Here is a 41,633-nt window from a genome sequence, read left to right on the forward strand (position 1 = left end):
TCGTCGAGGCGCAGGCGACCGAGCAGGATCAGCCGATGCTGATTTGAGACTGCAGAGACGTTTCCAATGTCATTCCGGGGCCGCGTCAGCGGAGCCCGGAATCCATAACCGCTAACGGTGCAAACAGAGGTGCGACGCTAATCGCTCTTTCCTGATACGTCGTGTCTATGGATTCCGGGCTCGGCTCTACGAGCCGCCCCGGAATGACAATGTGAACTTCACTCCGCCTTCGCGCTGATGTTCAGCTTGTTCAGCACGTCCTTCGGCTCGGACATCACCACCGCTTCGGCGATGCCGAATCCTGACGGATCCTTGGGCGTGGCGTTGACCGTGAGCTTGCCGGGCTTGGCGATGAAACGGGCGATGGCTTGGCTCAGAACCTGAGCCTGCTCCGAGTCTCCGATCATGGCCGGCACGACGAAGGCGGCCGCGGTCCCATAGGTGCGCCGAAGAGCCTCCGGGGTCGTCTTCTGCTCTTTGGCGGCCTTGGCCATGTAGCGCTCGAACAGGCCCTTGTTGTCGACCACGATGTCGAGCGCCTTGGCCTTCGTCCCGGCCAAAGCCACGGTGGCAACGGCCGTGTCGGCATCGAACACGTCCTTGCCTGCATTGCCGATCAGACCCTTGATCGCGATCGAGCCCATGTCCTGCCCCTGCGCGGAGACCTCGCTGAGCGTGATCTCCTTGGCGGCCTCGTTCCAGCTTGCAGCGGCCATGAGCGAGAGGTCGATATTCTTGTAGCCCAGCGCCACAAGCTCCTTGATGCCTTCGTCGGTGCTCTTCGTCGGCAGGGCCATTGTCAGGTTCTGCAGCCCGATCCGGAGATTGGTCGGGATGGCATTCACCGGCTTATCGGCTGTCAGCTCGAAGCCTTTCAGCGCCGCCTGAACCTTGACCTTCTTGCCCTCGTCCTCGGTCGTTCCGTGAATGGAGAAGCCCGATACGCGCAGAGTGCCGAAGGTCGGAACGAGGCTGCGCGCCGTCGCGGCATCGAGATCGTCAAAGGATTTGCCCTGAAGGTTCCTGAGGCCATCGAGCGTCTGCCGCATCGAGAAGCCCGTGAGGCTCAACGAGTCGAGCTTCATGCGGTTGTCCTTGTCGGAAAACTCGAAGCCCTCCCAGCGCATGTCCGCCGGCTGGGCATCCGTGCCGCCCGTATAGGCGATGCGGGCAATGCGGGCCTGACCCGCCGAGTCCTTGGCCTTGGACGCCATCTCGATTCCCGAAGCCTCCATGAAGCCGATCTGGAAGGCGTCCATCATGTCGGCGATGGCAGGCAGGAGTCGGGTCTGATCCTCGGATGAGAGATCGGTGCGATCCGACATTTCGGTCATTAGGGCGACGGTGCCAGTCCAGGAATCCTTCGTCGGACGTCCAAGAAAGTCGCGGCCGCCGATGCGGGCGATCTTGAAGGTGATGCCTTCCTGGCTGTCCACCAGCTGCACGTTTTCCAGCGAGAACGCCCCGTAGATCTTGGCCATAGGTGTGGAGGGGCTGTCGGCCTTGGCCTCGTAGAGCCGAGCCATGGCCGGCAGATCGACCTCTTCCATCGTAGTCCGGCCGCCGGTGATCACAGCCTTGTTCTTGGCGCCCGACGATTCCATGGCCATGGCCTCGATCACAGCCAAGGCGATCCGCCCTTCGGAGACGTCGCTGAGGACGGTGTTCCGGTAGGTTGTGGTCTGGCTCTCCTTGCCTAACGTCTGCTTCACGCGCATCTCGGGGATCGTGATCTGCTTGGCGTTGATCCGCCTGAGGCGGCTTTCCATCGGTTCGGTGGAGGCGGACGCGAACAGCGCCTCGATCTCGCCCCGCGGCGTCGATACGCCGGAGAACTCGATCCGCTTCGCCTCGTATGTTGTCGTCCCGAATGTGAAGGCGACGTTCTCGAGGCTGAAGCTGTCGGCTGATTGGGCGAAAGCGGCGCTCCAGAGCGGAACCTTGACGGCCCCGATGGTGATGCGCTGTCCGCCTGTCTCGATCACGAGATCACGCAGAACGGCCGGCTCGAAGGACAGGGCTGTGGAGCCTGCGAGCAGGGCGAGGGCGGCAACGCCGGCGCGATAACGAAGTCTCATGATGTCTCCCAAGGCCAGCCGAATCGGAGGCCGGCAACCTTTAACTGATAGGCGCTCAGGTGGGGAGAGTAGGAGGTTACGTAACGTTTTTACAACGAGAACGAGGTGCCGCAGCCGCAGGCGGCAGTCGCATGAGGGTTCTCGATCTTGAAGGACTGGCCGATCAGGTCGTCCACGAAGTCGATCACGGAGCCGTCCATGTACTGGATCGACACATCGTCCACCACCACCTTGGCCCCGTCCTTCTCGATCACGAGATCGGCGTCCTGCCGGGTCCGGTCCACGTCGAAGGCGTACTGGAAGCCCGAGCAGCCGCCGCCGTTGACGCTGATTCTCAGGTGCGAGCCTTCCGGCTCCGAGGCCATGATCTCGTTGATGCGGCGGGCGGCGCGGTCTGTGAGGGTGATACCGGTCATGGGCACTTCCAGTCCATCGAAGGACGCAAATCTTGCACTAGATGCTATGACCAAGGTAAGTGCGCCCTGACAAGGCTTCAACCCGGGGATTTGAGTGCGGCCCTTTGGCGAGAGATGGCGAGCCCCTTACGCCTGCGACCCGTGGGGGAGCCGAGGCCGGCTCTTTCCTGAGGCGGTTTCCCCGACCCGCAGTGATTTCCAGCGCGACCGGGACCGGATCATCCATTCCTCGGCCTTTCGCCGGCTCAAGCACAAGACGCAGGTGTTCGTTTATCACGAGGGCGACCATTTCCGGACGCGCCTGACCCACACCATCGAGGTGAGCCAGATCGCCCGCGCCTTGGCCCGCTCCCTGGGTCTCGACGAGGATCTGGCCGAGGCGCTGGCGCTCTCCCACGACCTCGGCCATACGCCCTTCGGGCATACGGGCGAGGATACGCTGGACGAGTGCATGGCGGGTTTCGGCGGGTTCGACCACAACGCCCAGGCTCTTCGCGTCGTCACGCGTCTGGAGCGTCGCTATGCGGAATACGACGGGTTGAACCTCACCTGGGAGACCCTGGAGGGACTGGTCAAGCACAACGGCCCGCTGCTCGATTCAGACGGCAAGCCGACCCTGCGCTACGCCGCCCGTGGCGTTCCCCTGGCGATCCTCGAATACAACGCCCAGCAGGATCTGGAGCTCGCCACCCACGCCGGCGGCGAGGCTCAAGCCGCGGCCATTGCCGACGATATCGCCTACGATGCCCACGATCTCGACGACGGCCTCCGGGCCGGGCTGTTCCAGATCGAGGACCTGGGCGAGGTGCCGTTCCTCGCAGGTCTCCTGTCCGAGATCGAGAGCCGCTATCCGGGGCTCGATCTCTCCCGTCGCATTCACGAGCTGACCCGGCGCGTGATCACCCGCTTCGTCGAGGATGTGGTGGCGGAAGGGGAGCGCAGGATCGCCGCCCTGGCGCCGCAGAGCGCGGGCGACATCAGGCAGGCGGGGAGCACGATGGTGTGCTTCTCGAAGGCCATGACGGAAGCCGATGCCTCGATCAAGCGCTTCCTCTATGCCCGCATGTACCGCTATCCCGATGTCATGAGGGTCCGGGCCCAGGCAGACGACGTGCTGCGGGACCTGTTCCGCCGCTTCAAGGCCGAGCCGGAGCTCATGCCGGAAGAGTGGCAGGCCGATCTGCCGAGAGACGACGAGCCACGTCTGGCCCGCCGTGTGGCGGATTACATCGCCGGCATGACGGACCGCTATGCCATCCTCGAGCACCGGCGCCTGTTTGACGTGACGCCGGACCTGCGTTAGGCGCACGACAGCATTTCAGGGCCGAGGGCCCTTCAGAGACAAAGTACCATGAACATTTTCGGGTTGTTCGAGAAGCGGGTTGCGGAAGCGCTTGGCCGGTTGGCCGAGGCGGGCAAAATTCCATCGGGGCTGGACGTCAGCCGCGTGGTGGTCGAGCCGCCGCGCGATCCCTCCCACGGCGATCTCGCCACGAACGCCGCCATGGTGCTGGCCAAGGAAGCGCGCATGAACCCGCGCGCCCTGGCCGAGCTGCTCGTCACTGACCTTCAGGACGATCCGCGCGTCACCAAGGTCGAGATCGCCGGACCCGGCTTCATCAACATCCGGCTGAACGCAGTCGTGCTGCACGAGGTGCTCCGCGCCGCCGTCGTCGACGCGAACGGCTTCGGCCGCAGCGACCAGGGGGCAGGCGCTCCGGTCAACGTGGAATACGTCTCGGCCAATCCCACGGGCCCGATGCATGTGGGCCATTGCCGTGGCGCGGTGTTCGGCGATGCACTGGCCGGGCTGCTCGATTTCGCCGGCTATAAGGTCACCCGCGAGTACTACATCAACGATGCCGGGGCGCAGGTCGATGTTCTCGCCCACTCGGCTTACCTCCGCTACAAGGAGGCTCTCGGCCACGAGATCGGCGAGATCCCGGAAGGGCTTTATCCTGGCGACTACCTCAAGCCCGTGGGCGAGCGGCTCGCCAAAGAGCATGGCCAGAGCCTGCTCGACAAGCCCGAGGCCGAGTGGCTGCCGCTCGTGCGCGACGCCTCCATCAACGCCATGATGGACATGATCCGGGGCGACCTCGCAGTGCTCAACATCCACCACGACGTGTTCTTCTCCGAGCGCTCCCTGCAGCAGGGGAACGGCGGTGAGGTCGCGAAGCTGATCAGCGGGCTGAGAGCCCGCGACCTCGTCTATATGGGCCGCCTGCCGCCCCCCAAGGGGCAGAAGGACGAGGACTGGGAAGACCGCGAGCAACTCCTGTTCCGCGCCACCGCGTTCGGCGACGAGGTCGATCGCCCGTTGCTGAAGTCGGACGGCTCCTACACCTATTTCGCCTCCGACATCGCCTATCACCGCTCCAAGTTCGAGCGCGGCTTCGCCTCCATGATCGACGTCTGGGGCGCCGACCACGGCGGCTACGTGAAGCGCATGCAGGCGGCCGTGAAGGCGGTCTCGGACAACAAAGCCGACCTCGACGTGAAGCTCTGCCAGATGGTGAAGCTGTTGCGCGGCGGCGAGCCGGTGAAGATGTCGAAGCGCTCCGGCGATTTCGTGACCTTGCGCGAGGTGGTCGACGAGGTGGGCCGGGACGCCACCCGGTTCATGATGATCTTCCGCAAGAACGACGCGACCCTGGATTTCGACCTCGCCAAGGTGGTCGAGCAGTCCAAGGACAACCCGGTCTTCTACGTCCAGTACGCCCATGCCCGTTGCGCGTCCGTTTTCCGGCAGGCCGGGGAGGCTTATCCAGGCGCGGACTTCTCGGCGGCTCAGCTTGAAAAGGCGGATCTCTCGATCCTGAGTGACGAAGCGGAACTGGACATCATCCACCGCATCGCCCAGTTCCCCAGGGTGATCGAGGCCGCGGCGGAAGCACATGAGCCGCACCGGGTCGCTTTTTACCTCTACGATCTCGCGAGCGCCTTCCATAGCTTATGGAATAAGGGCAAAGACTTGCCGCAATTACGCTTTGTTAATCTAACTAATGAAGATTCAACACAAGCGAGGCTCGCTCTCGTGCATGCCCTGAAGGGTGTGCTCGCATCTGGTCTCGCAATCCTGGGCGTTACGGCACCTGACGAAATGCGATAGTGTTTCCTAAAGCGGATCAAGCGCTTAGGGGTTGATCGCATCGGGTCCTGTCACGTCGTGCCGGCGGAGCAACAGGTGCTCTTGTCGCGTAACTGGAGATCCGGCGCATGAGCGAATCACCGAAGCCCCGTTTTGCCATCGACCTCAATGAGATCGAGCGGCAACTCGCCCAGGCGGGCGCCCCGCAGAACCATCAGGCCTCTGCCACGCGGAACGATCCGCTGGCGGAACTGGCTCGAATCGTGGGGCAAGACGATCCATTTCAATCGATTCTGGCCAATGACGGCTCGTCCCGTCAGCGCCCTCAGGGTGCCTCGGTGGACGATCTTTTTGCCGTCCGCGACACTATGACGCCCGCAGCCCGCGAGGTGCCGGCGCATGGATCCCACGCGGGTCAGGCTTCGCAATCCTACGATCAGGATGGCTATGCCCACCAGCCGGCCCGTCAGGACCAGGGTTACGACGAGCAGAATTCCTACGGCAACGAGGCCTATGCCCAGGACTACTACTCGGATCAGGCCGCTCAGTATCCCGACCAAGGCTATGACGACACCGACCGCCTCGATTATCCGCCGGTGGAGAAAACCCGTTCGCGCAAGGGACCCCTTGCCATCGCGGCGGTGCTCGGCGCACTCGTGCTCGGCGGCGGCGGAGCCTACATGGCGTCGGGTTCATCCTCCATCACGGGCGGCGAGCCGCTGCTGATCAAGGCGGACAACGAGCCGACCAAGGTGCAGCCGCAGAACCCGGGCGGGGTCGAGATCCCGAACCAGAACAAGCAGATCTATGAGCGCGCCAACCAGAACGGTGCCACCAAGGTGGTCAACCGCGAGGAACAGCCCGTCGACGTGCAGCAGGCCGTGCGCATGAACGGCAACGCCGTGGCTGACGCCACCGGCGGCACCGTCGGCGCATCGGGCAAGCCGCAGCAGACCGCCAGCCTCAATCTCGGCGAGCCTAAGAAGGTCCGCACGGTCACGATCCGTCCGGACGGAACCACGGCCGGCGAGGCACCGGCGCCCCAGCCTGCGGCTCCGGCCGCCATGACCCTGCCGCCCCAGGCTCAGTCCGCTCCGGTTCAGGTCGCTTCCGCCCAGGTTCCGGCCGCGCAGCCGAGGCCCGTCGCCAGCACGCCCGCGGCCGCTCCGGCCACCCCGGTTCCGACCCCGAAGCCCACACCGGCCGCAGCAACGCCCACCAGCACCCCGGCCCCGCAGCAGGTCGCCTCGGTTCAGCCGACGGCGCCGGCAGCGACGGAAACGGCCGGGGCCGGCGGCTTTGCCGTGCAGCTCGGCGTCGCCACCTCGGAGGCCGCAGCCCAATCCGTGTTCGCTTCGTTCCAGCGCAAATTTTCCGATCTCGGAGGTCAGCCTTCGATGATCCGCAAGGCCGAGGTGAACGGCAACACGGTCTATCGCGTCCGCGTCGGGCCGATGTCGAAAGAGGAGGCATCCTCCCTCTGCTCCAAGCTCCAGGGGCAGGGCGGCCAGTGCTTCGTGGCCAAGAACTGACTTAGCTTGGTACTGAACAAGCTTGGCAACCAAGATTTCTTGACCCTGCCGAGCAGGGGACTTAAGGCGCGGGTATGAACACCCGCGCCTTTATTGCTGGATGCTCCGGCTTTGAGCTCACCCCCGACGAGGTTGCCTTCTTCCGGGAAGCGCAGCCCTGGGGCTTCATCCTGTTCCGCCGCAATGTGGATACGCCTGAGCAGGTGAGGACACTCTGCGCCTCCTTGAGGGACACGGTCGGACGAACGGACGCCCCGATCCTCATCGATCAGGAGGGCGGCCGGGTTCAGCGCATGGGGCCGCCGCACTGGCCAAAATACCCAGCCGGGCGCACCTATGGACAGCTCCACGCCAACGATCCCCTCGTCCAGCGGGAGATCACCCGCCTCGGGGCTCGCCTGATCGCCCACGATCTCCGCTCCGTCGGGGTCACGGTGGATTGCCTGCCCGTCCTCGACGTGCCTTCGCCGGGCTCCCACGACATCATCGGCGACCGGGCCTACGGCAAGACGCCCGCTCAGGTGGCCGTGCTCGGCCGGGCTGCCGCCGAGGGCCTGATGGCCGGCGGTGTCCTGCCGGTGGTCAAGCACATGCCGGGCCACGGCCGGGCAGGGGCAGACAGCCACCTGGCGCTGCCCGTGGTCGAGGCCTCCCGCGAGGAGCTGGAGCGGCACGATTTCGCGCCGTTCCGCATGCTCACCGACATGCCTCTCGCGATGACGGCCCACGTGGTCTACACGGCCCTCGACCCGGACCATCCCGCCACAACATCCCGCATCGTCATGGAGGAGATCATCCGCGGCCATATCGGCTATGACGGGCTGGTGATGACCGACGACCTGTCCATGCATGCCTTGTCGGGATCCTTCCGGAGCCGCACCGAGGCGGCTTTTGCGGCCGGTTGCGACATGGGCCTCCACTGCAACGGCAGCATGGAGGAGATGAGCGCGGTGGCCGAGGCCGCCCCCATCCTGGCGGGAGATGCCCTGCGCCGTGCTAACGCTGCGTTAGCGCGCATCACCCACGATCCGGAGCCCCTGGATCCTGTGGATGCCCGGGCGCGGCTCGATTCTGCTCTTGCGATGATTGCCTAAAGCCCGTGAAGCTTCGCGGAGTGAGTTGAGTAGCGTCCATGGCCAAGCCCTTACCCTTTGACGACGTCGAGATGAACGAGCGCGCCGAGAGCGAGCCGGCGCTGCTCGTCGACGTGGACGGGTTCGAAGGGCCGCTCGACCTGCTGCTTGAGCTCGCCCGCCGCCAGAAGGTTGATCTCCACCGCATCTCGATTCTAGCCCTCGCCGAGCAGTACATCGCCTTCATCGAGGCGGCGCGGCGCATGCGCCTGGAGCTTGCGGCCGACTACCTCGTGATGGCGGCGTGGCTCGCCTATCTCAAATCCCGCCTCCTGCTGCCGGAGCCGCCGAAAGGCGAGGAGCCGAGCGCCGAGGATCTGGCCTCTGCGCTCGCGCTGCGCCTGCGCCGCCTGGAGGCGATCCGCGAGGCGGCCAAGAGGATGGGCGAGCGCGCCTGGCTGGGCCGCGACGTGTTCGCCCGCGGCGCCCCGGAGCCTGTCATCATCAACCGGGATTCCCATTACGAGGCCAGCCTCTACGACCTGCTCAAGGCCTATGCCGTGCAGCGGCAGATGCGGTTCAACGCCAGGGTTTCGCTCCATAAGCGGAATGTCTGGTCCCTGGTCGAGGCCCGGGAGGCCCTGGAGCGCCTTGTCGGCCACCTGGGCGATTGGGTGACCCTCGATACCTATCTTGTGGAATACATGGTCGAGCCCGCCATGCGCCCGACCGTTCTGGCCTCGGCCCTCTCCGCCACCCTGGAAATGGTGCGTGAAGGCAAGCTCACGATGCGCCAGGACGAGGCTTTCGCGCCGGTCTGGGTCAAACCCGTTGCCGACCCGGCCGAGGCAGGAGTTTAGGATGCTGCCCGACATGCAGGACGAAGCCCCCGAAATTATGGAAGAGGACGCGCCCGAGGTTAGCCAGGGGCCTGATCATGTGCCCGATCACGGCGAGGCCATGCGCATCGCCGAGGCGCTGCTGTTCGCCTCCGCGGCTCCGTTGAGCGTCGAGGATCTGGGCGGCCGCCTGCCGGAAGGCGCGGATGTGGACAAGATCCTGCAGGATCTTGCCGAGCTTTATGCGATGCGGGGCGTCAATCTGGTCAAGGTCGCGGGGAAATGGACCTTCCGGACGGCGAGCGACCTGTCCTTCGTGCTCGCCCGCGACGTAGTCGAGCAGCGCAAGCTCTCCCGCGCCGCCATGGAGACGCTGGCGATCATCGCCTATCACCAGCCGGTGACCCGGGCCGAGATTGAGGAGATCCGCGGCGTCGCCACCTCGAAGGGCACCATCGACCTGCTCCTGGAGACGAGCTGGATCCGCCTGCGCGGCCGCCGGAAGGCGCCGGGGCGCCCGGTCACCTACGGCACCACGCCGGCTTTCCTTGAGCATTTCGGGCTCGACGCCATCGAGGATCTGCCGGGCCTTGAAGAGCTGAAGGGTGCAGGCTTCATCGACGGCCGCGTTCCGTCCGACTTCTCGGTGCCGTTGCCCTCCGATGCCGATGCCCTGCGTGAGGATGAGGATCCCCTCGACGACGATCTGCTGCAGCCTCTGGACATGCACCAGACCGAGGCCGGCGAGGAATGACCGACAGGCCAGCCGGCTCCGCCCGCGACCGGTTCCGTCTGCCCCGCTGGGGCCAGCGCGGCACGGCGGGCGCCTCGATCCCGGCGCAACTCACCTTCGAGACCATCGTTCAGGCCTATGGCAGCCAGCGCGCCCTTGATGGGGTCTCGCTCACCATCGAGCCGGGCGAGATCGTTTGTCTGCTCGGCCATTCCGGCTGCGGAAAGACGACCCTGCTGCGCATCGCGGCCGGCGTGGAGGCTCCCACCTCAGGCCGGGTGCTCATGGACGGCCTGGAGGCCAGCGGGCCGCGTGCTTTCGTGGAGCCGGAGAGACGCGGCATCGGGCTGATGTTCCAGGATTATGCCCTGTTCCCGCACATGACGATCCTGCAGAACATCATGTTCGGCCTGAAGGATCTCTCGGCCTCCGAGGCCGGGGTTGCGGCGCGCCGCGCCCTGTCCCGCGTCGGCCTGGAGCATTACGCCAACGAATACCCCCACACCCTGTCGGGCGGCGAGCAGCAGCGGGTGGCGCTGGCGCGCTCCATTGCGCCCCGTCCCGGCGTGCTGCTCATGGACGAGCCGTTCTCCAACCTCGACCGGCGCATGCGCGATGCGATCCGCGACGAGACCGTGGCCATCCTGCGGGAGACCGGCGCCACCACCATCGTGGTGACCCACGACCCGGAGGAGGCGATGCGGATCGCCGACCGGATTGTCCTGATGCGGGCAGGCCGGATCATCCAGCAGGGCGAGGCCGAAGAAATCTATCGGAGGCCGGAAAACCTCTTTGCCGCCCGGTTCTTCTGCGACTTCAACGAGCTCGAGGGCGTTGTGCGCAACGGTCAGGTGAGTTGCCCGGTGGGCGTATTCCCAGCGCCGCACCTGGGCGATGGCCCCGCCATCGTGTGCGTGCGTCCCCAGGGTGTGAGGCTGAGGCCGGCGGGCTTCTGCCTGCCGGGCCGCGTGGTCTCGCGCCGGTTCCTCGGGGAGGTCGATCTGGTCCATATCGACGTGCAGGGCGTCGACCGTCCGCTCCAGGCCCGTGTTCACGATCCCGTTGACGTGAGGGAGGGACAGGATGTGGGCATCGATGTCGATACGAAGGATGTCCTTGTTTTCGCCGCGTCCGACGCATAGGTTGGCGGCAAGTTCTTCATCTGAAATGCCGCGCCTCTCGAGGGCGCAGGAGGATTGCCATGGGTGGCACGAGTATTTGGCACTGGATCGTTGTGGGCTTGATCGTCGTCCTGCTGTTCGGACGCGGCAAGATCTCCGACATGATGGGCGACGTCGCGAAGGGCATCAAGGCCTTCAAGAAGGGCATGTCCGAGGACGACACCCCGGCAAAGCCGGTGCAGCCCTCCGAGCCGGTTCGCACCATCGATCACCAGAACGGCACGACGACCACCACTACCGTTACGACGGACCACAAGGTCGGCTAAGCTTTCGTCAGCCGCCGCTTCAAGCGGTGTATCAGTACGCGTGAGTACCTAAGGGCAGGTTCGAGGCCACGTCATGTTGGACATGAGCTGGGGTGAGATCATGGTGATCGGCGCCGTCGCGCTGATCGTGATCGGCCCGAAGGATCTGCCGAAGGCTCTGCGGACCGTGGGGCAGATGACCAGCAAGGTCCGCCGGATGGCGGCGGATTTCCAGGGCCAGTTCAACGAGGCCATGCGGGAGGCCGAGCTCGACGAGGTCAAGAAGCAGCTCCAGAGCGTGAACGAGTCCGTTCCATCGCTCAACACGAACTTCAACCCGATCCAGACGATCCGGGACGAGCTGAAAACCTCCATCGAGGCGCCTGTCGCGACCCCGGAGAAGGCGCCCGAGCCGGAGAGCGATCCGGAGGCTGCCCAAGGGTCCGCCCAAGCGGCAGTTCAGGCGCCGTCCGATACCGCGGTGCAGGCCGTGGTCGAGGGACGGGCGCCTGCGCCCGCCGATCCGCTTGTCGACCTGCCGCTCCCGCCAAGTGTCGACCCGGCAACGGAGATCGCCGAGTCCCTGCGGCGGGAGGCCGAGTACGAAGCCCAGCAGGCTGCTCTCGCTGAACAACTCTCAGAAAAACCGGACGCGAAAGTCGGATGACCACTGCCGTTGAACAGGACGAGGTCGAGTCCTCACGCGCTCCTCTGATCGAGCATCTGACCGAGCTGCGCTCGCGCCTCCTCAAGGCGCTGGCTGCGTTCGTGGTGATGTTCTTCGCCTGCTTTGCCGCCGCCAAGTACATCTACAATGCGCTGGTATGGCCCTACGTCCTGGCCGTCGGTTCGCCCGAGGCGGCGCGTCTCGTCTACACCCACGGCCTGGAGTACCTGTTCACGCAGATCCAGGTGGCGGCCTTTGGCGCGGGATTCCTGGCCTTCCCGGTCATCGCCATGCAGGTCTACAAGTTCGTGGCGCCGGGCCTTTACAAGAACGAGCGGCGGGCCTTCGTGCCCTATCTCGTCGCGACGCCCGTCCTGTTCGCCGTCGGCGCGGCCTGCGTCTATTTCATCGCCATGCCGCTCCTCATGCGCTTCTCCGTGGGCATGCAGCAGCTGGCGACCGAGAGCGGTCCCACCATCGAGTTCCTGCCGAAGGTCAGCGAGTACCTGTCGCTGATCATGACCCTGATCTTCGCCTTCGGCATCTGCTTCCAGCTGCCGGTGATCCTTACCCTGCTGGCGCGAGCCGGGATCATCGATGAGCAGTTCCTGAAGGACAAGCGGCGCTACGCCATCGTGATCGTTTTCGTGATCGCGGCGGTTCTCACGCCGCCGGACGTGATCAGCCAGTTCGCCCTTGCGGTCCCCACCTTGCTTCTTTACGAGGCATCCATCTTCTCCGTCCGCATGGTCGAGAAGAAGCGTGCGGCAGCCGAGGCCGCGCGCGCGGCAGAGGAGTAGGGCCTGCGGGTCCTCCCACCGGCCGCCACCCTCGGCACACGTTGAAGGAGCGGTCTTGTCATCGGGGCGGGGCTGCCTGACGAAGCAGGTCCTCATCCCATGCACGACATCCGTTCCATCCGCGAGAACCCCGCGGCTTTCGACCAAGGCCTCCGGAACCGGGGCATGGAGCCCTTGTCCGCCCACCTCATCGCCCTCGACGACCAGCGCAAGAGCGCCATCTCGGCCCTGCAGGCCGCCACCGAGCGCCGCAATGCCATGTCCAAGGAGATCGGCCAGGCCAAGGCCAAGAAGGACGAGGAGCGGGCGAGTGAGCTGATGGCCGAGGTCGCCCGGATCAAGGAAACGATGCCGGAGCTTGAAGAGGCCGAGCGCGTGGCCGAGAAGGCCCTGTTCGAGGCTCTCGCGGCCATTCCGAACATTCCGAAGCCGGATGTGCCTGTTGGCGCCGACGAGCATGGCAACGTGGAGCGTCACCGGGTCGGTACGCCCCGGATGTCGAACAGCGCCAAGCAGCATTTCGAGATCGGCGAAGCCCTCGGCCTCATGGATTTCGAGACGGCCGCGAAGCTCTCGGGCTCGCGCTTCGTGGTGCTCAAAGCAGGTCTCGCGCGCCTGGAGCGGGCGCTTGGCCAGTTCATGATCGACCTGCACACCAATGAGCACGGCTACACGGAAGTGAACCCGCCGCTGCTGGTGCGCGACGATGCCATGTTCGGCACCGCACAGCTGCCGAAGTTTGAGGACGATCAGTTCTGGGCCTTCCCGGGCAATTCGCTTGAGCAGGTTGTTGCCGCAGCCCTTGAGGGCCAGCCGCGCGATGCCATCGCCAAGATGATCAAGGACACCCGCTACGGCATGATCCCGACCGCGGAGGTGACGCTCACCAATCTCGTGCGCGAGCAGATCCTGTCCGAGGAGGAGCTGCCGCTTCGGTTCAGCGCGCTCACCCCGAGCTTCCGCGCCGAGGCGGGCTCTGCCGGTCGCGACACGCGCGGCATGATCCGTCAGCATCAGTTCGTGAAATGCGAGCTCGTCTCGATCACCACGCCCGAGACCTCGGCCGACGAGCATGAGCGCATGCTCACCAGCGCCGAGAACGTGCTGAAGAGGCTGGAGCTGCCGTTCCGCACCATGACGCTCTGCACCGGCGACATGGGCTTCTCCTCGACCAAGACCTACGACATCGAGGTCTGGCTGCCGGGGCAGGGGGCCTATCGCGAGATTTCGAGCTGCTCGGTCTGTTCCGACTTCCAGGCGCGGCGCATGAACGCCCGCTACCGCGCCGCCGGCGAAAAGCAGCCGCGCTTCGTGCACACGCTTAACGGCTCCGGGTTGGCGGTCGGCCGCACGCTGGTGGCCGTGCTGGAGAACTACCAGAACGAGGACGGCAGCGTCACGATCCCCTCGGCTCTGCAGCCCTATATGGGCGGTCTCACCCGCATCGAGCGTCAGGCATAAAGCATGCGTATTCTCTGTACCAACGACGACGGCATTCACGCTCCGGGGCTGAAAACTCTTGAGGCGATCGCGCGCGAATTGTCGGACGATGTCTGGGTCGTCGCACCCGAGACGGATCAGAGCGGCGTCGCCCACTCGCTCTCGCTCAACGATCCGTTGCGCCTGCGCGAAATCTCCAGCCGGCACTTCGCCGTCAGAGGCACGCCGACGGATTGCGTGATCATGGGCGTGCGCCACCTCATGCGGGACGCCAAGCCCGACCTCGTGCTCTCCGGCGTGAACCGCGGCCAGAACGTGGCCGAGGATGTGACCTATTCCGGCACAGTGGCGGGCGCCATCGAGGGCACGATCCTCGGTGTTCCATCCATCGCGCTCTCGCAGGCCTATGGCCCGACCACGCGCGAGACGCCGCGCTGGCAATGCGCCGAGCATCACGGCCCCAAGGTGGTGCGCAGGATTCTCGAAGCCGGAATCGACAAGGGCATCCTCGTCAACGTGAACTTCCCGGATTGCGAACCGGACGAGGTCGAGGGAACGTCTCTCGTCAATCAGGGCCAGCGCACGCAGGAACTCTTGCGCCTCGACGAGCGCCGTGATGGACGCGGCAATCCCTATTTCTGGATCGCCTTCGAGCGCCGTCCCTTCACGCCGGGCAACGGCACGGATCTCTGGGCCATCGCCAACCGGCGCATCGCCGTCACGCCTTTGCGCATCGATATGACCGACGAGCCGACCCTGACCCGCTACGCGCAGGCTTTCGGCTGAGGATGCAGGCGCGATGAACCAGGATCTGCCATACTGGCCCGAGGCGGACGATGCCCGCGGCGAGCAGGCAGCGATCGGGGCGGCGTCCTTCATCCTGTCGTTGCGTGCGAAGGGCATCCGCGACACGGCTCTTCTGCGGGCCATGGAACTCGTGCCGCGCGAGGTCTTTGCCCCGCGCCGCTTCACCGATCTCGCGCGCACCGACGTGGCCCTGCCGCTGCCCTGCGGCCAGACGATGACCGGCCCCGCAACGGTGGCCGCCATGCTGCTGGCGCTGGGCGTGCAGCCCGGTCAGCGCGTGCTGGAAGTAGGAACGGGCAGCGGCTACGTGACGGCGCTGCTGGCGCGGCTCGGGGCAGAGGTCACGAGCGTTGAGCGCTTCAACACGCTGGCGGCAGCAGCAGCGCAACACCTCAAGATCGTCGAGGCGGGCAAGGTTCGCCTGGAGGTGGGCGACGGGCTTGCCACACGGGTGCGGGACCGGTTCGATCGCATTCTGCTGAACGGCGCACGCCCGGAGCTTCCGGAAGCGTTGATGCCGCTCTTAGGACCCGGAGGGCGCTTGGTGGGAGCGCTGACCGTCGAGGGCATGCCCCGCCTCGTGAAGGTCGAGCGCAACGCCGACGGGGAGCTCACGCAGAGCCTTGGCGCGCAGTTGCGAATTTCCCCTCTCGTCACCGGCATTGCGGCAACTCTCTGACGGATTCGAAATTTTTCGACAAGGTTACGAGAAAGTGCGCACCATCAACCGTTGCTTAACCTGAACAGGCTTTTAATCGCTCCATCGAGTTGCGTTCGGTTGGGGTTGAGTGATGCGTTTGCGTGTGAGTTCTGGACATTGGACTGCGGTGTCTCGGATCGCTCTGGTGGTTTTGATCGGGAGTGCCGCTGCGGCATGCAGTACCGACAGTGCGCGGTTTGCGGAGAACCCCTTCTCCAATCCATTCGCCGCCAGCGAGCGGGTGGACACCGGCGCAACGGCTCCTTCGCAGCCCAAGCCGTCCCCGTCCTACGCGGCTGCCCCGATGCCGACCCCTTCGGTCCAGGCTCAGGCCCTGCCGCCGGTGCAGGCCCAGCCCCTGTCGCAGCCCACCCGCATCGCCTCGGCTCCCGCGCCCACTCAGCCGCGCCCCGCGCCGGCCGTTCAGACCGCTTCGGCCCAGCCCAAGTTCCGCCTCGTCGATACGTCCAAGGTCCCGGCCGCAACAACGCCTGTCGCAGCCGCCGAGCCCGCCCGTCGCGTTCGTCCCGGCATGACCACGACGGCGCAGGCTCCCGCGCCCGCTGCTCCGGCTCCCGTGAAGTCGGCTCCCATGCAGGTCGCCTCTGCCACGGACGAGCCTCTCGTCACGGCTCCGAAGCCGCTCGTTTCCGCCCCGAAGCCGGTCGTGGAGCAGCCCAAGGTGGCGGCTCTCACCCAGCCTGAGCCGGTCAAGACCGTTGCTCCTGTGCCGGCGGCTCCTGCTCCTGCCGCGCAGCCGGAGGCCGCGAAGGCTCCCGCGCCGGAGCCCGAAGCCACCGCCAGCGTGTCTGGTGACTTCCGCTGGCCCGCCCGCGGCCGCGTCATCGCCGGGTTCGGCGCCAATGGCGGCAACGAAGGCATCAACATCGCCGTTCCCGAAGGTACGCCGGTGAAGGCCGCCGAAGCCGGTACCGTGACCTATGCAGGCAGCGAAGTGAAGGGCTACGGCAACCTCGTCCTGATCAAGCACGAGAACGGCTTTGTCTCGGCCTATGCCCACAATGGTTCGCTGAACGTGAAGCGCGGCGAGCAGGTGAAGCGCGGCCAGGTGATCGCAACCTCCGGCCAGACCGGCAACGTGACCTCGCCGCAGCTGCACTTCGAAATCCGCAAGGGCGCACAGCCCGTCGATCCGCTGAAGCATCTCGGCGGCTGATCGCGAGAGAAGTTTAGGCCGGATCTCGTCTTCGGGGCCGGTCAAATGAGGGGACGGTGGAGCTCAGCCACCGTCCCTTTTTCATGCTGGTGGCTCCAGTGTCATCCCCGGCGAGCGTCAGCGAGGGAAGGGGATCCACTCACACGCTCAGTGCCATGGATTCCCTTCCCCTCCTCTGCGCTTCGGCCGGGAATGACACGTAGGGAAATGGTCCAGATAAATCTTTTTCAGATCGCTTGTTCCAGGCGCCCCGCCAGATCCTGGATGAACTGCCAGGCGGTGCGGCCCGAGCGGGCGCCGCGGGTGGTGGCCCATTCGAGCGCCTCTGCGCGGATCGCGTCGCGGTCGGCCTTAAGGCCGAGATGGTCCACATAGCCAAAGACCATGTCGAGATATTCGTCCTGGCTGCACTTGTGAAAGCCGAGCCAGAGGCCGAAGCGGTCCGACAGCGAGACCTTCTCCTCGATGGCCTCTCCCGGATTGATGGCGGTCGAGCGCTCGTTCTCCATCATGTCGCGGGGCAGGAGGTGGCGGCGGTTCGACGTGGCGTAGAAGATCACGTTGTCGGGCCGCCCTTCGATCCCGCCCTCCAGCACGGCCTTGAGCGACTTGTAGGAGGTATCGTCCGCGTCAAAGGACAGGTCGTCGCAGAACACGATGAAGCGGTGCGGGTCGGGCCGCAGCAGTCCCATGATGTCGGGGAGGGTCTCGATGTCCTCCCGGTGGATCTCGATGAGCTTCAGGGGGCGGGAATCGCCGGGCCTTGTGTGGTTGATCTCCGCATGGACCGCCTTGACCAGGGACGACTTGCCCATGCCCCGTGCACCCCAGAGCAGGGCGTTGTTGGCCGGCAGCCCCCTGGCGAAGCGTCCTGTATTCTCCGCAAGGTGGTCCCGCACCCGGTCGATGCCCCGCAGGAGGCTCATCTCGACCCGGTTCACCCTCTGTACGGGTGAGAGCCTGCGGCCCGCCGCCTGCCAGACGAAGGCGTCTGCTGTCGTAAAATCGGCGTGAGCGGCCCCGGTAGGGGTGAGCCTTTCAAGAGCATCGGCAATGCGGGTCAGAAGCGCCAGGGATTCAGGAGAATTGAGGTCTGCGGACATATCAAGCTCAGGCTTCAAAGAGGCAGAAAGGCACTGCTTAGCGCAGAAAGCGTCAAACGGTCCATGCAAGCAGCTCTGGAAATCCCTGCGACTTCATTGATTTCGTGGAGTCGATGGGTATAGTCCGCCACGCTTTGAATCCCGTCCGGCGCGGGTAGGCCCGAAAAAGGCCTGCCACGCGCCTTTATCCATGGAGAGCCGCTTGTTCATTTCACCAGCCTACGCACAAGGGACCCCCGCGGCCGGCGGAATGGAGATGATCCTTCAATTCGTCCCGTTCATCCTCATATTCGTCATCATGTGGTTCCTGATCATCCGGCCCCAGCAGCGGCGGGTGAAGACCCACCAGGAGATGATCAAGAACGTGCGCCGCGGCGACACGATCGTCACCTCCGGCGGCATCATCGGCAAGGTCACCAAGGTGACCGAGGACGCGGCCGACATCGAGGTCGAGATCGCCGACGGCGTGAAGGTGAAGGTGGCCCGGGCCATGATTTCCGACGTTCGCTCCAAGAGCGAGCCGGTCAAGGCCTGAATGAGACAAGGCCGGCCCTCCTTAAGCGGATGGGCCGGTTCGCCGCAGCCCGCTGCGGCAAAAGAGTGTGAAAGGTTGAGCTGACGATGCTGCGCTTCTCAAGATCGAAGATCATCGCCACGGTGGCGGTTATTGTGATCGGCCTGCTCCTGGCGGTTCCGAGCACCATGAACCGCGAGCAGCGTCAGGCCTTCCTGAATGCCATCCCAGGCTGGGTACCGTCCTGGCTGGTGCCGTCCCGCGCCATCGTGCTGGGCCTCGACCTGCAGGGCGGATCCCACGTTCTGCTCGAGGTCGATGCCCAGGACCTGATGCGCGTGCAGGTCACGACCCTGCGCGACGACGTCCGCCGCATCCTGCGCGACACCCGTGTTTCGTCCCAGAACGGCATTCAGACCGTCCAGCGCGGCGTGCAGATCCGCGTGCCGGATGCCGCCGACCGCGACCGGCTCCTGCCGCGTCTGCGGGAGTTGGCCCAGCCCACCGGCAATGCCATGCTGGGCCAGGCCGGCGGCAACACCATCGACATCAACACGACTCCGGACGGCGTGATCACGCTGACCTATTCGGAGATCGGCACCAATGAGCGCATCCGCCGCGCCGTCGACCAGTCCATCGAGGTTATCCGCCGCCGCGTGGACGCCACCGGCACGACCGAGCCCAGCATTCAGCGCCAGGGCGCCGACCGCGTGCTCGTCCAGGTTCCCGGCCTCCAGGATCCGCAGCAGCTGAAGGCGCTGCTGGGCGAGACAGGCAATCTCGAGTTCCGCCTGCTCGCGCAGCAAGGCGCCACCGACGTGGATATGCTGCCCATGCAGGATGCGGGCGGCCAGCGGGTACCCGTTGAGCGCCGGATCATTGCCGAGGGCGGCGACCTGATCGATGCGCAACCGGCCTTCGACACCCAGACCAACCAGCCCATCGTCAATTTCCGCTTCAACATTCGCGGCGCACAGCGCTTCGGTCAGGCGACCACGGAAAACCTCGGGCGCCAGCTTGCCATCGTCCTCGACAACCAGGTGATCTCCGCTCCGACGATCCAGTCGCCCATCACCGGCGGCTCGGGCCAGATCTCGGGCAGCTTCACGGTCGAGCAGGTCAACAACCTCGCCGTGCTGCTCCGCTCCGGCGCGCTGCCGGCCAAGCTCACAATCGTCGAGGAGCGCACGGTCGGCCCGGGCCTCGGACGCGACTCCATCGAGGCCGGCAAGATGGCCACTTATGTGGCGGCCATCTTCGTGATCATCTTCATGTTCGCCACCTACGGCCTCTTCGGCCTCTTCGCGAACATCGCACTGATTGTCCATGTGGGTCTCATCTTCGGCCTCATGTCGGTGCTGGAGGCCACGCTGACCTTGCCGGGCATCGCCGGCATCGTGCTCACCATCGGCACCGCGGTGGATTCCAACGTGCTGATCTACGAGCGTATCCGCGAAGAGGTTCGTGCCGGCCGGTCCATCGTGTCGGGCATTCAGGCCGGCTTCGACCGGGCCTTCGCGACCATCGTGGACTCGAACAGCACCATGGCCATCGCGGCGGTGATCCTGTTCTTCCTCGGCTCCGGCCCCGTGCGCGGCTTCGCGGTCGTGTTCATCCTCGGCATCCTGACGACGGTTCTCACCGCCGTGACCCTGACGCGCATGATGATTGCGCTCTGGTATCACTGGATGCGTCCCAAAGTTCTTCCGTTTTAAGGAGTGCGTATCGTGCGCCTCGTTCGCCTCTGGCCCGAAAACTCCCATTTCGACTTCATGCGCTTCCGGCGCTTCTCTTTCCCGCTGTCGGCTGTGATCTCGATCCTGACCGCCGTGATCCTCCTATCCGGCGGCCTCAACTTCGGCATCGACTTCCGGGGCGGCACGCTCATGGAAATCCAGGCCAAGTCCGGCCAGGCGAATGTCGGCCAGATCCGGCAGACCGCCGAGGGCTTCGGCTTCGGCGACGTCGAGGTGCAGGAATTCGGCACGGCCGGTGAAGTCTCGCTGCGCTTCCCCATTCAGGAAGGTGGCGAGGCAGCGCAGGCTGCCGTCGTGCAGAAAGCGCGCGACACCTTCAATGGCGATTACGAGTTCCGCCGCGTCGAAACCGTGGGACCACGCGTCTCGGGTGAGCTTGTGCAGTCCGGCACCATCGGCGTCGTGCTCTCGGTCATCGCGGTGCTGTTCTATCTCTGGTTCCGCTTCGAGCGCGAACTGGCGATCGCCTCGATCATCGGCACCCTGCACGACATCGTGCTCACCATCGGCTTCTTCGTGATCACCGGCCACGAGTTCAACATGACCTCGATTGCCGCGATCCTCACCATCGTTGGCTATTCGCTCAATGAGACGGTGGTGGTGTTCGACCGAACCCGCGAGCTGATGCGCCGCTACAAGACCATGCCGGCCGAAGAGCTGCTGAACCTGTCGATCAATCACACCATGTCCCGCACGGTGATGACGGCAGCCACCACCGCGCTCTCGCTTCTCGCGCTGGTGCTGTTCGGCGGCCAGGCGATCCAGGGTTTCGCGCAGGTCATGCTCTACGGCGTCGTCATCTGTACGTATTCGGCCATCTGCATCTCGTCTCCCATGCTGATCTATATCGGCCTGCGCGGTTCGGAAGCCGTGAAGGTTCCAGAGGGCAGGGCCGCCGCAGCGGAGTAAGATCATGAGCTCTGGCCGCGTCTACGACGGGTTCCTGCCAGGCCGCTTTCAGTTCGATGCCTACGGCAACGGCGGCTTCCGCTTCGCCGACATGTCCCATCGCGGCTCTCTGCTGGCGCTGCCGTCTGGGGTGAGGGCATGGCCGGTCGCGTCCATGGCGGAGCTCACGGACGATGTGCTCGATCCGATCTTCGCCGAGGGCGACGCGCTCGAGCTCCTGCTGTTCGGCACTGGCGTCGACATCGCGGCGCTGCCGGTCGCGTTTCGGAATCGGTTTCGCGAGGCAGGAATCGGGCTCGACGTGATGCAGACCGGGGCAGCCGCACGCACCTACAACATCCTGCTCGCCGAGAACCGCAAGGTTGGCGCCGCGCTGATCGCCGTCCCTTAAATGGCAGAAGCGATTGCCAACTTCGCCTATTGCGAAGCCCTCGTGCGGGAAGCCGATCCGGATCGCTACTGGGCGAGCCTGTTCGCGCCCGCCGACAAGCGGCCACATCTCTACGCCCTCTATGCCTTCAATTTCGAGATCGCCCGCGTACGCGAGGCGGTGCGTGAGGCGCTCGTCGGCGAGATCCGCCTGCAATGGTGGCGCGATGCTCTGCAGGGCGAAGCGCGGGGGGATGTGCGGGCCAATCCCGTTGCTGCCGCGCTCGACGACACCATCGTCCAGTTCCGCCTGCCGCGCCAGTCGCTGGTCGACCTGATCGATGCCAGGATCTTCGATCTCTACGAGGATCCGATGCCGAGCCTCAACGACCTCGAAGGCTATTGCGGCGAGACGTCTTCGAGCCTGATCCAGCTCTCGAGCCTCATCCTCTCGAACGGAGCAAATCCCGGCACGGCCGATGCCGCCGGACATGCCGGCGTCGCCTACGCCATCGCAGGCTTGCTGCGCGCTTTCCCAATCCATGCCCGTCAGGGACAGGTCTACGTGCCTGCCGATATTCTGACCAAACACGGTGTGGTGCGCGACGACATCGTCACAGGACGTGGCGGGCCAGGACTCAAAGGGGCGCTCGCCGATCTTCGCGCCGTCGCCCGCAGGCATCTCGAGCAGGCGCGGGCTCTGCGCTCAACAATCCCGAATGGCGCCAAGCCTGCGTTCCAATCCATTGCGCTGGTGGAGCCTTATCTCAAGGCCATGGAGCGGCGGGATTACGACCCGTTCCACACAGTGGTGGAACTGCCCCAATGGCGGCGCATCTGGGCGCTCTGGCGCGGGCCGTTTTAGGAGCGCCGTGCCCTCTGGTGTCATCCCGGACGGGGCAGCCGATCCGGGATCGTACAAACCAGTCCAGCACTGTCATCCCGGGGCTGCGCAGCAGAGCCCGGGATCCATAACCGCCCACGATGCAGAACGAGGCGTGACGCTGATCGCCTCTTCTTGAAATGTCGTGGTTATGGATCCCCGCCTGCGCGGGGATGACAACGTTGAGGTTCTAGCACCACGTCCTGCTCGCGATCCCGGGTCGCCTATGGCGTCCGGGATGACCGTGTGGGCTTACTCCGCGGCCTGAGGCAGCACACCGCCCGACATCCAAACCGCCAGATCGCCTCGTGCCCGATTCGTCAGTGCCTTCTTCCGGGCGACGGCCTTCGCCGGTCCGCGCAGGCGCTTGCCGTCTTCGGCCTTCGGAGCCTGGGCCAGCGGCGGGAAGAGGCCGAAATTGACGTTCATCGGCTGGAAGGAACGCGGCCCCTCGTCGATGGTCTCGATGTGGCCGCCGGTGATGTGGTTGATGAGCGCGCCCAGCGCCGTGGTGTGCGGCAGGGGCTGGATCGGGCGGCCCAGGCGCTCGGCGGCGGCGAAGCGGCCGGTCATCAGGCCGACTGCTGCGCTCTCCACATAGCCCTCGCAGCCGGTGATCTGGCCGGCAAAGCGCAGGCGCGGCATCGCCTTCAGGCGCAGCGTTGAGTCGAGGAGCTTCGGCGAGTTGAGATAGGTGTTGCGGTGGATGCCGCCGAGGCGCGCGAACTCTGCGTTCTCCAGGCCCGGGATCATGCGCAGGATCGCGCTCTGGGCGCCGTATTTCAGCTTGGTCTGGAAGCCCACCATGTTGAACAGGGTGCCGAGCGCATTGTCCTGGCGCAGCTGCACGATGGCGTAGGGCTTCTTGTCCGGATTGCGCGGATCGGTGAGGCCCACCGGCTTCATGGGGCCGTGGCGCAGGGTCTCGCGGCCGCGCTCGGCCATCACCTCGATGGGCAGGCAGCCGTCGAAATAGGGGGTGTTGGCCTCCCATTCCTTGAACTCGGTCTTGTCGCCGGCGATCAGCGCGTCGATGAAGGCCTCGTACTGCTCCTTGGTCATTGGGCAGTTGATGTAATCCTTGCCGGTGCCGCCGGGCCCGACCTTGTCGTAGCGCGACTGGAACCAGGCGATGTCCATGTTGATGGACTCGCGGTAGACGATGGGCGCGATGGCGTCGAAGAAGGCCAGCGACGTCTCGCCCGTGAGATCGAGGATGGCCTGCGCCAGAGCCGGCGAGGTGAGGGGGCCGGTGGCGACGATCACCGAGGACCAATCCTCCGGCGGCAGGCCCGCAATCTCGCCCCGGTTGATGGTGATCAGGGGATGAGCCTCGAGCGCAGCCGTCACGGCCGCCGAGAAGCCATCGCGATCGACAGCCAAGGCGCCGCCGGCGGGCACCTGGTTGGCATCGCCCTTGGCCATGATGAGCGAGCCGAGGGAGCGCATCTCCTGGTGCAGCAGACCGACTGCGTTGGTCTCCGGGTCGTCAGAGCGGAAGGAATTTGAGCAGACAAGTTCGGCCAAGCCGTCGGTCTTGTGCGCATCGGTGCCGCGAACAGGGCGCATCTCATGCAGCACGACAGGAACACCGGCCTGGGCGATCTGCCAGGCAGCTTCCGAACCGGCGAGGCCGCCGCCGATGACGTGAATGGGTTCGATGGTGCTCATGGTCATTCTCCCGAGCGGCTTTGTTGACTCCCTCGGGAGCCCTGGTCAAGCTGAGCCGGCTTGCTTTTGGAAAGGTAGTCAACGCCATGCAACCCAGGCGTCCGGTCGTCCTTATTACAGGCGGAAGCCGCGGCATAGGGGCTGCGGTGGCGCAGCTTGCAGCCGAGCGCGGTTATGATGTCGCCATTACCTACCGCTCGGAGCGTGAGGCTGCCGAACAGGTTCTTGCCGCCTGCCGCAGGGCTGGAGCGAAAGCGGTGGCCTGCCAGGGCGACGTGGCTGTCGAATCTGACGTGGTTCGCCTGTTCGATGACGCCGAGGCCGCCCTGGGGGCGATCTCGCATGTGGTCAACAACGCGGGGATTACGGGAAAGTCCGGCAAGCTGGCGCAGACCTCCGGCGAGACGATCCGGGACTGCATCGACATCAATGTTCTGGGAGCCCTGTGGGTGGCGCGCGAGGCAGCGCGCCGGCTGCCGAAAGGCCCGAGCGACAGCCCCAAGAGCATCGTCAACATCTCGTCGGTGGCAGCCTCACTCGGCAGCCCCAACGAATATGTCTGGTACGCCGCCTCGAAAGGCGCCATCGACTCGCTGACGATCGGGATGGCCAAGGAGCTGGCGCCAGAGGGCATACGGGTCAACGCGGTTTCACCCGGCATGACGAAGACCGAGATCCACGAGCGCAGCACCCAGGACGCTGGCCGCCTGGAGCGGCTGCTGCCGAATATTCCACTTGGCCGGATCGGGGAGCCGGAAGAGATCGCCGAAGCGGTGCTGTTCCTGATGTCCGATGCTGCGTCCTATATCACCGGAGCGAATATTCCGGTCTCCGGCGGGCGCTGAAGACCTCCAGACAAGCAAACGCCCGCCAATGGCGGGCGAGGGCCTTATGCTGCGGTGCTGCAGAAGCTTACGCGGCAGCGTGCTCGCGAGCGATGTTCTCGATCTGGAAGCGGGAAATGCCGAGATCGTCGAGTTCGCGGTCCGAAAGGAGCGAAAGCTCGCGGACAGTGTCGCGATAACGCATATAGGCGCGGAACTTAGAGAGAATGTAAGACACGAACATGGAAATCTCCTGATCAGTGACCGGCCCCTGTGGCCGGTGGCTTTTGTTCTTGCGTGTGCAGTGCGGATATAGGTGTGTGCGGTGCCGAAGAGGAGTGGTAATAGTGTAGGGCTGTTATGCTTTAGTAGCATAACGGGCTAACGACGGGTTAACGGCACTGTCCACCAAGCATGCCTGCAAGGGGATGGGGTGTGCCTTCCACGCGTTCCTCCGAACGGCTCCACGAGCGTGGCTATGTGCCGGCGTTCGGGGTGAGCGAGGCGCTCGCCTCCGTGTTCTTCAGGGCTGCATGGAAATCTTCAGAGTGGTTCGAGGCCCCCATAAGCATTGATGCGCCTATGTAGCATTTTGAACAAATGTTCATCTCACTGCACGACTTATCAGAGATCCGGCGTTGCTTCCTGATCGTTGGAACAGTCTTCAAAGGTCTGCGTTCACCTTGCACCTTTGCAGTAATGGAGATGGTTCCGTGAAGAAAATCGCCCTTGGAGCCGCCCTTCTCTTGTTGAGCAGCGCGGCCTATGCCCAGACGTCGACCCAGACCAACACCAGCACCAGCACGACCTCCCAGTCGCAGTCCTCGGACTCGAACAACCTGCTGCGCAATCAGTCCGGGACCAGCAGCCGGACCGAGACCACCGGCGCAAACCGCAGCGAGTCGTCGGGCACGCAGACCAATGTCCGCACCCGCGAAGAGGGCAATACCCGTGTGGGCGTCGGCATCGAAACCCGTGAGCGCTCCGGCGTGTCCGTTCGCTCCCGCACGGTGCGTGAAGTCGAGGAGCCGAGCGTCTCCGTCACCCGCCGCCGCAGCATAACCTCCATTGAGGAGCCGGACACCGAGGTGCGCCGCACGGTGGTCAAGAAGAAGCCCAGCAAGAAGGTTGCGGTGAAGAAGACCAAGAGGACCAACAAGGTCGTCTCGAAGAAGCGCCGCTATCAGGTTGTCGACGAGCCGGTGGAGGTCCGTCGCCGGACCGTGCGCCGCTACGAGGAGGTCAACGAGCCGAGCGTCTCCGTCAACCGCCGCACGACGATCCGCCGGACTCAGGATACCTCGCCGAGCGTTGGCGTGTCCGTGGAGCAGCGCCGTTCCAATGACGTGAATGTCTCCACCAGCCGGACCCGTTCGAGCGCTCCGGAGACCACCGGCACCGTCTCGACCCGCAGCCGCACGGATGTGAACAGCAACACGGGCAGCAACACATCGGGTTCGGGCAACTCCTCCACGACCGTTCGTCCGCAGCAGGGCGGTTCATCGTCGGGGAGCAGCACGAGCACCAGCGAGTAATCTGGTCACCGTAGCGCAAGAAAGAGGGCCGGCAACTGGCCCTCTTTTTGTGTTCTTATGATCTGTCAACGAATGTGTACTTCCGGCTTGGAAGGATAATTCAAAATTGGGCGCAGCATATCGGAACAAAGGTGCTCTACTGCTGGGGATTTTGATGCTCCTCGGCGTCTATCCAGTTGAATATTTCGGAACCGTTGCTCCAGCTGGACTTTATATACGAAACTGTTCTGGAGTAGATCTATGAAGAAGGCTCTTGTTGTCATCAGCGCAGCCCTTCTGGCTGCAACCTCTTTCGCCGGTGCCGCCGAAGCCCGTCCTGGAAAGGGCAAGGGCCACGCCTATGGGCACCAGAAGAATTACAAGGTTCAGCGTTATGCCGTGCAGCGTCGCAACAATAACAACGCTGCCATTGCAGCCGGTGTAACGGGCGCCATTCTCGGCGGCGCGCTCGCTGCAACGGCCCGCCCGGCCTACCGCACCTATGAGCGGCCTGCCTATGGGACTTACGAAGCCCCAAGGCGGAACTACTACCGCGAAGAATACTACGACAACTACGATTACTAACCTGTCGACATAAGGGCGCCTTCGGGCGCCTTATTCTTGGCCTCTGCCGCCGCGCAGGTTTCCAACCGCGATAACGGCGCGCAGAGGGCCGTATTCGGTCTGCTTTCTCACATCGATCTGGACGCGTGCACCTGACTGGTTCCGATAGGAACCGCCATGCCGCCCCGAACCAGCAACGGCATCGGCCCGGACAGTTCCGCTGATCCGCACGCAGGTATCCGAGGCTTGGAGCATGGAAAAGCCAGGAGGACAGGGAGAAGCTTGGGCTTGGCTCGCCAGGCCCAGGCCCATCAAAGCAATAGCTATTGAGAAACGCTTCATGATGTAGCGGAGCTTAGCGGCTCCGCTTCGAGAGGCAAGTGATGGATGCGGGTACTCCTTAGAGCCCGCCCGACCCGCTCCGGCGGCCGTACTGCTCCGCCACGTCCGGGCGGTCGACTTCCACGTGGAATTGCTCGGCTTTGGGGCTGTAGTCCTGAATGGCGCCAATGCCGTAACGGTAGGCCATCTCGCCGCCGAGCCAGCCGCTGAACAGCAGCAGGGCCGTCTGGATGCCGGACAGCCACACGCCCCAACCTTGAACCCCGGCGGCCGGATCATCCAGGCGAACGCCCACATTGACGAGGGCAAGAGCCACGACGACGAGATTGGCAATCATGTGGGCCCATGACACCCACACATTGCGCACCCGGTCGATGGTCACGAAGTCGATCAGACCGGGAACCGCAGCCACGAGCGCGGTGACGATTCCGGCAATGAGCAGCCAGTAGGACGCCTGAGCCCAGAACACCTCCTGCGTTCCCAGGAAGACGATGTCCGTTCCCAGGGCTCCGATCAGGAAGGCCACTGGGAAGACGATAAGCATGTGGTGAAGCGGATGTCCGGCAATGGCTGCCGTGCTCTGCACCCCATGACGATGATACCGGCCCATGACACGCTCCTCCTAATGCTTGGCTTGAGGAAAAATGCTTAGGCTTATTCTTCGTTCCGGTTCATACGTCACACCCGTTGCGGCTGGACATTCGGGCGACGGTCAGAGATAGCGTAGCCCTGCATTCCGGAGGGGAATGTCCTGCCGGATCATCTCTGCGGCAGTCTGGCCAACTGCAGGACAGCTGCTCTGATGGTTCTTGATCCCGCTACGCTCACTGTCGCCTTCATCCTGCTGTCGTGCGTCCTTGGCACGCTGCTGATCTTCTCATGGACATTGAATCGCCAGTTGAGTGCCTTGGCCTGGTGGGGAACGGCCTTCTGTCTAATTGCCGTCGGTATCGGCTGGGCCAATCTGGGCAAGGGACCGCCGGGATATCCGGTTCTCCTGCTGGCGAATGCGCTCGGGATCCTGTCCTACGGCGCTATCTATGTTGGCTGCAGGGTCTTCAACAAGCGTCCGGGCATTCTGCTCCACGGTGGTGCGGGTGTCGCTGTCTGGATAGGCGCCTTTCCCTTCATCTACGACTCGCAGGGATATCGGCTCATCCTGGCGTCTCTGCTGACAGGTGCTTATGCCGCCTTGTCCGCTTGGGAGCTGGCGCGCCATGCGGCGCAGGCGCTTGCCTCGCAGCGTGTGGCGGTCTTTCTCCTGTCCAGCCTAGCGGTCTTCAATCTCTTGCGCGGGCTGCTCGGCATCTCTCTCACATCGGTTCCCTGGATCGATACCTTCGCCCGGCGCTGGTCCTCGGAAATGGCTCTCTTCCTCGTGGTGTTTGGACCCACGCTCGCCTTCATGTTCCTGTCCATGGCGAAGGAGCGCCTGAAACTCGACTATATGCGGGCGGCTCTCGTCGATGATCTCACCGGGATTCCCAACCGACGCGCCTTCCTTCAGGCTGCGTCCAAACTGTTGGATCGGCTGAATGGCCGTCCCGCCAGCTGTCTCTTGTTCGATCTCGACAACTTCAAAGCTATCAATGACCGCCATGGGCATGCTACCGGCGACCGCATCCTGAGCATTTTCGGCGGCATCCTGACCGAGAAGCTGCCGAAGGGGAGCTTTGGCAGGCTGGGGGGAGAGGAGTTCGCCGCCATCCTTCCGATGGGTTCTCGTGACGCCGCTTCGGTTGCAGAGGCGATCCGGGACGCCTTTTCCGCAGCCGGCAAGGCGGATCTCGGCGGCAATGAGGACGTCACCGTCAGCATCGGGTGCGCAACCATTCCCCGGGCGAGCACCGAGGATCTGCTCCGCCGGGCTGATCAAGCCCTCTACTGCGCGAAGGAAAGCGGCCGCAACATGGTCGTGGCCGCCTAAGCACCCGCGCTAATAGCGGTCTAGCTCATGCTCCTGCGGCAAGCGTCCCTGCGGTGTGAGCTGATCGACGACGCCAGGCAGCACATGCGACAGCTCCGACAGGAGATCCTGCTGGGGCATGCCAGTGTGCTGGGACAGCTCGTTGACGGTGTCCGGCCCGAGGGCGTCCGCGAGCTGGTTGGGGGCGATCGGCTGATTGTCGCCGGTGCCGACCCAGGAATTGGCGATGTCGCCGTGACCGGAGCGGTTGAAGCTGTCGAGAAGCCCACCAAGGCCACCTGCCAGCATGCCGCCGTTCAGGCCTCCGCCCGAGCCGCCGAGCAGGCCGCCCGATCCGCCTCCCAGCACTCCTCCGAGGCCGCCCCCGCCAAGGAGATCACCAAGACCCCCACCGGACGAGCCGCGGCCACCCATGGCCCTTTGCGCCAGGAGGCCCAGAACAGCCATCATGATGGGCGACATGCCGCCGCCGCCCGATTGGCCGCCGATCCCACCACCGAGACCGCCGCTGCGTCCCCCGAGAACGTTGCCGAGTACCTGATCAAGCAAACCCATGTGAGCGCTCCTCGTTTCCAAGAAGGTTCAACGGGAGGAAACTCTGAGGGTTTCAGCTTGAGCATGAAGGAGGGGCCGATCCCCGCCTATGGTGCTTTCGAAGACCGGGCTGGTCGCTCAAACCACGAAGAACTCGTTGTGGGTCAGAGCAAGCCCTTTGGTGAAATGGGCGAACTCCACGGCCTTGCGGGATCCGGAGCGGTCGGAATCGTAGGACAGGATGCCGGTCTTCTTGTTGTAGAGAATGTAGTCGTCCGAGTCCTTGGGCCTGTTGCCCGCATTGAAGAAGTCGGCGTCCAGCTTGCGCGGATTGCCGGCACTTCCGGAGTCGAGCTTCCGGAATATGGCATTGTCGAGCCAGATCGAGTCATCCTTCGCCCTGTACTGGGCGGCGAAGTCGAAATTGACCTTCCGATCGGTCGTGGATGAACCGAGCCTCGTGTTGAAGACGAAAACGTCACGACCGGTATCGCCGATCAAGGTGTCGTTCCCAAGCCCGCCGTTGAGCCTGTCATTGCCGGTTCCACCAAAGAGCCAATCCCGTCCGTTGTCGCCATAGAGCCGGTCGTTGCCTGCATCGCCAAAGACGTAATCGTTGCCGCCCATGCCTCGGATGGTGTCGTTGCCGGACCGTCCGCCCAGATCTTCGTCGAAGCCGGTGCCGCGGAACACGTTGGCCCCGGCCGTGCCGATCCACTTCTGAACCGAGGTGAAGATGGTCCCCGACTCTGTTCCGGAGATGGTGTTGCCGAAGAGAGAAATATAGGTAGGACCGCCGGCCGTGTTCGTCCGCTCCTCCCGAACGCCATAGCGGGCGTCGATTGCGCCGTCGGAATAGATTGTGTTGTTGAGGATCTGGGTGTTCACGGAATAGTAGGTTTGCCCCGTGGTCGGATCCAGCCGCATGCGGATGCTGATCTCGTCGAACTGGTTGTCGCCGCCTTGCGCGTTGTTGAAGATGCGGTTGTTCTGCACGACCGTGTCGGTCGAGCCCTCGATCCGCACACCGCTGCTCAAGTTGCCGTAGATCGTGGCGCCATTGATGACGACGTTATCGGCCATGTTGAGAAGGACGCCTTCCTTCTGGTTGCCGTAGTACTGGCCGCCGACAATTTCGATGTTGCTGGGCCACGGGATGTTCTCCGATCCACGCTGCACCACAATGCCGGTGGACCCATTGCCATAGGCGATGTTGTTCTCAAGCAGCAGCCCGGTGGTCGTCGTCGTGACGTTGAAGCCGTGTCGATCATTGTCATAGGCGATGTTGTTCCGGTAGATGCCGCGGACGATGTAGTCCGCCACAAACCCGTCCAGCCCATTGCCGTGGGACACGCTGTTCTCGATGGTCAAGTTCAGGGTCTGTTCGTGCGGGTCGAAGCCATAGCCCGAGCAGTCCAGGATCTCCACGCGCGACACATGGATGTTGCTGTCCTGCTGTGTGCTTCCGGGCCTCACACCCGTATAGAAGCCATCGATCTTGCCGGTCGTCGCGTCGCGATTGCCGTCGATGGAGAGATCGAAGACGCCGACATCGGTGGTGACCTCATTGAATGGGGTGCGAACCACGCCGGTCATGTCGCCTGCCCACCCGTCGGCCACCTTGAGAATCGTCCGGCCCATGCCGGCGCCCTGAAGCGCCGTGCCGCTGAGCATGGAGATAGCGCCATCGCTCTTGTCGCCGGTGCCTTTGACGAGCAGAGTGCCTGTCGGCAGGACGACGGTCACCCAACCTGCGGACGGATTCTTCAGATATTCCGTATTCGCTGCTTTCACGGCTGCATTGATGGCGACTGAGTCATCAATGCTGTCATTGGCGACCGCACCGTAAGTCGAGGCATTGATGACGAGGGCCATGCTGATCATCCTTCATCGGGAAAGGAGCCAGCATGCTTAAATACGTTTGCGAGATTTGGAGCGGATATTCCTGAGCATTTGATAGCTTTTGAGGTAAGCATCAGGTGCAGCCGCGAGAATTATTTCACTCAATAAGTGTTTTGTGCGGCTTCCGAGCCGTCAATTGCGCAAGACATACTGTATTGTTGCTCATTGCTTGCCTTCAGCCTGGGTCGATTTGCGAATCGCGCTGCCGTTCGTGCTCTGAAGATGGATCTGTCGATCTGGCCAGCGGCTGGGGTGCTGCCGAGGTAATTAGAGACTGCGCTTCTTCAAGAGCGAAGATGTGATTGAAGAAAGTCTTAGGCCGAGAAATAGAACTTGTTTATTACTCTGCGTTAATGTCTTTTCGATCAGAGTATGGAACGCTTTGTTGAGCCAACTATCGCGGGGGGACGTGTGACAGACGAGGAAATTGAAGCCGTTGCCGAGGAACTGGCCAAGGCAGGCGGCGTTTCGTGGTACCCTGGACGCACACGCGGCGCGCTCCTGAGGCCCGTCAGCGAACGGTACCGGGATCGGGCAAAGCTGGCGATTGCGGCACTTGATCGGGTCAGGAACGGGCATGATCCGGCAGCGGAGGCGTTGCCCATTCAGGCCTCGTCCGCTCCGCGCCATCCCGATACGCTCGAAGTGGGGGCGACCGTGGTTTACCGTCCCCCTGGCGATCAGAGGGCGATTACCTGCCGGATTGAGCAGATCGAGGAAGGCCGCGCCTATCTGGTGCCTGTGCCCCGGCCTGACATCGGCTGGGTGTCGCTGGATAACCTTCATCCCATCGAGGGGGAGGCTGCTACGAAAGGCGAATAGCACGAGAAGCCGCAAGGTCTCTTCACTTCGCCGGCAAAACCCGCTAGCAGTTTCCATCATTTCCGAGTGGGTAGACAGTCTGACATGCGTTGCTTCTTCCACCTCGTGAGCAATCATGACGAGATAATTGACAACGCAGGCATCGAGGTTCAAGACCTCGAGAGCGCCAAGGCACAGGCACTCCTCGCCGTCGAAGAACTGAGGGCGGAAATCGGTACCGAGGCGGATGATTGGTCAGGGTGGCGGCTGAACATCGTCTGCCCCCTTGGGACCCTTCTCCACTCCATGCAGCTGATTCAAACGGTACATTGACCGCTGACAGTCCCTGGGAGTCCCTGACCCTGCCTATGCACTCGCTTTGAGCGGAACGAAGCCAAGAATTCGATTGATGCAGGCGCTCAGTTCCGCCGAGTCATAGGGCTTGCGCAGAATGGTGAACCCATCGTCCATCGCCGCTTGGGCGACATTGCTGTAGCCGGTGGCGAGCAGGACCGGCAGGGAAGGCTGCTCGCTGCGGATGATCTGGGCCAGATCGACTCCATTGAGATCACCCGGCATCACGATATCGCTGAACACGAGATCGATGCGCGTACCGGATCGGAGGACCATAAGGGCTGCATGGGCTTCAGCCGCATGCGTGACCTGAAATCCGATCTCCTCAAGGCTGGCGCGGGTGACTTCGGCGATGTCGGAGTTGTCCTCCACCAGGAGGATATGACCATGGCCGCTTCGGACCAGAGGTCCAGGTGCCGGCGCGCTTTCGTCATTCGCAGCCTCGATGGTGCGCGGCAGGTAGAGCGTGATCGTGGTGCCCCGCCCGGCCTCGGCAAGGGCAGTTGCCGTGCCTCCCGACTGTTTGGCAAAGCCATAGACCTGGCTCAATCCAAGGCCGGTTCCCTTGCCGACGGCCTTGGTCGTATAGAACGGCTCGAAGACGTGTGGCAGCACGTCTTCGGGGATGCCGCAGCCCGTATCCGTGAGGCTGAACGCGACGAAGTCGCCCTGAAGGCCCAACACATCCGGGTCGCGCAGGCTCAGGTTCCAGGCCTCGATCAGCAGCCGTCCGCCATCGGGCATGGCATCACGGGCATTGACCGCGATGTTGAGGACGGCGAGTTCGAGTTCGTTGAGGTCGACCTTGGTGTGCCACAGCCCGGGCGGCAGCCGTATGTCGATGGCGATGTCCCCGCGCAGGGACGAGCGCAGCATGTCCTGCAGGTCGAGCAGGTATCGCGACAGATCGACGACCTCGGGCTCATGGGTCTGCTGCCGGGAGAAGGACAGGAGCTGGCGCACGAGGCTTGCTCCTCGTCCGGCTGCCGTGTCGATGGCATCGAGGGACCGCTTCTGCCGCTCTTCCATGGGATAGCGCCGCAGACGGTCGACACTCCCTTTGACGACCATCAGCAGATTGTTGAAGTCATGGGCCACACCCCCGGTGAGATGGCCCACGGCTTCGAGCCTTTGCGCCTGCTTGAGGGCGGCTTCCGCCATCTCGCGCCGCTCGACCTCCGCATGAAAGCTGCGGGTGCGCCGCAGGGCGAGCAGGCTGATCGTGAATAGGCCCAGGGTCGCCGGCAGGCCGAAGGCAAGGAGCTGGCCCATTCCCAACCAGAGCTCCCGCCATACGCTGGCGGTTTCGATCCCAGTGGTCACATAGATGGGGTAATCCGGGATCTTGCGATAGCCGATGCGCCGCTCGATTCCGTCGATTTGAGAGACAGTCGTGATGAAGCCGGATTGCGCGCTGCTTTGAATTGCGGGCAGGAGAGAGTTACCGGGGGTGAGTTGAAGGGGTTCGGTGCCGCGCGACGGGTAACGCGCCAGGAATTCCCCATCGGACCTGATCAGGCTGATGGAATCGGCAAGTGCACGAGAAATCCGACCGTAGAACTCGCGGAAGTGCTCCGGCCGCACGGAAACCGCCACGATCCCGTCGAAGCTTCCGTCCTGCGTCGGGCGGCGCTGGCTCACCACGAAGAACCGGATGCTGCCGACCTTTGAGGTGATCGTCCTGCCGATATAGGTGCCCGCGTCCCGTTCTGCCTGCACTTTGAAGTAATCGCGTTCCGAATTGTCCAGGTCGCGGGGCACGGGCAGGATGGTGCTCGACACGAGCGGGCGCCCGGCCTTGTCGAAGACCCAGATCGCCTCGATCTGCGGCAGGGCGTCCTGGGTGCGCCGCAGGCGGCTCTGGAGGCGGGCCTCCTCGGCCAGGATCTGCTCCGGCGTGAGGCCGCGCAGCACCTCGTTCGTCTCGGCCATCGTGCGCTCGATGGTCTGAAACGCCTTGAGGCTGTGCTCCTGAACCACGTCCAGAGCACGCTCGATCCGCTCATCCGCGTGTTCGCGCAGGCGGCGGTAATCGTCCCAGGCCGTATAGGCGAAAAACAGGGCAGGCCCGAGCAGGCTCGCGACCAGCAGCAACTGCAAGGGCCAGAGGACGGTGCGGCTCTTCGGCGTTACGCGCCCCACAAACGAAGACCTTCCGGGCATGATTTTGCGAGAGTCTCTCGAACTTGAGCGTCGGTCCGGCTCGGGAAGTCGAATATCGGGTTTCCATGCCGCTGCACAGGAAGCCTAGCTGGCCAGATATAGTCGAGCAACGGAGTGTCAAGGGCGCCTGCCAGGGGTTGGGGCCTCTCTTGGGCCGTCGCTCATCTATCTCCAGGCTGTCACGACCACAGCGCTCATGCGGTTCTCGACCGTTGACGAGCCGAAATGGCCGGCGAGCGCCTCCATGGCCCTGGCCGTGATCTCTTCCAGACGGCCAGGGGCGCGGGCTTCGATCTCGGCCCGCAGGGGCGTGCCCTGGCAGAGCCCGATGGCGGGCTCCCGCGTGGAGGGCGCATGGCTGATCTTGTCGACCACACTGACGTCGACATTCTCGAAACCCGCCTGCTGAACCTCGCCGCGGATGCGGTCCGGGTCGAAATAGCCGAAGGGCACCCGCTCGATGAACCGGGGCGGGTCATCAGGGAAGGCTTTTGCGACGGTTTCCGACACGATGCGGCTGACGGGATTGAAGTCGAGGGCGTTCCACACATTGAACAGGAAGCGTCCGCCGGGCTTCAGCACCCGCAGGGCCTCCCGGTAGCCCGAGAGTTTGTCGGGAAAGAACATCACCCCGAACTGGCACACGACCGCGTCGAAGCTGCCGTTGTCGAAAGGCAGAGCCTGGGCATCGGCCTGGAGCCAGCGCACGTTCGGAGCCCGCAACCTGGATTGCGCATGATCAAGCATGGCCTGATTGAGATCGGTGGCGGTGATCTCGACCTGCGGTGGTAGGGTCTTAGCCAGGGCACGGGTGACGATGCCCGTCCCCGCCGCTGTCTCCAGAATGTGCCCCCGGGTGAGATCCGTCAGCCGTTCCGCGAGATCCTCGGCAAAGGGCTCGAATTTGAGGGGACCGAGATACTGCTCATACAGGGCCGGAATGGAGCCCTTGAAGACTGCGTCTGTGGCGCTCATCGTTCCCTCCGCCGGAGAAAGCCGGGATGATTGCCTCTTTGCGGAAGCGGAGCAAGGTCGCAGAAGTGGCAGCGCGGGCTATCCCAGCAGCCACGCGAAGGCACGCTCCAGGCTCGCTGTGCCATCACGGTCGAACCAGCGGCCATGGCTGAAGATGACCCGCTCCGGGTTCCACGCGACGATCCGCGAGACAGCCTCCTTCGCCTCCTTGTGGCGAAGGCGAACGACAAAGCGCAGATAAGCCGGGGCCTTGCCGTTGGGCGCGTCGACACCGGTGAGCCTCGCGAAGAGGCGCGTTCCCAGGGGCAGCTTCTCCGGCTCGAGATTCTGGATCAGGTCCGTCAGGATGAGGGTTCGCGTAGGCCGGTGCAGGAACGCGACCTCGCGAAAGCCGGCGCCGCCTGGGACGATGATCTGCTCGATCTCGCCACCCCAGTCATCCGGCGGGGAATCCGTCAGGTCGCGATCGAGTCGGATGCCTGCTTTGCGCACCTGCGGCCGCTGGCGAAGGTTGGGCGCAGCCGACGTCTTGGCCGCCGGGCAGCCGCCCTGCCAGCCCTTCAGGTGGGTCCAGTGCGCGATGTTGGGCGCGACGAGATGGCGGATCGGCCCCAGCGTCTCGATCTCGCGCCGCAGCTCCGCGTTGTACCGGGTCGGCGAATGAAGCCAGACATCGCCGTTGCTCAACCGGATCACCGTCGTCCGCACCGGAAGGCTCAACCCCATCGCCTCCTGCGGTCCGCTATCGACAATCCAGAGGTTCTCGGCGACGGGCTTGAGCACATCGAGGGGAGGGTAGGTGACGTCTTCGCCCGGCATGTTTCGTCTTCTTCCCTATAGGCGACGAAGAGGTAGCGTCGTTTCGCGCGAAACCCTCGTCAAAAGCTACGCCTGATATGGCAGAATGCCCATCGGGCTGTGAAGGTTGCGCACTTGTGCGGACTCTCCATCGAGCCTAGCACTGGAGCACTGAGTACGCGCAGCACAGAGAGGTAGACAGTCATGTGGACCGACCGGCGCATTCTGGATCTTCTGGGGATCGAACTTCCCATCATCCAGGCTCCCATGGCTGGGGCCAACCTCTCCGACTTGGTCATTGCCGTCTCGGAAGCGGGGGGAATGGGATCTCTGCCCTGTGCGCTGCTAAGCGTCGACAAGGCAAGGGAGGAACTGACGAGGATCCGGCAGCACACGAAGAGGCCCATCAATGTCAATTTCTTCTGCCATCGAGCGCCTGATGGCGATGCCGGCCATGAAACCGCATGGAAGGAGCGCCTGAAAGGCTATTATCTGGAACTGGGCCTCGACCCTGATGCGCCGACGTCGCCCTCGACACGTGCTCCCTTCGACGAAGGCTACTTGAGCCTCGTGGAGGAGTTCAGGCCCGAAGTCGTGAGCTTCCATTTCGGCCTGCCTCAGCAAGGCCTTTTGAAACGCGTGAAGGATACGGGCGCTAAGGTCCTATCCTCTGCGACCACCGTCGACGAAGCGCGTTGGCTGGAGGACGGAGGTTGTGACGCGATCATCGCGCAGGGTTTCGAAGCGGGTGGCCACCGCGGCATCTTTCTCTCGGACGAAATCTCAACCCAGGTCGGCACCATGGCCTTGGTGCCGCAGGTTGTCGATGCGGTGAAGATTCCCGTGATCGCAGCAGGCGGAATTGCCGATGCCCGTGGTATCGTTGCGGCTCTTGCTCTGGGTGCATCGGCGGTACAGATCGGAACGGCCTATCTGTTCACGCCGGAATCAACGATTGCGCCGCTGCACAGACAGGCTCTCAGGGCTGCGAAGGATGATCGAACGGCGCTTACAAACGTCTTTACCGGACGTCCCGCGCGCGGGATCGTCAACCGGATCATGCGCGAGCTCGGTCCGATCTCACCGGCGGCGCCTCCGTTTCCCTTGGCTGGTGGCGCGCTTGCACCCTTGCGTCAGAAGACCGAGCCGCTCGGTTCAAGCGATTTCATGTCTCTCTGGTCGGGGCAGGCAGCACGCCTCGCCCGCGAGCTTCCCGCGGGAGAACTGACAAAGACATTGGCGCAGGAAGCGTTGGCCAAACTCGGACAGGGTTCTGTCTGAGGTAAGGCGGTCTATAGCCTTACTCCGCCGCCTGCCGCGTCACCTTCTTGTCCTTCCTGGGCGCCTCTTTCTTCGCCGGCTCCTTTTTGGCAGAAGCCTTCTGCGGCGCGTCCTTCTTCAAGGGCCTGCGCTCCAGCACTTCCTTGAGGAAGCGGCCGGTGTGGCTTTCCTTGGACTCGGCGATGTCCTCCGGCGTGCCTTGGGCGACGATGCGGCCGCCACCGTTGCCGCCCTCAGGCCCCATATCGATCACCCAGTCGGCGGTCTTGATGACCTCGAGGTTGTGCTCGATCACCACGACGCTGTTGCCCTGGTCGACCAGCTCGTGCAGCACTTCCAGAAGCTTCGCAACGTCGTGGAAGTGCAGCCCGGTGGTGGGCTCGTCGAGGATGTAGAGCGTGCGGCCGGTGGCGCGCTTGGAGAGCTCCTTGGAGAGTTTTACGCGTTGGGCTTCGCCACCGGAGAGTGTCGTCGCTTGCTGGCCCACATGCACGTAGTCGAGGCCGACGCGGGCGAGCGTCTGCATCTTCTCGCGGATCGACGGCACCGCCTTGAAGAGCTCGCGGGCTTCCTCCACGGTCATGTCGAGCACGTCGGCAATCGACTTCTCGCGGTACTTCACCTCCAGCGTCTCGCGGTCGTAGCGCTTGCCCTTGCACACGTCGCAGGTGACGTAGACGTCAGGCAGGAAGTGCATCTCGATCTTGATCACGCCGTCGCCCGAGCAGGCCTCGCAGCGGCCGCCCTTCACGTTGAACGAGAACCGTCCGGCCTGGTAGCCGCGGGCCTTCGCCTCGGGCAGGCCTGCGAACCATTCGCGGATCGGCGTGAAGGCGCCCACATAGGTGGCCGGGTTCGAGCGCGGCGTGCGGCCGATGGGCGACTGGTCGATGTCGATGACCTTGTCGAGATGCTCCAGCCCGTCGATGCGCTCGTGTGGGGCAGGGTGCTCCAGGGCGTTGTTGAGCTTGCGCGCCACGGCCTTGTAGAGCGTGTCGATGACGAGCGTCGACTTGCCGCCGCCGGACACGCCGGTGATGCAGGTGAACGTGCCGAGCGGGATCTCCGCCGTTACGTTTTTCAGGTTGTTGCCCTTGGCACCCACGACCTTCAGCATGCGCTTGGGATCGCGCTTGCGGCGCTTTCCCGGCACCTTCACGGACATCTCACCCGTGAGATACTTGCCGGTGAGCGACTTCGGGTTCGCCATCACCTCGTCAGGCGTGCCCTCGGCAATGATCTGCCCACCATGGATGCCGGCGCCTGGGCCGATGTCGAACACGTAATCGGCTTGGAGGATCGCATCCTCGTCGTGCTCCACCACGATAACCGTGTTGCCGAGATCGCGCAGGCGCTTGAGCGTGCCGAGCAGGCGCTCGTTGTCGCGCTGGTGCAGGCCGATGGAGGGCTCGTCGAGCACGTAGAGAACGCCTGTCAGGCCGGAGCCGATCTGGCTTGCCAGACGGATGCGCTGGCTCTCGCCGCCCGACAGGGTGCCGGAGGCGCGGGCGAGCGTCAGGTATTCTAGGCCCACATCGACCAAGAAGGTGAGGCGCTCGCGGATTTCCTTGAGAATCCGGCCGGCGATCTCGTTCTGCTTCTTGGTCAGCTTCTTCGACAGGTCGCTGAACCAGACCTGCGCGTCCTTCACGGACAGCGCCGTGGCATCGCCGATGTCGGAGCCGGCGATCTTCACCGCCAGGGCTTCCGGCTTCAGGCGTTTGCCGCCGCAGGACTCGCAGGGCGTCTCGCTCATGAAGCGGCCGATTTCCTCGCGCGCCCAGTCGCTCTCGGTTTCCTTGTAGCGGCGCTCCAGATTGGGGATCACGCCCTCGAAGGGCTTTCTGACCTCGTAGGCGCGCATGCCGTCGTCATAGGCCATGCGGATGTTCTCGCCATCCGAGCCGTAGAGGATGACCTCGCGCACCTTCTCCGGCAGCTCCTCCCACGGCTTCGTCATGGACGCCTTGAAGTGCTTGGTGATCGCCTCGAGCGTCTGGCCGTAATAGGGCGAGGTGGATTTAGCCCACGGCATGATGGCGCCGCGCTTGAGCGACAGCGTCTCGTCCACCACGAGCGCCTCGTCGATGCGCATCTCGTGGCCGATGCCGCCGCAGGTGGGGCAGGCGCCGAAGGGGTTGTTGAACGAGAACAGGCGCGGCTCGATCTCCGGGATCGTGAAGCCGGAAACCGGGCAGGCGAATTTGGACGAAAAGACAATGCGCTTCGGCTTGCCCTTCTCGTCCTTCTCGTCGGCGTATTCGATGACCGCGATGCCGTCGGTGAGTTCGAGCGCGGTCTCGAAGGAATCCGCCAGGCGCGCGGCGATGTCGGCCCGCACCACGATGCGGTCCACCACCACGTCGATGTCGTGCTTGAACTTCTTGTCGAGGGCCGGGGCCTCATCGATGGCGTAATACTCGCCGTCGATCTTCAGGCGCTGAAAGCCCTTCTTCTGGAACTCGGCGATCTCCTTGCGGTACTCGCCCTTGCGGCCGCGCACCACGGGGGCCAGCAGGAAGAGCCGCGTCTTCTCCGGCAGCTCCAGCACCCGGTCCACCATCTGGGAGACGGTCTGGCTTTCGATGGGCAGGCCGGTGGCGGGCGAATAGGGGATGCCGACGCGCGCCCAGAGCAGGCGCATGTAGTCGTAGATCTCGGTGACGGTGCCGACCGTCGAGCGCGGGTTCTTGGAGGTGGTCTTCTGCTCGATGGAGATGGCCGGCGAGAGGCCGTCGATCTGGTCCACGTCCGGCTTCTGCATCATCTCCAGGAACTGGCGGGCATAGGCCGAAAGCGACTCGACATAGCGGCGCTGCCCCTCGGCATAGATCGTATCGAAGGCCAGCGACGACTTGCCGGAGCCGGACAACCCCGTGAACACCACGAGCTGGTCCCGCGGGACCATGAGGTCGACGTTCTTGAGGTTGTGCTCCCGCGCCCCGCGCACGGAGATCACGCGCGCATTCGGATCGCCCGCCTTGGCGCGGTTGAACAGATCGTCGAGTTTAGCCATTGCCCAGCTTAGCCTTTTGAGGAGGACCGGCCTCGCCCGGCCGGCTCCCGCATATGTGATGCCCCAGCCGCCGGCGCAATGCGGCGGATGATTCCAGGAGCGGGATCCTAGAACAAAGAGGGTACAGGGGCAACAGGATTGATTGCTGTGCTAGAGCTTGGAAGCGTAAAGCACGCTTTTCACCGCCCCTTCATTCAGAGAGTATAACGAAACGTTATGTAATGGCATATAAGGAACATTATTGTACCGGCAGACAATCTTAAGACTGTCATTCAACGAGGTCGATCCATGCCTGCGCCTGTCCTGTGGGGAAATCAGTTCGTCATTGATAACGAGCCGAACAATCAGTCGGGCTCAATCAAGATGATGGCTCTTGCAGATGGCGGGTTTGTCGGGATCTGGTTTGAGGATCAAGGTGGGTTACGCATCCGGACGTTTAATTCAGATGGGGTGACGCGGAACCCTGAAGTGAGTATGCCCGGTGAGACAGCCGGTAATGCCTTTGATAACATTGAAGTAACGCTCCTTACCGATGGTGGATATGTGGTATCCTGGATGGGGAGAGAAGGCATTAATTGTGAGGTCCGACGACATCGTTTCAATTTTCTGATCGTCAGATGAGCCTCTGAGATGCGATGCTGATCCTGTTGCTG

Annotated in this window: 41 protein-coding genes (1 of these 41 only partly in view); 28 read left to right on the plus strand and 13 right to left on the minus strand. The window is 63.9% G+C overall.

Annotated features, from left to right (window positions below; all coding sequences use genetic code 11):
- Positions 1-47: the end of an NADP-dependent malic enzyme gene (locus IC232_RS18400; RefSeq protein WP_190846435.1), read on the plus strand. The gene continues 2,257 nt to the left of window position 1, outside the view; the window shows 47 of its 2,304 coding nt (coding positions 2,258-2,304); the start codon falls outside the window, past its left edge; the stop codon is at positions 45-47.
- 171 nt (positions 48-218) lie between these two features.
- On the opposite strand, the gene IC232_RS18405 is transcribed toward IC232_RS18400, so the two are convergent.
- Positions 219-2,078, minus strand: a complete 1,860-nt coding sequence (locus tag IC232_RS18405) for a hypothetical protein (RefSeq protein ID WP_190846436.1) — start codon at positions 2,076-2,078, stop codon at positions 219-221.
- An 89-nt stretch (positions 2,079-2,167) separates the two neighbouring features.
- A complete protein-coding gene (gene erpA / locus IC232_RS18410; RefSeq protein WP_190846437.1) occupies positions 2,168-2,494 on the minus strand; it encodes an iron-sulfur cluster insertion protein ErpA in 327 nt (108 codons plus the stop codon).
- A 94-nt stretch (positions 2,495-2,588) separates the two neighbouring features.
- Between erpA and IC232_RS18415 the strand changes: the two genes are divergently transcribed.
- From IC232_RS18415 to IC232_RS18480, 14 genes are all read left to right on the plus strand, one after another.
- The gene (locus IC232_RS18415; protein ID WP_190846438.1) at positions 2,589-3,797 is read left to right on the plus strand and encodes a deoxyguanosinetriphosphate triphosphohydrolase; all 1,209 of its coding nucleotides are present in this window, start codon (positions 2,589-2,591) and stop codon (positions 3,795-3,797) included.
- A gap of 48 nt (positions 3,798-3,845) precedes the next feature.
- Positions 3,846-5,606, plus strand: a complete 1,761-nt coding sequence (argS, locus tag IC232_RS18420) for an arginine--tRNA ligase (protein WP_190846439.1) — start codon at positions 3,846-3,848, stop codon at positions 5,604-5,606.
- Positions 5,607-5,713: 107 nt separating this feature from the next.
- On the plus strand, positions 5,714-7,117 hold the full coding sequence (locus IC232_RS18425) for an SPOR domain-containing protein (protein ID WP_190846440.1): 1,404 nt from the start codon (positions 5,714-5,716) through the stop codon (positions 7,115-7,117).
- 74 nt (positions 7,118-7,191) lie between these two features.
- Entirely contained in the window at positions 7,192-8,211 is a 1,020-nt protein-coding gene (nagZ, locus tag IC232_RS18430) for a beta-N-acetylhexosaminidase (protein WP_190846441.1), read from the plus strand.
- Between the two features lie 38 nt (positions 8,212-8,249).
- On the plus strand, positions 8,250-9,050 hold the full coding sequence (locus tag IC232_RS18435; RefSeq protein ID WP_190846442.1) for a segregation and condensation protein A: 801 nt from the start codon (positions 8,250-8,252) through the stop codon (positions 9,048-9,050).
- A gap of 1 nt (position 9,051) precedes the next feature.
- Positions 9,052-9,783 carry an SMC-Scp complex subunit ScpB gene (gene scpB, locus IC232_RS18440; protein ID WP_190846443.1) on the plus strand — a complete coding sequence of 244 codons (732 nt, stop codon included), beginning with the start codon at positions 9,052-9,054 and terminating at the stop codon, positions 9,781-9,783.
- Positions 9,780-10,904, plus strand: a complete 1,125-nt coding sequence (locus IC232_RS18445; protein ID WP_190846444.1) for an ABC transporter ATP-binding protein — start codon at positions 9,780-9,782, stop codon at positions 10,902-10,904. Before scpB ends, IC232_RS18445 begins: the two co-directional genes overlap by 4 nt.
- A gap of 59 nt (positions 10,905-10,963) precedes the next feature.
- Positions 10,964-11,209, plus strand: coding sequence for a twin-arginine translocase TatA/TatE family subunit (locus IC232_RS18450; protein WP_036351954.1), 246 nt, complete (start codon positions 10,964-10,966; stop codon positions 11,207-11,209).
- A 73-nt stretch (positions 11,210-11,282) separates the two neighbouring features.
- A complete protein-coding gene (tatB, locus tag IC232_RS18455; protein WP_190846445.1) occupies positions 11,283-11,855 on the plus strand; it encodes a Sec-independent protein translocase protein TatB in 573 nt (190 codons plus the stop codon).
- On the plus strand, positions 11,852-12,655 hold the full coding sequence (gene tatC, locus IC232_RS18460; protein ID WP_190846446.1) for a twin-arginine translocase subunit TatC: 804 nt from the start codon (positions 11,852-11,854) through the stop codon (positions 12,653-12,655). The genes tatB and tatC overlap by 4 nt, the downstream gene beginning before the upstream one ends.
- A 99-nt stretch (positions 12,656-12,754) precedes the next feature.
- A complete protein-coding gene (gene serS, locus IC232_RS18465) occupies positions 12,755-14,116 on the plus strand; it encodes a serine--tRNA ligase (RefSeq protein ID WP_190846447.1) in 1,362 nt (453 codons plus the stop codon).
- 3 nt (positions 14,117-14,119) lie between these two features.
- On the plus strand, positions 14,120-14,881 hold the full coding sequence (gene surE / locus IC232_RS18470; protein ID WP_190846448.1) for a 5'/3'-nucleotidase SurE: 762 nt from the start codon (positions 14,120-14,122) through the stop codon (positions 14,879-14,881).
- A 13-nt stretch (positions 14,882-14,894) separates the two neighbouring features.
- Positions 14,895-15,581 carry a protein-L-isoaspartate O-methyltransferase family protein gene (locus tag IC232_RS18475; protein WP_190846449.1) on the plus strand — a complete coding sequence of 229 codons (687 nt, stop codon included), beginning with the start codon at positions 14,895-14,897 and terminating at the stop codon, positions 15,579-15,581.
- Between the two features lie 166 nt (positions 15,582-15,747).
- The gene (locus IC232_RS18480) at positions 15,748-16,779 is read left to right on the plus strand and encodes a peptidoglycan DD-metalloendopeptidase family protein (protein WP_312895195.1); all 1,032 of its coding nucleotides are present in this window, start codon (positions 15,748-15,750) and stop codon (positions 16,777-16,779) included.
- Positions 16,780-17,006: 227 nt separating this feature from the next.
- Here IC232_RS18480 and IC232_RS18485 read toward each other — a convergent pair whose 3' ends face one another.
- The gene (locus IC232_RS18485) at positions 17,007-17,882 is read right to left on the minus strand and encodes an ATP-binding protein (RefSeq protein ID WP_190846451.1); all 876 of its coding nucleotides are present in this window, start codon (positions 17,880-17,882) and stop codon (positions 17,007-17,009) included.
- A gap of 202 nt (positions 17,883-18,084) precedes the next feature.
- Here IC232_RS18485 and yajC point away from each other — a divergent pair, with 202 nt between their 5' ends.
- The 5 genes from yajC (at position 18,085) to IC232_RS18510 (ending at position 22,296) form a co-directional block, all read left to right on the plus strand.
- Positions 18,085-18,417, plus strand: a complete 333-nt coding sequence (gene yajC, locus IC232_RS18490; RefSeq protein WP_246812278.1) for a preprotein translocase subunit YajC — start codon at positions 18,085-18,087, stop codon at positions 18,415-18,417.
- Positions 18,418-18,503: 86 nt separating this feature from the next.
- Positions 18,504-20,111, plus strand: a complete 1,608-nt coding sequence (gene secD / locus IC232_RS18495; protein WP_190846452.1) for a protein translocase subunit SecD — start codon at positions 18,504-18,506, stop codon at positions 20,109-20,111.
- Between the two features lie 12 nt (positions 20,112-20,123).
- Positions 20,124-21,062, plus strand: coding sequence for a protein translocase subunit SecF (gene secF / locus IC232_RS18500; RefSeq protein WP_190846453.1), 939 nt, complete (start codon positions 20,124-20,126; stop codon positions 21,060-21,062).
- A 4-nt stretch (positions 21,063-21,066) separates the two neighbouring features.
- The gene (locus IC232_RS18505) at positions 21,067-21,453 is read left to right on the plus strand and encodes an Mth938-like domain-containing protein (RefSeq protein ID WP_190846454.1); all 387 of its coding nucleotides are present in this window, start codon (positions 21,067-21,069) and stop codon (positions 21,451-21,453) included.
- A complete protein-coding gene (locus IC232_RS18510; protein ID WP_190846455.1) occupies positions 21,454-22,296 on the plus strand; it encodes a phytoene/squalene synthase family protein in 843 nt (280 codons plus the stop codon).
- 270 nt (positions 22,297-22,566) lie between these two features.
- Here IC232_RS18510 and trmFO read toward each other — a convergent pair whose 3' ends face one another.
- Complete coding sequence (gene trmFO, locus IC232_RS18515) at positions 22,567-23,985, minus strand: methylenetetrahydrofolate--tRNA-(uracil(54)-C(5))-methyltransferase (FADH(2)-oxidizing) TrmFO (protein ID WP_190846456.1); 1,419 nt, start codon at positions 23,983-23,985, stop codon at positions 22,567-22,569.
- A gap of 86 nt (positions 23,986-24,071) precedes the next feature.
- On the opposite strand from trmFO, the gene IC232_RS18520 reads away from it, so the two are divergent.
- A complete protein-coding gene (locus IC232_RS18520) occupies positions 24,072-24,830 on the plus strand; it encodes a glucose 1-dehydrogenase (RefSeq protein ID WP_190846457.1) in 759 nt (252 codons plus the stop codon).
- A 67-nt stretch (positions 24,831-24,897) separates the two neighbouring features.
- On the opposite strand, the gene IC232_RS18525 is transcribed toward IC232_RS18520, so the two are convergent.
- Positions 24,898-25,053 (minus strand): DUF1127 domain-containing protein, encoded by a 156-nt coding sequence (locus IC232_RS18525; protein ID WP_190846458.1) that lies wholly within the window; start codon positions 25,051-25,053, stop codon positions 24,898-24,900.
- Positions 25,054-25,522: 469 nt separating this feature from the next.
- Here IC232_RS18525 and IC232_RS18530 point away from each other — a divergent pair, with 469 nt between their 5' ends.
- Entirely contained in the window at positions 25,523-26,344 is an 822-nt protein-coding gene (locus tag IC232_RS18530) for a hypothetical protein (protein ID WP_190846459.1), read from the plus strand.
- Positions 26,345-26,584: 240 nt separating this feature from the next.
- Positions 26,585-26,908, plus strand: coding sequence for a hypothetical protein (locus IC232_RS18535; RefSeq protein WP_190846460.1), 324 nt, complete (start codon positions 26,585-26,587; stop codon positions 26,906-26,908).
- Between the two features lie 30 nt (positions 26,909-26,938).
- On the opposite strand, the gene IC232_RS33285 is transcribed toward IC232_RS18535, so the two are convergent.
- On the minus strand, positions 26,939-27,229 hold the full coding sequence (locus IC232_RS33285) for a porin (protein WP_409564938.1): 291 nt from the start codon (positions 27,227-27,229) through the stop codon (positions 26,939-26,941).
- Between the two features lie 58 nt (positions 27,230-27,287).
- The gene (locus tag IC232_RS18545; protein ID WP_190846462.1) at positions 27,288-27,839 is read right to left on the minus strand and encodes a DUF2231 domain-containing protein; all 552 of its coding nucleotides are present in this window, start codon (positions 27,837-27,839) and stop codon (positions 27,288-27,290) included.
- Between the two features lie 192 nt (positions 27,840-28,031).
- On the opposite strand from IC232_RS18545, the gene IC232_RS18550 reads away from it, so the two are divergent.
- A complete protein-coding gene (locus tag IC232_RS18550) occupies positions 28,032-29,156 on the plus strand; it encodes a GGDEF domain-containing protein (protein ID WP_190846463.1) in 1,125 nt (374 codons plus the stop codon).
- 9 nt (positions 29,157-29,165) lie between these two features.
- On the opposite strand, the gene IC232_RS32920 is transcribed toward IC232_RS18550, so the two are convergent.
- Both IC232_RS32920 and IC232_RS18560 read right to left on the minus strand, forming a co-directional pair.
- Positions 29,166-29,711, minus strand: coding sequence for a YidB family protein (locus IC232_RS32920; protein ID WP_190846464.1), 546 nt, complete (start codon positions 29,709-29,711; stop codon positions 29,166-29,168).
- Between the two features lie 117 nt (positions 29,712-29,828).
- Entirely contained in the window at positions 29,829-31,565 is a 1,737-nt protein-coding gene (locus IC232_RS18560; RefSeq protein WP_190846465.1) for a right-handed parallel beta-helix repeat-containing protein, read from the minus strand.
- Between the two features lie 438 nt (positions 31,566-32,003).
- On the opposite strand from IC232_RS18560, the gene IC232_RS18565 reads away from it, so the two are divergent.
- Together IC232_RS18565 and IC232_RS33290 are read left to right on the plus strand one after the other, a co-directional pair.
- Entirely contained in the window at positions 32,004-32,414 is a 411-nt protein-coding gene (locus IC232_RS18565; RefSeq protein ID WP_312895196.1) for a hypothetical protein, read from the plus strand.
- An 84-nt stretch (positions 32,415-32,498) separates the two neighbouring features.
- Positions 32,499-32,726 (plus strand): DUF6894 family protein, encoded by a 228-nt coding sequence (locus tag IC232_RS33290; RefSeq protein ID WP_409564939.1) that lies wholly within the window; start codon positions 32,499-32,501, stop codon positions 32,724-32,726.
- Between the two features lie 33 nt (positions 32,727-32,759).
- Here IC232_RS33290 and IC232_RS18570 read toward each other — a convergent pair whose 3' ends face one another.
- From IC232_RS18570 to IC232_RS18580, 3 genes are all read right to left on the minus strand, one after another.
- On the minus strand, positions 32,760-34,910 hold the full coding sequence (locus tag IC232_RS18570; RefSeq protein ID WP_190846467.1) for a hybrid sensor histidine kinase/response regulator: 2,151 nt from the start codon (positions 34,908-34,910) through the stop codon (positions 32,760-32,762).
- Positions 34,911-35,075: 165 nt separating this feature from the next.
- Positions 35,076-35,885 (minus strand): class I SAM-dependent methyltransferase, encoded by an 810-nt coding sequence (locus IC232_RS18575; protein ID WP_190846468.1) that lies wholly within the window; start codon positions 35,883-35,885, stop codon positions 35,076-35,078.
- 78 nt (positions 35,886-35,963) lie between these two features.
- Positions 35,964-36,704, minus strand: a complete 741-nt coding sequence (locus IC232_RS18580) for a DUF4336 domain-containing protein (protein ID WP_190846469.1) — start codon at positions 36,702-36,704, stop codon at positions 35,964-35,966.
- 183 nt (positions 36,705-36,887) lie between these two features.
- Here IC232_RS18580 and IC232_RS18585 point away from each other — a divergent pair, with 183 nt between their 5' ends.
- On the plus strand, positions 36,888-37,964 hold the full coding sequence (locus IC232_RS18585) for an NAD(P)H-dependent flavin oxidoreductase (protein ID WP_190846470.1): 1,077 nt from the start codon (positions 36,888-36,890) through the stop codon (positions 37,962-37,964).
- A 19-nt stretch (positions 37,965-37,983) separates the two neighbouring features.
- Here the strand turns inward: IC232_RS18585 and uvrA are convergent, their stop codons facing one another.
- On the minus strand, positions 37,984-40,980 hold the full coding sequence (gene uvrA, locus IC232_RS18590; protein WP_190846471.1) for an excinuclease ABC subunit UvrA: 2,997 nt from the start codon (positions 40,978-40,980) through the stop codon (positions 37,984-37,986).
- A 288-nt stretch (positions 40,981-41,268) separates the two neighbouring features.
- Between uvrA and IC232_RS18595 the strand changes: the two genes are divergently transcribed.
- Positions 41,269-41,601: a hypothetical protein gene (locus tag IC232_RS18595; protein WP_190846472.1), complete on the plus strand. Its 333-nt coding sequence runs from the start codon at positions 41,269-41,271 to the stop codon at positions 41,599-41,601.
- Positions 41,602-41,633 lie beyond the last annotated feature (32 nt).

Origin of the sequence: Microvirga sp. (genome assembly GCF_014699075.1) — a bacterium.
GTDB lineage: Bacteria > Pseudomonadota > Alphaproteobacteria > Rhizobiales > Beijerinckiaceae > Microvirga.

What these genes read in the sequence shown, in the direction of transcription:
- IC232_RS18405 (WP_190846436.1), bottom strand. Translation starts at nt 2,078, where the DNA reads ATGAGACTTCGTTATCGCGCCGGCGTTGCCGCCCTCGCCCTGCTCGCA.
- erpA (WP_190846437.1), bottom strand. Translation starts at nt 2,494, where the DNA reads ATGACCGGTATCACCCTCACAGACCGCGCCGCCCGCCGCATCAACGAG.
- argS (WP_190846439.1), top strand. Translation starts at nt 3,846, where the DNA reads ATGAACATTTTCGGGTTGTTCGAGAAGCGGGTTGCGGAAGCGCTTGGC.
- IC232_RS18425 (WP_190846440.1), top strand. Translation starts at nt 5,714, where the DNA reads ATGAGCGAATCACCGAAGCCCCGTTTTGCCATCGACCTCAATGAGATC.
- nagZ (WP_190846441.1), top strand. Translation starts at nt 7,192, where the DNA reads ATGAACACCCGCGCCTTTATTGCTGGATGCTCCGGCTTTGAGCTCACC.
- IC232_RS18435 (WP_190846442.1), top strand. Translation starts at nt 8,250, where the DNA reads ATGGCCAAGCCCTTACCCTTTGACGACGTCGAGATGAACGAGCGCGCC.
- scpB (WP_190846443.1), top strand. Translation starts at nt 9,052, where the DNA reads ATGCTGCCCGACATGCAGGACGAAGCCCCCGAAATTATGGAAGAGGAC.
- IC232_RS18445 (WP_190846444.1), top strand. Translation starts at nt 9,780, where the DNA reads ATGACCGACAGGCCAGCCGGCTCCGCCCGCGACCGGTTCCGTCTGCCC.
- IC232_RS18450 (WP_036351954.1), top strand. Translation starts at nt 10,964, where the DNA reads ATGGGTGGCACGAGTATTTGGCACTGGATCGTTGTGGGCTTGATCGTC.
- tatB (WP_190846445.1), top strand. Translation starts at nt 11,283, where the DNA reads ATGTTGGACATGAGCTGGGGTGAGATCATGGTGATCGGCGCCGTCGCG.
- tatC (WP_190846446.1), top strand. Translation starts at nt 11,852, where the DNA reads ATGACCACTGCCGTTGAACAGGACGAGGTCGAGTCCTCACGCGCTCCT.
- serS (WP_190846447.1), top strand. Translation starts at nt 12,755, where the DNA reads ATGCACGACATCCGTTCCATCCGCGAGAACCCCGCGGCTTTCGACCAA.
- surE (WP_190846448.1), top strand. Translation starts at nt 14,120, where the DNA reads ATGCGTATTCTCTGTACCAACGACGACGGCATTCACGCTCCGGGGCTG.
- IC232_RS18475 (WP_190846449.1), top strand. Translation starts at nt 14,895, where the DNA reads ATGAACCAGGATCTGCCATACTGGCCCGAGGCGGACGATGCCCGCGGC.
- IC232_RS18485 (WP_190846451.1), bottom strand. Translation starts at nt 17,882, where the DNA reads ATGTCCGCAGACCTCAATTCTCCTGAATCCCTGGCGCTTCTGACCCGC.
- secD (WP_190846452.1), top strand. Translation starts at nt 18,504, where the DNA reads ATGCTGCGCTTCTCAAGATCGAAGATCATCGCCACGGTGGCGGTTATT.
- IC232_RS18505 (WP_190846454.1), top strand. Translation starts at nt 21,067, where the DNA reads ATGAGCTCTGGCCGCGTCTACGACGGGTTCCTGCCAGGCCGCTTTCAG.
- IC232_RS18510 (WP_190846455.1), top strand. Translation starts at nt 21,454, where the DNA reads ATGGCAGAAGCGATTGCCAACTTCGCCTATTGCGAAGCCCTCGTGCGG.
- trmFO (WP_190846456.1), bottom strand. Translation starts at nt 23,985, where the DNA reads ATGAGCACCATCGAACCCATTCACGTCATCGGCGGCGGCCTCGCCGGT.
- IC232_RS18520 (WP_190846457.1), top strand. Translation starts at nt 24,072, where the DNA reads ATGCAACCCAGGCGTCCGGTCGTCCTTATTACAGGCGGAAGCCGCGGC.
- IC232_RS18525 (WP_190846458.1), bottom strand. Translation starts at nt 25,053, where the DNA reads ATGTTCGTGTCTTACATTCTCTCTAAGTTCCGCGCCTATATGCGTTAT.
- IC232_RS18535 (WP_190846460.1), top strand. Translation starts at nt 26,585, where the DNA reads ATGAAGAAGGCTCTTGTTGTCATCAGCGCAGCCCTTCTGGCTGCAACC.
- IC232_RS33285 (WP_409564938.1), bottom strand. Translation starts at nt 27,229, where the DNA reads ATGAAGCGTTTCTCAATAGCTATTGCTTTGATGGGCCTGGGCCTGGCG.
- IC232_RS18545 (WP_190846462.1), bottom strand. Translation starts at nt 27,839, where the DNA reads ATGGGCCGGTATCATCGTCATGGGGTGCAGAGCACGGCAGCCATTGCC.
- IC232_RS18550 (WP_190846463.1), top strand. Translation starts at nt 28,032, where the DNA reads ATGGTTCTTGATCCCGCTACGCTCACTGTCGCCTTCATCCTGCTGTCG.
- IC232_RS32920 (WP_190846464.1), bottom strand. Translation starts at nt 29,711, where the DNA reads ATGGGTTTGCTTGATCAGGTACTCGGCAACGTTCTCGGGGGACGCAGC.
- IC232_RS18560 (WP_190846465.1), bottom strand. Translation starts at nt 31,565, where the DNA reads ATGGCCCTCGTCATCAATGCCTCGACTTACGGTGCGGTCGCCAATGAC.
- IC232_RS33290 (WP_409564939.1), top strand. Translation starts at nt 32,499, where the DNA reads ATGCGTTGCTTCTTCCACCTCGTGAGCAATCATGACGAGATAATTGAC.
- IC232_RS18570 (WP_190846467.1), bottom strand. Translation starts at nt 34,910, where the DNA reads ATGCCCGGAAGGTCTTCGTTTGTGGGGCGCGTAACGCCGAAGAGCCGC.
- IC232_RS18575 (WP_190846468.1), bottom strand. Translation starts at nt 35,885, where the DNA reads ATGAGCGCCACAGACGCAGTCTTCAAGGGCTCCATTCCGGCCCTGTAT.
- IC232_RS18580 (WP_190846469.1), bottom strand. Translation starts at nt 36,704, where the DNA reads ATGCCGGGCGAAGACGTCACCTACCCTCCCCTCGATGTGCTCAAGCCC.
- IC232_RS18585 (WP_190846470.1), top strand. Translation starts at nt 36,888, where the DNA reads ATGTGGACCGACCGGCGCATTCTGGATCTTCTGGGGATCGAACTTCCC.
- uvrA (WP_190846471.1), bottom strand. Translation starts at nt 40,980, where the DNA reads ATGGCTAAACTCGACGATCTGTTCAACCGCGCCAAGGCGGGCGATCCG.
- IC232_RS18595 (WP_190846472.1), top strand. Translation starts at nt 41,269, where the DNA reads ATGCCTGCGCCTGTCCTGTGGGGAAATCAGTTCGTCATTGATAACGAG.